This is a genomic window from Yoonia sp. (genome assembly GCF_965660735.1).
Classification (GTDB): domain Bacteria; phylum Pseudomonadota; class Alphaproteobacteria; order Rhodobacterales; family Rhodobacteraceae; genus Yoonia.
Genome location: NZ_CBFIBD010000021.1, coordinates 1 through 50,143, shown reverse-complemented (window position 1 = coordinate 50,143; position 50,143 = coordinate 1). Strand labels below are relative to the sequence as shown.

The window sequence follows — 50,143 nt, the reverse complement described above, 5'->3', positions numbered from 1 at the left end:
AAAAAGGCCGGCAGGGGTTGATCCGACACAAGTTCAGGCTTGTCATAGACAGCAGTGCCAAATGTTTTCAGCGGAATGCCACGCCATAACACCTGTTGACCGGCGGTGGAATTGACGGTGACGGCGCTGCGCGCATCGCCAAGAACCTGCGCCAGCTTGCCGCCGCGCAGATAGTGAACCCGGTCGGAAACGCCATACGCCTTTGCCTTTTTCGCGATGATCTGGCGCAGGGGTGACTGACCGTTATCCAGCGGATGCCCTTTGAACACCAGATGGTGATGACGCGGGGCGCCCTTGGCAAATCCGTCGATCACGATTTCCAGAAACGCGGCCATACTGGTAAAAGGCGAATGCACCTGAAAGCTGGCGTCATGCTCTAGCTGGAGAAGCGCCAGATGATAGGGATAACCACCCCGCCTGATCCGCCAGGTGGCCAGGCGACGGCCAAGCGCCTGAAACGGCATCAGCAGCAGTCGCTTGGTGTAAAGCCCTGCTTCTTGTCGGACGGGCAGGGCCCGGTGTCTTTGAAAATAGGGATATCGCTGGTTTCGGAACATCACGAACCAATGATATAGCGCGCCATAAAAAATATGTTGTCGCATGTCGCCCCAATGCGAGGGCGGCGTCGGTATGTCACTGGCTGACCGTGCCAGCCGATTGGCCATATCCGTGATGGATAAATCCATCAATTGCGAATGTCCGTTGCTGCCGCCATGTTCGTATGTGACCCAATAGGGGCGCATATAGCCTTCCTCGAACACATGCACCCGCAACCCCGCCGCACGTGCCTGGCGCACCGCCTCTGCATGGATCGGGCGGGTGTCGCCATAAAGCACGATATCAGTGATATTCTGGTCCCGCAGCAGGTTCGCTAATGTGCGGGGCCAGTCGGCCAGTGGCCCGGCAAAAGGGATATAGCCAGGATCGCCCCACCAAAAGGCCGCATCGCCGGCGTTGAACCCGACCCGACAGACCGTGGCCCCCGTCTTGCGCAGCATACGTCCCAATTGGCGCAGGAACGGTCCGTGCGGGCCTTGCAGAAACAGGAAGTGTCGTGTCGTGCCGGAGGTCATGGCGCCTGTGTCGCTGATATGTATTCATGATCCATTAACGCTTATCTGTGGCGTGATTGCGGCGGGGCTGCAAGCCTGATGTCTTGCCGGGGCGGGTGCAAGCGACTAGGTCAGGGTGAAAGCGAAAGGAAGCCGCAATGTTCACAGGAATTGTCACGGATATCGGCCATGTGCTGGAACTGGAGCAGCGCGGCGATCTGCGCGCACGGATCGGCACCGGGTATGATGTGGGCGGAATCGACATTGGCGCGTCGATCGCGTGTGACGGGGTCTGCCTGACAGTGGTGGCGCTGGGGCGCGACCCGCAGAACTGGTTTGATGTGGAAATTTCCGCTGAAACGGTTGGGGCCACCAACGTAGGCGGCTGGGCCGTTGGCAAGCGGCTGAACCTTGAACGCGCTTTGAAGGTCGGCGACGAACTGGGCGGGCATATCGTGTCGGGCCATGTGGATGGCGTGGCCCGGGTGATCGCGGTGACAGATCAGGGCGACAGCACCCGTGTGACCTTTCGCGCGCCCCCGGAACTGGCAAAATTCATTGCGCCCAAGGGGTCTGTCGCGCTCAACGGCACATCGCTGACCGTGAACGAGGTGGACGGGCGCGATTTCGGGATCAATTTCATTCCCCACACCAAAACGGCGACCACATGGGGCGACGTGGCGGTCGGCGATCTGATCAACCTCGAGATTGACACGATGGCCCGCTATGTCGCCCGGCTGCGCGACTATGGCTGACGTGCGCGCACCCTTTCCAAATCGCGGGCGCTGGGCTATCTGGCGTGCAACATCTGATCGGGGGCTGCCATGAACCAGACATTCGAAACACCGGGACCGGTCGAGCTGGATTGGTCCGACGCCATCAGCAAGACCGAAGACATCATCGAAGACGCCCGGAACGGGCGGATGTTCATCCTTGTCGATCACGAGGACCGCGAAAACGAAGGCGATCTGGTGATCCCTGCGCAGATGGCCACGCCGGATGCGATCAATTTCATGGCCAAGTATGGGCGCGGGCTGATTTGTCTGTCGCTGACCGGTGTGCGGATCGACGCGCTGGGGTTGCCACTCATGGCCTCGCACAACTCGTCCCGACACGAAACGGCGTTCACCGTCAGCATTGAAGCCCGCGAAGGTGTCAGCACAGGCATTTCCGCCGCCGACCGTGCGCTGACCGTGGCGACCGCGATTGATAGTTCCAAGGGCGCAGTTGATATCGCGACCCCGGGCCATGTGTTCCCGCTGCGCGCACGCGACGGTGGCGTGCTGGTGCGGGCCGGCCATACAGAAGCGGCAGTCGATATTGCCCGGCTGGCAGGTTTGAACCCGTCAGGTGTGATCTGCGAGATCATGAAGGAAGACGGCGAAATGGCCCGCCTGCCGGACCTGATCGCCTTTGCACAGTTGCACGGGCTGAAAATCGGCACGATCAGCGACCTCATCGCCTATCGCCGCCGCCACGACAATCTGGTGCGCGTCCGCGAGACCAGCACGATCCAGTCCGAATTCGGCGGTGAATGGGAACTGCGGATTTATACCGATGAAACACAAGGGGCCGAACATATCGCCCTGATCAAGGGCGACATCACGACGCCGGAACCGGTGCTGGTGCGGATGCACGCGCTGGACCCGATGCTGGATGTGGTTGGCGTTGGCCCGCGCGGGCGGCGCGACGAATTCGGCGACGCGATGAAACTGATCGCCGCCGAAGGACGCGGCGCGCTGGTGCTGCTGCGCGATGTGCATATGGAACTGCACACCAGTGAAGGTGCCTCGCCCCAGACGCTGCGGCAATACGGGCTGGGCGCGCAAATCCTGTCGTCGCTGGGCCTGCATGAAATCGAACTGCTGACCAATTCGCCCCGCCCAAAGGTCGTGGGCCTTGATGCTTACGGTCTGGAAATCGTCGGCACGCGCAAAATCTCGGAGATCGGATAATGGCCGGACCCTCGCACCACATCATGTCGCTGCCGGAATTCGACAAGCCGGTGAAACTGCTGATTGTGGCATCGCCCTATTACAAGGACATCAGCGACCATCAGGTCGCGGGCGCGAAGGCGGAAATCGAAAAGGCAGGGGCGACGCACGACATGGTGCATGTGCCCGGCGCGCTGGAAATCCCCACCGCCATCGGCATCGCCGAACGGATGGGTAATTTTGACGGTTATGTCGCGCTTGGCTGTGTGATCCGGGGCGAGACGACGCATTACGACACGGTCTGCAACGACAGTTCCCGCGCGGTCCAGCTGCTGGGCTTGCAGGGGCTATGCATTGGCAACGGGATTCTGACGGTCGAAAATTACGAACAGGCCGCGGTGCGCGCCGATCCTGACCAGATGAACAAAGGTGGCGGCGCGGCGGCTGCGGCCTTGCACCTGATCGCGCTGGCCCGTAAGTGGGGCAACGCTGACAAAGGGGTCGGTTTCACACGGGAAATCCTGCTGGCCGGAAAACCGGACAGCGCACAAAAAGCATGACAATTTCAAACAACCAACGCCGCAAGATGAAATCCGCTGCCCGGCTTTATGCCGTGCAGGCGCTGTTTCAGATGGAAGCATCAAACCAGACCGTTGATGCGATCATTTCCGAATTCGAGAATCACCGGTTCGGTGAGGTTTTCGAAGACGGCGAAATGGTCGAAGGCGATATCGAGACCTTTCGTCTGTTGATGGAAAAGGCTGTTGATAACCAGGCCGCGATCGACCAGATGACCGACCGTGCACTGGTTGCCAAATGGCCAATCGGGCGCATTGATCCCACATGGCGCGCGTTGTTCCGGGCCGCCGGGGCCGAACTGATCCACAAACAGACCCCGCCCAAGGTGGTCATCAGCGAATTCGTTGCCGTGGCCGAGGCGTTTTCACATGATGGCAAGGAACCCAAGTTCGTGAACGCCGTTCTGGACCATATGGCGCGCGCAGCCCAGCCTGAGGCATTCTAGCACCTTTGCTTGACGGACTGTCGGGTGTATTATCTTCCTATGGCGACATTAACTGAACCAAACCTGATGCGGCTTTACCTACGCCATTGCGTGGTTGGTTTCGGGCTTTCTGCGTTGTTTGTCGGGCTGCTGTTATGGTTCGATATCGGCCATCTGGGGCGGCTGATCGCAGGATCAGATATTGGCCTTCTGGCGGTCTTTTTGTTGTGGTTTTTCCACGGAACGGTATTTGGCAGTGTCCAATTCGCCGTGATGGTCATGCTCAAGACTGACAAAGACAACGATGACACCGATCAGGGAACGCTTGTGCCCGCCGCCGTGCGGGCTGGCTCTGGCCGCATATGATAGCCGCTGTGCTGCAAGGTGCGGCTGCCTGCCAAGGGTATCATGGTAAGGTGGCGGGAACCACGGCGACCGTAAAGGTAACTAACCCCGAGGACCTGTTTATACAGGTGGGCGCCAGGTAATCAGACCAGGGCCTGAACAGAGCCAGCTCCCTCGGATTTGCTTAAGGCCACTGGATTTGTACCTTATAGCTACGAGAAGCGCAGAAACCCGCCACCCCATCAGGTAGGCCGCGACGTGCGGCAGAGCAAGTGGTCAGGAGAGTTTATTCTTCCACGTCGCCCCGAAAAAGCCAGCCGTTCGGCCCGACCATGTCGATCGGCGCAAAAGCAAGAAGCGCCCGTTCGGCCACAGCTATGGTGACAAGTGCCATGCAAACTTCGAAAAAGGTGATGTTGACCAAAAATGACATGTGGCGGCTCCTCGTTAACGTTGGGTATCTTTCTTGACGTTAAACCCGACGAAATCGTGACGTTTAGGTGTTTTTCGATAAAGCTTTGCCTGTGCCCGCGCCTTAATCGGGTCACATTATCCGATAATTTCCGAGGCGTTTCACGGGCTTTGTGAACCTTAAGCATTGATATAAAATGGTAAATTTCAAATTACGAGCGGCCGCGCAAATGTGGCGCAACCGTTGCCGGACCCCGCAGCGAGAATGATTATGTCTGGACAGAATCATTGCAGATCACATCATGCTTGACGATGTTTCCGTTTTGTTCATATTTGGATCATGTCCCACGATCCTGTCTTTCAGCCGTTGATGCCGGGCCAGTTACTGGCCCGTGGCGTCAGCCGGCATCTGCGCGGCCATGATTTTGTTAGTGTCGAGGAGCTGGTGCCTGCCAGCGGACTGCGCGTCGATGTGATGGCACTGGGCCCGAAAGGCGAAATCTGGATCGTGGAATGCAAATCAAGCCGTGCCGATTTTCAAGCCGATCAGAAATGGCAGGGTTATCTGGAATGGTGTGACCGGTTTTTCTGGGCCGTGGGCAATGATTTTCCGTCCGAATTATTGCCTGCCGAAACCGGTCTGATGCTGGCCGACGGCTATGACGCCGAAATCATTCGGATGGGCCGCGAGATGCGCCTGTCACCGGCCCGCCGCAAGGTCATGGTGCAGAAATTCGCGCGTCATGCGGCAATAAGGGCGCAGGCGGCGCGCGATCCGGGGTTTGTCAGCGCTTTTTGACAGCGCGGGCGGCCATGGCGGCAGCCTTTATTTCTTCGGCGATTTCCTCGGCTTCTTCGGGTTCGAAATCCATTGGGATTTCAACATCCCCGGCTTCGACAAATATCCGCACCATGCCAAGATCGGTTGGCCCGATCTGCATATTCGCCTCGATGTCGCGTTCGTTGTTGATCCCCATGACGGTCCCCTTGATATCTGCTGTTTTCCCTAGCCCGAGGTTGTGTGGACTTGCAAGGCTCGTAGCGGGCCCAAATGACGGATGAGGTCTTGCAATCAAACGACGGGCCCGCTAAGTCCCCCACCAGTGCCGCCTTAGCTCAGTTGGTTAGAGCGCTTGATTGTGGATCAAGAGGTCCCTGGTTCGAGACCAGGAGGTGGTACCACTTTCAAATTTTTGCGGAATTTGAAAGCGTATGGGGCACCCTTTGTTCAGCATTGCGTGCCGGTCGCCTGCGTGTTCTGTCAGGAGCCTCCGGCGGGAGTATTTCAGGCAAGATGATGAAGCGGGACCCGATCATGATTTCACATATCGCATTCGAGATTGATACAAGCCCGCCGCCGCGTCTGGACAAGGCGCTAGGACGTGATGTGCCCGAAGATGCCGCACTCAGCCGATCGCGACTGGCGCGGTTGATTGCTGATGGCGCTGTGACGGTCGATGGCACTGTTGTGACCGACCCCCGTTTTCGCATTGCCGCAGGTGCGCGGGTTGTCGTGACCCTGCATGAAGCAGAGGAAAGCCACATCGGCGGTGAAGACATTCCGCTGGAGGTGGTTTTCGAAGATGACGATCTGATCGTTGTGAACAAACCCGCAGGCATGGTGGTGCATCCGGCCCCCGGCACGCCGGGTGGCACATTGGTGAATGCATTGATCCATCATTGCGGTGACACGCTGTCTGGCGTGGGCGGGATGAAACGCCCCGGCATCGTGCACCGGATCGACAAGGAAACGACCGGCTTGCTGGTCGCCGCGAAAACCGACCGTGCGCATCATCATCTGGCAGACCAGTTTGCGGCCCATACCGTCGAACGGCGCTATCTGGCGATTTGCTATGGTGTGCCGGATGCCAATGACCCCCGATTGAGGGGGATCAAGGGCACATCATTCGAATCGGGCAATATTCTGAAGGTGCAGACCCTGTTGGGGCGGCACAAGACGGACCGGCAGCGGCAAGCGGTATCATTCACAAACGGACGCCATGCCGTGACGCGTAGCCGGATTTTGGACCCTTTGGGTCATCCGCCCTGTGCCGCATTGATCGAATGCTGGCTGGAAACCGGGCGGACCCACCAGATCAGGGTGCATATGGCCCATTGCGGTCATGCCCTGATCGGGGATCCGGTCTATGGCGGGCGACGCAAGTTGTCGCCCAAGGTGGTGGGCGAGGCTGGTGTCACAGCAACGGCCGGGTTTGCGCGTCAGGCGCTTCATGCGGCGACGCTGGGGTTTGAACACCCGGTTTCGGGCGCGTTCATGCAGTTCGAGGCCGAAATGCCGATCGATATGTGCGGATTGCTGCGCGCTCTTGGTGGGAAGGGCTGAAATATTAAATCGCATGTGCGTGAGCGCACGGAAATGTGCCTCGCATTACTAAACTGATGAGTTCATATTTGGTTTACGAAATTCGCATAGCCCTCCCTTGAATGGTTGGGAGTGCGTCACCATATCGATGTTAAGCCTTTAAACATAATGGAGGGCAACGACAGTGAGCAACTTGAAGAATCTCCCGGCTCCGACGCCGGAGGGCGGGTTGAACCGCTATATGCAGGAAATCCGCAAGTTCCCGATGCTGGAACCCGAAGAAGAATACATGCTGGCCAAGCGCTGGGTCGATCACGAAGACACAGAAGCCGCGCATAAAATGGTCACATCGCATCTGCGACTGGCCGCAAAAATCGCGATGGGTTATCGCGGTTATGGTCTGCCGCAGGCCGAGGTGATTTCAGAAGCCAACGTTGGCCTGATGCAGGCGGTCAAGCGGTTCGACCCCGAAAAGGGGTTCCGTCTGGCGACCTACGCCATGTGGTGGATCCGTGCGTCGATCCAAGAATATATCCTGCGGTCGTGGTCGCTGGTGAAACTGGGCACGACGAGCGCGCAAAAGAAGCTGTTTTTCAACCTGCGCAAGGCGAAATCCCGCATCGGCGCGCTGGAAGATGGCGACTTGCGCCCCGAAAATGTCCAACGGATCGCGACCGATCTGGGCGTCACCGAAGACGAGGTGATTTCCATGAACCGGCGCCTGTCGGGTGGTGATGCATCCCTGAACGCACAGGTGGGTGCCGATGGCGAAGGGTCCATGCAATGGCAAGACTGGCTGGAGGACGAAAGCGCCAACACCGCCGCGGATTACGAGGAACATGATGAGCTTGACGCCCGCCGCGAATTGCTGGCCGAAGCGATGTCAGTGCTGAATGATCGCGAAAAGGATATTCTGGTGCAACGCCGTCTGGCCGAGGAAACGGTGACGCTGGAAGACCTGAGCGGCCAGTATGACGTCAGCCGCGAACGGATCCGCCAGATTGAAGTGCGCGCCTTTGAAAAGCTGCAAACGCGGATGCAGGAACTGGCCAAGGAAAAGGGCATGCTGGAAACGGCCTGATCCATCGCCAGCGTTTGAAATGATATCCCCGTCGGAGCCTCCGGCGGGGATATTTTTTTCGACAAAGAAGCGGTGGTGCTTTCCCTTCCAGTGATGTTGGCGCTAACATGCTGCTGAAAGGGAGTATGACATGACACCGATCCGTTGGGGCGTTCTGGGCGCCGCAAATTTTGCAAAAGAGCATATGGCCCCGGCCATTCATGCGGCGAAAGGGGCCGAATTGGTGGCCCTTGCCACATCCGACCGGGCCAAGGCGCAGGGGTTTCTGGATTTTGCACCGGCGATGCGGGTGCATGACAGCTATGATGCGCTATTGGCCGACCCGGATATTGATGCGGTTTATGTCCCGCTGCCCAATCACCTGCATGTGGAATGGACGATCAAGGCGTTGGAGGCAGGCAAGCATGTGCTGTGCGAAAAGCCGATCGCGCTGAGGGCGGACCAGTTCGATGCGCTGATCGCGGCGCGCGACAAGGCGGGGTTGCTGGCGGCCGAGGCGTTCATGATCGTGCATCATCCGCAGTTTATCCGTGCCCGCGAACTGGTGCAGGGGGGCGCGATTGGCCGGCTCTGCCATGTGGACGCCACGTTCACCTATAACAACGTCGGCGCGGTTCAAAACATTCGCAACCGGCCCGAAACAGGCGGCGGCGGGTTGCCGGATATCGGGGTCTATACCTTTGGTTCGGCCCGGTTCGTGACGGGGCAGGACCCGGTTGCGGTGCCTTATGCCAGTCTGACCTATGAAAACGGGGTCGATGTGATTGCCCGCATCGCAGCGGATTTCCCTGATTTTACCTATTCCGCGCTGGTGTCCATGCGGATGCAGCCACGCCAGCAGATCACCTTTCACGGCGATACCGGCGTGCTGCGCCTGACCTGTCCTTATAATGCAAACCTGTTTGATGTGGCGGAACTGACGCTGGATACCGGCGCCCACACCGTCGTGTCCGAGCGTTGGCCCGCTGCGAACCATTATATCTTGCAGGTTGAAAAGTTCTGCAAATCCGTGCGTGATGGCGTAGCCTACCCGTGCCCGCTGGAGTTTTCACGCGGCACACAAGAGATGATGGATATGGTCTTTGCGGCCGGTGGTCCCGACAACTAGGAGAGAGCAATGGCAGACGAACATGATACGCCGGCGGACTACGAAAACATCTGGTTGCGGTTGGTCCATATGATCATCATTGCAGTGCTGATGAGCATGGCCAGCACGCTGTTGGGTGTCATGACCGTCGCGCAATTCGTGATCATGCTGGTCAACAAGCGCGAGCCGAACGACAATCTGGCAGAATTCGGAACGACGATGGGGGTCTGGATGGCCAAGGCTGCCCGCTATCAGACCGCAGCAAGCGAGGTAAAGCCCTGGCCATGGACAGAGTTGGATTAATCCTCCATCGCTTCCAATTCGTCGATGAAGCCTTCGATCATCGACAACCCCTTGTCCCAGAATTTCGGGTCGGATGCATCAAGGCCGAAGGGGGCCAGCAGTTCCTTGTGGTGCTTTGATCCGCCCGCGCGCAGCATGTCGAAATACTTGGCGCGGAAATCGGGCTCACCTTCTTCGTAGACCGCGTAGAGTGCGTTCACCAACCCGTCGCCGAATGCATAGGCGTAGACGTAGAAGGGCGAGTGCACGAAATGCGGGATATAGGCCCAGAAGGTTTCATATCCGGGCGCGAAATCGAACACCTCGCCCAGTGATTCCGCCTGCACCGACATCCAGAGCGCGTTGATGTCGTCGGGGGTCAGTTCACCCTCGGCACGGGCTGCGTGCAGTTTGCACTCAAAGTCATAGAACGCGATCTGGCGGACGACCGTGTTGATCATATCCTCGACCTTGCCGGCCAGCAGGACCTTGCGTTCCTCTTGTGTCTTGGCGTTTTCCAGCAGCTTGCGGAAGGTCAGCATTTCCCCGAACACCGATGCCGTTTCTGCCAGTGTCAGCGGCGTCGATGACAGCAATTCGCCCTGTTCGGCGGCCAGCACCTGATGCACCCCGTGGCCCAGTTCATGCGCCAGCGTCATTACATCACGCGGTTTGCCCAGATAGTTCAGCATCACATAAGGATGCACCGGCGTGACCGTGGGATGGGCGAATGCGCCGGGTGCCTTGCCCGGTTTGACGCCTGCGTCAATCCAGCCTTCGGTAAAGAACGGCTTGGCGATTTCGGCCATTTCGGGGTCGAATTCGGCATAAGCTGTCATGACCATGTCTTGCGCCTCGTCCCAGTTGACGGTGCGGGTGATTTCCATCGGCAGGGGCGCGTTGCGATCCCAGACCTGCATCCGGTCAAGGCCCAGCCATTTGGCTTTCAACGCGTAATAGCGGTGCGACAGGCGCGGATAGGCGGCGACCACGGCGTTGCGCAGCGCCTCGACCACCTCGGGTTCGACATGGTTGGCCAGATGGCGCGCGGTCTGGGGCGTGGGCATCTTGCGCCAGCGATCCTCGATTTCCTTTTCCTTGGCCAGCGTGTTGTGGACCCGGGAAAACAGTTTGATCCTGTCCTGAAACACGGCGGCCAGCGCATGTGTCGCGGCCTCGCGCGTGGCGCGGTCCTGTTCGGTCAGCAGGTTCAGCGTGGATTCAAGGCTGAGCGTCTCGCCATTCACGTCGAATTCCAGCCCCGCCATCGTTTCATCGAACAGGCGGTTCCATGCGGCAGCCCCCACAGTGGATTGGTCGTGCAGGAATTTTTCCAGCTCGTCGGACAGCTGATAAGGTTTCATCGCGCGCATCCGGTCGAACACGGGTTTATAGCGCGCAAGCTCTGCATTTTCGGCCAGAAGCCCGGCAAGATGGTCATCGTCCAGCCGGTTGAATTCCAGCCCGTAGAATACCAGCGGTGTGGTGAATACGGTGACCTTGTCCTGACAATCGGCGATGAATTTGCCGCGCTCGCTGTCGGTGGTGATCTGGTAATAGCGCAGACCGGCAAACGACATGATGCGCCCTGCGATCACGTCGATCTGTTCATAGCGCTGCACGGCCTTTAGCAGGCCAGCGGCATCAAGGCTGGCCAGTCTTCCTTCATAGGATTTCGCGAAATCCGCGCATTCTGTTTCCAGCCAGGCCATGTCGCGGGTCAGTTCGGGCGCGTCGGGGCTGGCATAAAGGTCGGTCAGGTCCCATTCGGGTAGATTGCCAAGGTCTTTGCCCCCGCTGGTGTTGGCATCGAATACGGGCTTTGGAAACGGCATATGTGAACCTCTGACTGTGTGTTTGGCTTAACATAGGTGCGCGGTGGCACGGTGGAAAGGTCCGTATCAGCCGTAAGTGGCCAGCATGTCCTGTAAATCCGCCAGCGTATTCGCCTCGGACACCGGTTTGTCGCGTCGCCACCGCAGCATGCGGGGAAACCGCAGGGCAAGGCCGGATTTATGCCGGGGGCTGGACTGGATGCCTTCGAACGCAATTTCGAACACATGGGTGGGCGGCACCTGCCGGACGGGACCGAATTTTTGCAGCGTGTTCTTGCGGACCCATGCGGTGATTTCGCGAAATTCGGCGTCGCTAAGCCCGGAATACGCCTTGGTGAAGGGCACCAGAGCGTCGCCGTCAAGCACCGCGAATGTATAGTCGGTGAACAGGTTTGCCCGCCGCCCGTGCCCGGCCTGCGCATAGATCATCACCGCGTCCACGGTCAGCGGGTCGATTTTCCATTTCCACCAGTCGCCGCGCTTGCGCCCCGCCAGATAGGGGCTGTCGCGTCGTTTCAGCATCAGCCCTTCGGCGTTCAGGTCACGCGACTGGTCGCGCGCGGCGGACAGATCATCCCACGTTGCAAAGGGCACATCGGGCGACAGGCGGATCGGCGCGGCAGCGGGGGCCTGGGTTGTCAGTGTTTCCAGATGTGCGCGCCGTGTGGCAAGCGGTTGATCGCGAATGTCCGTGCCGTCCAATTCCAGCAGATCATAGGCCATCAGAATCACCGGTGTCTCTGCCAGCAGTTTTTTCGGCACGGTTTTGCGCCCGATCCGTTTTTGCAGCGCATTGAATGACAACGGGCTTTCATTGGCAAAGGCAAGAATTTCCCCGTCGATCACCGTGCCGTCGGGCAGATAATCGCGCAGTTGTGCGAGTTCGGGGAAACGGTCCGTCATCAGATCCTCGCCGCGTGACCACAGGTGGTGTTCGCCGCCGCGGATGATCAACTGCCCCCTAATGCCATCCCATTTGCGTTCCGCGTTCCAGTGGGCAGGGTCACCCAGATCGCCGAAATCATCCAGTTGATAGGCCAGATAGAACGGATAAGGGCGCGACAGGTCAGCGGTGGGATCGTCTGCTTCTATCAACTGGGCCCATGTCGTCGTGTCGGGCGTCCAGTTGCCCATCAGCTTGTGGGTCAGGTCCGGTTCCGGCTGGCCGGTGGCCTGCGCAAGCGCGCGGGTGATCAATTTCGCGCTGACCCCGATGCGAAAACCGCCTGTCAGCAGCTTGGTGAACAAAAACCGTTCGGTCGCGGGCAGGCGGTTCCATGCACGCAGGATGCCTGCCTTGCGGGCGTCATCGTCCAGCATGGAAAGGTCGCGGATATAGCTGATCCAATGGGTCAGGCTTTCGTCGCTGGTGTCTTGCGGTTCGGGCAGCACCAGCGCGATGGTTTCAGCCAGATCGCCGACAATTCCGTAGGATTCCTCAAACAGCCAATCGGGCAGGGTGGCGACCTCTGCCGCCCAAGCGCGCAGTTTCGTGGCCGTGATGGTGCGTTTCGGCCTGCGCCCGGTGAACAGCGCGATGGTCCACAGCCGATCCGTTTCGGGTGCGGCGCAGAAATAATCCGCCAATGCGGCGGTCTTGACGGATGTCTTCGTTGTTTCGTCAATCCGGGTAAAAAGGGCGGCGAAGTCTTTCACGCTGCGTCCTCTTCTGAATGGTCAAGGTTTTCGCCCTGATAATCGGTGCTGACCACATGCGCGTCATAGCCCTGACCGGTCAGCCAGCGCTGGAAACTGCCGGTATAGCCGTGGGTGACGAACACCCTGCTGGCACCTGTGGCGCCAATGGCATCGTTCAGCCCGTCCCAATCGGCGTGGTCGGACACGATGAACCCGCGATCCGCCGCCCGCCTGCGGCGCACACCCCGCAGCGCCATCCAGCCGCTGGCAAATGCGGTCGATGCGGGGCCGAACCGCCGCGCCCATGTGGTGCCAAGCGCGCTGGGCGTTGCCAGCACCAGCGCACCGGGGTGATCCTTGTGCACGGTGTCGCGGGTCACGCGGATGGTGCGGGGCAGCGTGATACCCTGCGCACGCAGCACGTCGTTGGTGTTTTCAATCGCCCCGTGGGTCAGGATCGGGCCGATGGCGGGGTCAACAGTCGCCAGCAGGCGCTGTGCCTTGCCCAAGGCATAGGCCCCAAGGATCGATGTGCGCCCGGCGGCGGCATTGGCGGCCCACCAGTCGTTGATCTGGGATGCCAGCACATCCTGCGGGGTCCATTTGAAAATGGGCAGGCCAAAGGTGCATTCGGTGATGAAGGCATGGCATTTGACCGGTTCGAACGGTTCGGACAGGCCATCGGCGATCGTCTTGTAGTCCCCCGATACGACCCAGACCTGCCCGCCAACCGCGACCCTTATTTGCGCCGATCCGGGCACGTGACCTGCGGGGTGGAACGATACGCGCGCGCCCCCGATCTGGCGGACCTCGCCATAGCGGATCGTATCCAGCCGGATCGCGCCCAGCCGGTGCCGCATGACCGGGGCTGTGCCGGTGGTGGATAGATAGGCGCCCATGCCGGGGCGGGCGTGGTCGCTGTGGGCGTGGGTGATCAGAGCGCGATCCACGGGACGCCAGGGATCGATGTAAAAATCACCCGCAGGACAATAGATGCCACGATCGGTGAAGGTCAGGATGTCTTTCATGACAGGCAATATAGTGTGCTGTCATGAAACGTCATGGGGCGTGTCAGCCCCCCGATGTCTGCCCGCAAGGTGAATCCTGATCTGCCCTACCTGTGCGCCTCGAAATGGGCCGCCGTGTCATCAAAGACCGCTGCGCGCAGGGCCGGTCTGTCCATCATCATTTCGTGACGACCCTCGGGGATGAAACGCAACTGCCCCCCGGGCCAATCCGCCATGCGTTTGCGGATGCGAAGGGGATCGACGATGCTTTCCTTGCCCCCCAGATAGGTCAGGCAGGGCATATCGGGCGACGGCTGCCGGGACAGCTGCTGCATTTCACGCAGCGCCATGTTCAGCCAGCGCAACGACGGGCCGCCAAGGCCCAATTCGGGGCGCGCGCGCAGTTGGCCACGCATGGCGTCGAACATCTCTTCATCATTGGTCAGCGGATTGATTTCAAAACGATCCCGCAACAGGAACGATTCGGCACTTTGGCCGGGGGCCAGGGTCTGATCGAACCCCAGTCGTTTCGATATCTCGGACAACCCCCATGCAAAGGGGCGAACGGCCCCCGACATCTGTATCCCCCACATCGGGGCTGAAAACATCGCGGCATTCACTGTTAGCCCCTGCATGAGCGACCGCAGCCCGATGCACCCGCCCATCGAGTGGGCCATCAGGAACCAGGGTTTTGGCAGATCCAGAACCTGGATATGATCCAGCAGGGCGGACACATCATTTTGATAATCCGTAAAATGGCCCACATGCCCGACACCGCGATTGGCGATCATCCGGTCAGCCAGACCTTGTCCGCGCCAGTCGATTGCGACACAGGCATAGCCGCGGTCCCGCAAGGCCGCAGCGGTATCGCCATATTTCTCGATAAATTCGGTGCGACCGGGAAAGATGATGGCAGTGCCCTTGGCGCTGGCCAACGGCCAATGGCCGACGCGGATGCGCAGACCGTCGCAGGTTTTCAGCCAATGCGCCGCGCCCCCTGAGGGGCCGTTCGCGATATCATCGAAAAAAGGCGCATTTTCCATGGCTTAGGACAGAACGCCAGACAGTTTCATGGCTTGCCCCATATCGCCATCCACACTCAACTTGCCGGTCATGAAGGCGGTGGTGGGGTTCAGTTCGCCATCCAGAATCGCCTTGAAGGTTTCTGTGCTGGCGGTCAGGGACACATCGGTATCTTCGTCGCCGGCACGGGCACCATCGGCGTCGATGATGATCGCACCTTCGCCTTCGATCACGAATTTTGCGGTGCCGTCAAAGCCGGCCCCGTTCATCTTTGCGTTCAGGGCGGCAACAGCTTCGGTGATGACTTCGCTCATGTTTTTTGTCCTCTTGTAAATGATGTGGCGGCCGACCTCTGGCGCTGACCGCGCAATACGCTACATTTGTAATATGAATATGCTGACACATCGCTTCAAACATATCGTTACGGCACTTTTGCTTGCAGTGGGGTTATCCCTACCTGCCGCTGCGCAAGAGGCCACGCTTGATGAACTTTATCAAGACCTGCAGGAGGCTGACGCCACGACATATCAGCGCGTGCAGGACCGTATCATCGCGGCGTGGGAAAAGAGCGGATCACCCGCGATGGACCTGCTGCTGCGCCGCGGGCAGGATGCCTTGGAAGAGGGTGCGCCGGATGTTGCGGCGGAACATTTTTCGGCCCTCGTAGATCATGCGCCCAACTTTGCCGCAGGCTATTTTGGCCGGGCATCGGCCTATTACCTGTTGGGGCTGGTCGGTCCGGCGCTGGAAGATTTGCGCACCGTCTTGCGATTGAACCCCCGGCATTTCGAGGCGATGCGCAGTTTGGCCACCATCATGGAAGAACAGGACCGGCCCGACGATGCCGCGGCACTTTACCAGATGATCCTTGAAATCAATCCACAGTCAACCGACATTCAGGCCGAGATTGATCGTTTGGAATTGCAGCTGGAAGGTCAGGCACTTTAGTCCCTGGCCCCGTCGCGGGGAAGAAAATGATACCGTCACGGATCACGGCTGTGCTTGGCCCGACGAATACGGGCAAGACCCATTATGCCATTGAACGGATGCTGTCCTATCGGACTGGCGTGATCGGCCTGCCGCTGCGCCTGCTTGCGCGCGAAGTTTATGACCGGATCGTCGCCAAAAGGGGCCCCGGTGTCGTCGCGCTTGTCACGGGCGAGGAACGGATCGTGCCACCGCGCGCCGCCTATTGGGTATGCACCGTCGAGGCGATGCCAGAGGGCATGGGCTGCGATTTTCTGGCTGTCGATGAAATCCAGCTTTGCGCTGATCCCGAACGGGGGCATGTGTTCACCGACCGGCTGTTGAATGCGCGCGGGCTGCATGAAACCCTGTTTCTGGGGGCCGAAACGATGCGCGGCGCGATCGCGGCGCAGGTGTCCGGCGTGCAGTTCATGCATCGCGCACGGATGTCCGAGCTGAGCTATTCGGGATCAAAAAAGATCAGCCGCATGCCTGCACGTGCTGCAATCGTGGGGTTTTCGGTTGAAAACGTCTATGCTATCGCCGAACTGCTGCGCCGGACCAAGGGGGGGGCTGCCGTGGTCATGGGGGCGCTGTCGCCCCGCACGCGCAATGCGCAGGTCGAAATGTATCAGAACGGCGATGTGGATTATCTGGTGGCGACAGACGCCATCGGGATGGGGCTGAACCTTGATATTTCCCATGTCGCCTTTTCGTCATTGGTCAAATTCGACGGGCGCCGGATGCGGTACCTGCAACCACAGGAACTGGCGCAGATCGCAGGGCGTGCCGGGCGGTATAAGGAAAACGGAACATTTGGCGTAACCGGCGAGGCGCCACCACTGGATGACGCTGTCGCGCAGGCGATTTGTGACCATCAGTTTCAGCCGGTGTCGAAATTGCAGTGGCGCAATGGGCGGCTGCAGTTCGGGTCGGTCAAACGGTTGCTTGCCACGCTGGAGGAACAGACGAACGATCAATGGCTGACGCGGGTCCGCGAAAGCGATGATCTTTCTGCGCTCAAGGCGTTGTCCGCCGATGCAGAGGTTGCGGCGCGCGCCACGGATGGTCCGTCGGTCAAGCTGCTATGGGATGTCTGCCGAATCCCTGATTTCCGTGGAATCAGCCACGGTGAACATGTCAGCCTGCTGACGCAGATTTACAATGATCTGCATCAATTCGGGCATGTCTCTGCCAATTGGTTCGGGTTACAGGTGCGACGGATTGACCGCACCGATGGCGATATTGATACGCTGTCAAAACGTCTGGCATACATCCGTACGTGGACTTATGTTGCGCAGCGCAAGGGATGGTTGATTGACGAAAATCATTGGCGTGACGAAACCCGCGCTGTAGAAGACCGACTATCAGACGCGCTGCATGGCGCGCTAACACAAAGATTTGTGGACCGGCGGACCAGTATCCTGCTTCGCCGGCTCAAACAGAAGGAGAGCCTTTTGGCTGACGTGAACGAAAAAGGTGAAGTGACCGTAGAAGGCGAATTCGTCGGACGGTTGGAAGGGTTCCGGTTCCGCATGGACAAGGCAGGCAGCCCGGATGAGGCCAAGACATTGCGTCAGGCCAGTGTGCAGGCGCTGGTGCCGCAGTTTCATCTGCTGGCGGACCGGTTCTATAACGCTCCCGACCCTGAGATTGATTTCACCGAACAGGGTGGCTTGATGTGGGGCGATCAGGCGGTGGGCAAACTTGTCGCCGGGGCCGATCCTTTCAAACCGCAGGTCGTGGCGTTTGTCGATGACGAGGCGGGGCCGGATGTCACCGCCAAGGTCCAGCGCCGTTTGCAGCATTTCATCGACCGCAAGGTTGCGGCCGGCTTTGAACCGCTACTGGCATTGAAAAACGACGAAACCCTGACGGGTGCCGCCAAAGGCTTTGCCTACCGGATGGCCGAAGGGTTCGGTATTATCCCGCGTGGCGAAGTCGCCGACGAGGTCAAGGCGCTGGATCAGGATGCGCGCGGCGCGCTGCGCAAGCATGGCGTGCGCTTTGGGCAGTTCACCGTGTTCATGCCGCTGTTGCTAAAGCCCGCGCCAACGCGCCTGCGGCTGGTGCTGTGGTCGCTGACCAAAGGATTGGATGAATTCCCCGAAAGCCCGCCGCCCGGTCTGGTGACCGTGCCGGCGGCCAGGGATGCGATATCGGGTTACTATGCCATGGCGGGCTATCGCGCTGCTGGCGAACGTGCCATCCGCATCGACATGCTTGAACGGTTGGCCGACATGCTGCGCGATCGCGACAGCCGCGGCGGTTTCGAGGCAAACGCTGACATGCTGTCGATTACCGGCATGACGCTGGACCAGTTCGCCGATCTGATGACAGGTCTGGGCTATAAGGCCGAAAAAGGCGAACGCGAAAAGATCAAGGCGGGGCGGCCACCGGAACAGGTGCCGGATGCGCCGCAGGAAATGCCCGACGACACACCGGCAGAAACACCAGACGATGCACCCGCCGAAACACCAGCCGATGCACCGCAGGAATTGCCGGTAGATCCGCCATCCGAGGCACCCGCCGATGCGCCACAGGAAATACCTGTCGATCCACCCGGGTCCGACGCACCAGAAATGGAGGCGTTCTATACCTTTACCTGGGGCGGGCGCGCACCACGGCAGGCCCGTCCGCAAGGTGACCGGCCCCGCGCCAAGGGTAAACCGGCTGGCAAGCCCAAGGGGCGCGGCAAGCCACAGGGCGGTGGCGACAAACCGCAGACCTTTGCGGCCAAACCCAAGCGGGAAAAGCAGATTGACCCCGATAACCCCTTTGCCGCTGCGCTGGCCGGGTTCAACAAGGGTTGACCGACACGCGGCCTACAATCCGGCTTGATAAGTGGCTGTGGCAGGCGCGGTTTTTCAAATCGCGCAGCCTTGCCGCCGGAGTTGTCAGCGCAGGCAAGGTGCGTGTGGATGGCACGCCGGTCAGTAAACCGGCACGCGTGGTGGGGCCGGGTAACGTTTTGACCTTTGTGCAGGCGCAAGACACCAAGGTCGTGCGAATCCTGGACTGCGGCGACCGGCGCGGACCTGCCCCCGAGGCGCAGGCGCTTTACGAAGATCTGTCGCCCGTGGTGGAACGCCGTCCCTATAATCCCGGTGGCGACAGAAAAGGTCGCCCGACAAAAAAGGATCGCCGGGATATGTTGACGCATCGGGCCGCTGGCGACCCATTCGACCTTGAATGACGCGGGCGTCTATTCTAGCTAGGCGGGTGACAAAATCCGGATGCTAACATGACCTATATCGTCAACGACAATTGTATTGCCTGCAAATATACCGACTGCGTCGAGGTGTGCCCCGTGGATTGCTTCTACGAGGGGGAAAACATGCTGGTGATCCATCCTGACGAATGTATCGACTGCGGCGTTTGCGAACCCGAATGCCCCGCCGATGCGATCCGCCCGGATACTGAACCGGATATGGAAAAATGGGTTGAATTCAACCGCAAGTATTCCGAAATGTGGCCTGTGATCATCACCAAGAAAGATCCGCTTCCGACGGCCGACGACATGGACGGCAAGGAAGGCAAGCTGGAACTGTTTTCCGAAGCCCCCGGCGAAGGTGGGTGATTCGCGGCGATTCGTGATGCTAACAGGCTGATATAATTAGGTTTCATCCTGCTGTTACATCGCGCTTCCTGAAATACCATTTTTATGGTATAAGTACGCAAATGCTGCGAACAAGTTGATCCATCTCAATGCGCGATGCAATCCGGCGGAGGCTTTACAGGTCACCGGCGGTTTTTTTGTCGCGATTTCAGGTGGTTCATGATGAAAGGAAGATCATGAGCAAGAAGAAAAACGATTTCAGCCCGAACGAGTTTGTCGTCTACCCCGCCCACGGCGTCGGCAAGATCGTATCGATAGAAAAGCAGGAAGTTGCCGGTTTCGAACTGGAACTTTTCGTCATCGCCTTTGAAAAGGACAAGATGACCCTGCGTGTGCCGACCCACAAGGCGACAGACGTGGGCATGCGCGCGCTGGCGACACCTGATGTTGTGTCCCATGCGATGAAGACGCTCAAGGGCAAGGCCAAGGTCAAAAAGGCGATGTGGTCGCGCCGGGCGCAAGAGTATGAGCAAAAGATCAACTCGGGTGACCTGATTGCGATTGCAGAAGTCGTGCGCGACCTGCACCGCCAGGACGACCAACGCGAGCAGAGCTATTCCGAACGCCAGCTTTACGAGGCCGCGCTGGAGCGTCTGACCCGCGAGATCGCTGCTGTTGCCGGCAACGATGAAAACGCGGCTGCCGCCGAGATTGACTCTGTCTTGGTTGGCCGCGCCGCCTGAACCGGCTGCTTGATGAAACGCAAAAGCCGCGCCTGACCGGGCGCGGTTTTTGCGTTTTCTGGTGGCTGTAACGCGACCTGTCATTGACTGGCGTTAATGCGCCGCTTGATGCCCGCGCTATGCTCGGACCCTGTTCAATACAACATGGCGAGGTCACTATGCGTGCGATGTTTCCGGCGATCATCCTGTCGATGGGTTTTGGCGTGTCAGCGACGGCACCACATGCGCAGGATATGACTCTTGGAGAGTTTGAGTATCAAAACAGTTGTGCGGCCTGTCACGGCCCCGCAGGCAAGGGCAACGGCCCTGTTACCGACTTTCTGTCAGGGGCGGTGCCGTCCGACCTGACGCAACTACAAAAGAATAACGGCGGCGTGTTTCCGGTGCAGATGGTCTATGAAGCCATCGCAGGCGGTGCAGATGCCAGCGCCCATGGCACCCGCGATATGCCGATCTGGGGCAATCGGTTTCGCCAAAGGGTGACGGAATCCGCAGATGGTTATTTTTCACCAATGGCGACCGAACGCTATGTGAATTCCCGGATTCTTGCGCTGACCGAATATCTGGCCAGCATTCAGGAAAACTAGCGCGTTTTGACATTGTCTTTTGTCACAATTCGCTGCCTCTCTCTGGTGGGCGAACGCGATTTGTGATGCGCGATGTCCCAAGTTGACGTCGAAACGCTTTAAAGCGCGCGCCAGCCGATGTCGGACCGATAAAACCCGTCCGGCCAGTCGATCATTTGCGCCATGGCATAGGCCCTTTCGTGGGCATCGGCGAGCGTGTCCCCCCGTGCGGTCACGCTCAAGACGCGCCCGCCGTTTGCGGTGATCTGGCCGTCGGTTGCAGCGGTGCCCGCGTGAAATACCATGTGAAAACTGTCCTCTGGCTGGGTGTCCAACCCACCGATGACTGTGCCTTTGGCATAGGGGCCGGGGTATCCTTTGGCCGCCATCACGATGGTCAGTGCATGGTCATTGGCCCAGTTCACCTGCATATCATCCAGTCTTTCTTCGGCGCAGGCCAGCAGCAGGTCAAGGATCTGCCCCCCCAACCGCATCATCAGACACTGGCATTCCGGATCGCCAAAGCGGACGTTATATTCCACCAGTCGCGGCTGGCCGTTCTGGATCATCAGCCCGCAAAACAGCACACCCTGAAACGGCGTGCCGCGTTTGGCCATTTCGTCCATCGTGGGGCGGATGATCTGGTCCAGCGCCTTTTGTGTGATCTCTTCGGTCATCACGGGGGCAGGGGAATAGGCCCCCATGCCGCCGGTGTTCGGCCCGGTATCGCCGTCAAAGGCGCGTTTATGATCCTGTGCGCTGCCCACGGGAAGGATCGTCTTGCCATCGCATAGCACAAAGAATGATGCCTCTTCGCCCTCCATGAATTCTTCGATCACAACCTCGGCGCCTGCATCGCCGAAGCTGCCGTCGAACATATCGTCGATCGCGGCCAGCGCCTCTGCCTCGGTCATGGCGACGATCACACCCTTGCCTGCGGCCAGTCCGTCGGCCTTGACCACAATGGGGGCACCTTGGGCGCGGATATAGGCACGCGCGGCGTCCGCATCGGTGAAATGGGCATAGGCGGCGGTCGGCGCACCTGCGGCATCACAAACCGCCTTGGTAAAGGATTTGGAGGCTTCAAGCTGGGCGGCGTCCTGGCCGGGCCCGAATACCGAAAGACCTGCGGCGCGCAGCCGGTCAGCCACACCCGCAGCCAGCGGCGCCTCTGGCCCGATGATGACAAAGTCGATGGCGTTTTCTTCGGCAAATGTGGCGACGGCCCCGCCATCAAGGATATTGATATCCGCACAATCGGCAAGGGCGGCGATACCCGCATTCCCCGGTGCCACGATCAGCCGGTCGCATTTGGGGTTCTGCTTGACCGCCCATGCAAGGCTGTGTTCGCGCCCGCCGCTGCCCAGAATAAGGATGTTCATGGCGCTCTCCACTTGGCCTTTGTCTGATGGCGTTCTAAGGTTGCATAGCCACGATCACAAGAGTAGCTGATGGACCTTTTTGACGATCCCGCCCCCGTCGATAATACGCCGGAATTTTCCGTGTCCGAGATTTCTGGCGCCGTGAAAAAGGCCATCGAAGGGGGGTTTTCCCATGTCCGCGTCCGTGGTGAAGTCGGACGGGTATCACGCCCCGGTTCCGGCCATATATATCTGGACCTCAAGGATGATCGCGCGGTTCTCGCGGGCGTCATCTGGAAGGGCCGCGCGCAGGGGCTGGCGCACAGGCCCGAAGAAGGGATGGAGGTCATCGCCACCGGCAAGCTGACGACCTTTCCCGGGCAATCGAAATATCAGATGGTAATCGAGGACATCGTTCCTGCCGGGGCCGGTGCCCTGATGGCGATGCTGGAGGCGCGCAAGAAAGCACTGGCGGCTGAAGGTCTGTTCGCGCCCGAACGCAAGAAACCACTGCCCTATCTGCCAGAGATCATCGGGGTGATCACATCGCCATCCGGTGCGGTGATCCGCGACATTCTGCACCGCCTGCGCGACCGTTTCCCGCGCAAGGTGCTGGTCTGGCCAGTGGCGGTGCAAGGCCAGAAATGTGCGCCCGATGTTGCGGCGGCCATTGCCGGGTTCAACCGGCTGACCCCCGGCGGTGCCCTGCCACGGCCCGATCTGCTGATTGTTGCGCGCGGTGGCGGGTCGCTCGAGGACCTGTGGGGTTTTAACGAAGAAATCGTCGCGCGGGCGGCGGCTGCATCGGATATTCCGCTGATTTCAGCGGTCGGGCACGAAACCGACACCACGCTGATTGATTTCGTGGCGGATATGCGCGCGCCGACACCCACGGCGGCGGCGGAACTGGCTGTGCCGGTGCGGATGGAGTTGCTGGGCTGGGTGGACCAGCAAGGTTCGCGTTTGCGGCGTGCCCTGTCCGTCGGTGTGCAACAGCGCCAGCAACGACTGCGCGATCTGGGCCGCGCTTTACCGCAAGTGGAAACACTGGTCGAAGGCCCGCGCCAGCGGCTGGATTTTCTGGCTGACCGGCTGCCCAATGCGCTGCGCAACGCAGCCGCCCAAAAGCGGTTGCAGATGTCCGAGGCCGCCTTGCGCCCCGGTATCCTGACACGCAAACTGGCCGAGGACGGCAGGCGGCTTGACAGTCTGGGCAACCGGCTGGTCCCTGCCTTGCAACGCCGGTCGCGGGACGCCACGCAGCAATTGGAAGGGGCGTGCCGCGGGCTGCGCGCTGCGGTGCTGCAGGATAGGGTGTCGCGAAACCGCGACAGGCTGGATGGCGTGGTGCGGCGGTTGGCCGACAGGGCGTCGCGCCAGCAGGCGGAACGGTTGGCGCGTCTTGTCGCACTCGACCGGCTGCGTGAAACGCTTGGCTACGTCGAAACGCTCAGGCGGGGATATGCGGTGGTGCGGGGCGATGGCGCGGTGGTCACAGGGCTTGCCGCGGCGAATGCGGCCAGCACGCTCGAAATCGAATTTGCGGATGGCAGGTTGCCGGTGGTCAGGGGTGACCGGGCCTGATCAAGACGACAGATCATTGCAGACCAGGGCATCGTCGCGGGCCTGATCCTCGAAAATAACGGTATAGGGCGGATCGGTTGTATAGACGCCGCGCAATCCGCCCGGTTCGTCATACATGCGCCAGCACTTGTGTTCCGGGTCGCCTTCGTAGCGGAAACATATATCGCCCTTGCTTTCGAACCAGACGCCATATTGGCAGATCCCGTCAAAGGTGGACCACATCACGCGCCGCCCCGCAAGATAGCGTTCAATCCCGAAATTCGGATTGTCGGGCGTGCGAAAGGTGATGGTGCGCCCGGTGACATGCGCCTCAAATTCAGCGGCAGTCATCGTGTCCTGTGCCGGGGCCGGTGTGGCCTGCAACAGCATCAGGGTGGCAAGGGTAACGGTCTGTGTCGACATTCTCATGTTTCGCATGGATAGCATGGGTTTCCTGTTGGGTCATGATGAATTGCAAAAGGATGCGCAATGATGATCCGGGGTGTCGTTTTTGCGTGGTTTGGTCTGGGTGCGGGCGGTATTGTGCGGGCAATTGGCAGGGGAAAACCGCAATGGCTTTGGACAATCGTGAAGGCGTTTGGAAATCCGGCAAAGGCAAGGGGCGACGCACGCCCAAGGGCCGACAGCTGGATGATCAGGCTTGGGATGCGGTCAAGGCGCTGTTGGGCGACCGTCCGCGCAGGCGCGATCTGCTGATCGAATTTCTGCACCTGATCCAGGATCGGTTCGGCCACCTTTCCGCCCGCCATCTGCGCGCACTGGCCGAGGAAATGCGCCTGTCTCAGGCCGAGGTATACGAGGTCGCCACCTTCTACGCCCATTTTGATGTGGTGAAAGAGGACGAAACCCCGCCACCCGCGCTGACCATCCGCGTCTGCGACAGTCTGTCGTGTGAATTGGCGGGGGCGCAGGCGCTGAAGGCAGCACTCGAAGATGGGCTGGACCCCGCGCAAGTGCGCGTGCTGCGCGCGCCTTGCATGGGCCGGTGCGATACCGCGCCCGTTCTGGAACTGGGCCATCACCACATCGACAATGCCACCGTCGAAAAGGTGCAGGCGGCGATTGCGGCAGGTCATACCCACGCCCATGTGCCCGATTACGAAGGGCTGCGCGCCTACCGCGCCACAGGCGGTTATACCACGCTGACCGCCCTGCGGCAGGACGGCAACTGGGAAGACGTGCAGGACAAGGTGCTGTCGTCGGGTCTGCGCGGTCTGGGCGGGGCCGGGTTCCCTTCGGGCAAGAAATGGGGTTTCGTGCGCGGCAATCCCGGCCCCCGCTATCTGGCCGTGAACGGTGACGAGGGCGAGCCCGGCACCTTCAAGGACCGCTATTATCTGGAACGCACCCCGCATCTGTTTCTGGAAGGCATGCTGATCGCCGCCTGGGCGGTCGAGGCGCAGACCTGCTTCATCTACATGCGCGACGAATATCCCGCCGTGCTCGAGATTTTGCGCCGCGAGATCATGGCGCTGGAAGAGGCGGGGATCGTCGGACAGGGGTATATAGACCTGCGCCGGGGGGCAGGGGCCTATATCTGCGGCGAAGAAAGCGCCATGATCGAAAGCATCGAAGGCAAGCGCGGCATCCCGCGCCACCGCCCGCCGTTCGTGGCACAGGTTGGCGTTTTTGACCGCCCCACGCTGGTGCATAACGTGGAAACCCTGCTTTGGGTTGCGCGTGTCTGCCGCGAGGGGCCAGAAGTGCTGAGCAGCACCGAAAAGAACGGTCGCAAAGGGCTGCGGTCCTATTCCGTCTCGGGGCGCGTGGCGCAACCGGGGGTGTATCTGCTGCCTGCGGGGTCCACAATTCTGGATATTATCGCGGCGGCGGGCGGCATGGCCGCAGGCCATGTCTTCAAAGCCTATCAACCGGGCGGGCCGTCTTCGGGGCTGTTGCCTGCGACGATTGACGACGTGCCGCTGGATTTCGACACGCTGCAACCACTTGGCACCTTCATCGGATCTGCCGCCGTCGTGGTGCTGTCCGATCAGGATCGTGCGCGCGATGCCGCGCTGAACATGCTGCGGTTTTTCGAGGATGAAAGCTGTGGTCAATGCACGCCCTGCCGGGTGGGCTGTGAAAAGGCGGTCAAGCTGATGCAGGCCGATACATGGGACCAGCCGTTGCTGTCCGATCTCTGCACGGCGATGGCCGATGCATCGATCTGCGGTCTGGGGCAGGCGGCCCCCAATCCCATCAAACTGGTCATGCAGCATTTCAAGGATGAAATCTGACCGGGCTTTTCAATCGCGTCGCCAGCCATTAGGTCATTGCCATGCAGTGATGTAAGGCTGGCGAGACATGGCGTTTTTCAAGAAACTCAAGGACCGGATGTTCAGATCTTCGTCGAAGATCGACGAAGGGCTGGATGCGATTGTCAGTGAAGGCGGCGCACCGGATGTGGTGGACGCGCCCCCGTCCTCAGAGCCGGAAGCGCCCTTGCCCGCAGACGACGCGGGGGTCGATATCCCTGATCAGGTCCGTGAAATCGTGACACCTGACACGTCATCAGAACCCGAAAAAAAGGGGTTGATGGGCCGACTGTTTGGCGGGCGCGATGCGGGGCCTGTGGTGCGCCGCACCCTGGACGACGACATGTTGGAGCAGCTGGAAGAATTGCTGATTTCTGCTGATATGGGTGTGGATACCGCCCTGCGCGTCACCGCCAACATGGCCGAGGGGCGATTGGGCCGCAAACTGTCGGTCGATGAAATCAAGGCGCTGCTGGCGCAGGAAGTCGCCCGGATCATGGAACCTGTTGCGCGCCCCCTGCCGATTTACGCCAAGAAACCGCAGGTGGTGCTGGTTGTTGGCGTGAACGGGTCGGGCAAGACCACGACCATCGGCAAACTGGCCAGCCAGTTCCGCGCGGCAGGCAAAAAGGTGGTGATTGCTGCGGGCGACACATTTCGCGCCGCAGCGGTTGAACAGTTGCAGGTCTGGGGGGATCGGGCCGGCGTGCCGGTGCTGACCGCGCCCGAAGGGTCCGACCCTGCCAGCCTTGCCTTTGATGCGATGACTCAGGCGCAGGCCGACGGGGCCGATCTGTTGATGATCGACACCGCAGGCCGTTTGCAGAACCGCGCCGATCTGATGGAGGAACTTTCCAAGATCGTGCGCGTGATCCGCAAGAAAGACCCCGAGGCACCGCATAACACCCTGCTGGTGCTGGATGCGACAACCGGACAGAATGCGATTCAGCAAGTCAAGGTGTTTCAGGAACTGGCGGATGTGTCGGGGTTGATCATGACCAAATTGGATGGCACCGCCAAGGGTGGCGTGCTGGTGGCGCTGGCCGATAAATTCGGTCTGCCGATCCATGCCATCGGCGTCGGCGAACAGATCGACGATCTGGCCCCTTTCGACCCCGAAGAATTCGCCGCGGCCCTGGTGGGGGTGGACGCGTGACACGGTCCTGATCTGATGGGCGATTGGATCGTATCGCTGGCGGGCACGCCCGAAGGCGCGCGGCTGGCCACGATATTCGCGTTGATGTCGGCGCTGGCCCATGCGGTGTTCGGCGCACTGCAAAAGGGGCGCTATGACCCGTGGCTGACGCGCGGGGCGATTGACGGCTGGCTGGTGGTCTTTTCGGCACCTGTTGCGCTGTTCATGGTGCCCTGGCCGGATGCCGCCACGGCCCTGATCCTTGCAGGCGCGATCGTGGTGCATTTCGCCTACAAGCTGACGATGGCGCTGGCCTATGAAAAGGCGGCTTATACAGTGGTTTACCCGGTCGTGCGCGGCACTGGCCCGCTGGTCACCGTGATCGCCGCATCGCTGTTTTTCAGTGAACATTATACCGCGCTGCAATGGTTGGGGGTTGCCTGTCTTTCGGGGGGTATCCTGTTGCTGGCGCTGCGGAACCTGTCGGAAGAGGTGATTGATCTGCCCGCGCTGAAAATGGGCCTGCTTTGGGCGCTGGCGGGGGGCGTTCTGGTCGCCATCTACACGACCTATGATGCCTTTGGTATCCGGCAGTCGCCTAACCCTTTCACCTTTCTGGCGTGGTTCTTCTTTGTCACCGCGCTTGATTTTCCGGTCCTTGCGATGTTGCGGTATCGCCGCATGGCCAATCAGCCGGTCCTTGGCCCGCTGATGTGGCGGGGGATGGCCGGGGCATTGATCGCCTGGGTCAGTTTCGGCGGCGTGATGCTGGCCACCTTGCTGGGCAAGGTGGGTGAGGCTGCGGTCTTGCGCGAAACCTCGACCGTATTTGCCGCTCTGATCGGCTGGTTCATTCTGGGTGAAAAAGTAGGTCCGCGCCGCTTGTTTCTGATGACACTGGTTGCGCTGGGCGCCGTGATCGTGGAAATGGGAGGCTGAGGGAGACATCGATGACCAAGAAGCAGATCAACCCGATCCTGAAACAGGTGCTGGAACTTGGGCCGACACTGGTTTTCTTCCTGATCTACCTGCGGATCAAGGACGACATGTTCACCGTGGCGGGAACTGAATATTCCGGCTTCATCATCGCCGCGCTCGTCTTTGTGCCGATCCTGCTGGTCGCGATGGGGATCCTTTGGGCACTGACGGGCTCACTTAGCCGGATGCAGGTGTTCACGGCGTTCATGGTGATCTTCTTTGGTGGTCTGACCGCCTATTTCAATGACGAACGGTTTTTCAAGATGAAGACGACAATCGTCTATGGCGTCTTGGGGGGGCTTTTGGGAATCGGGCTGCTGCGCGGCCGGAGTTATTTGCAATACGTCATGGAAGAATTTCTGCCTATGCGCCCCGAAGGCTGGATGATTTTCACCCGTCGTTTGACCGTGATGTTTGTGGCCCTTGCCGTGGCAAATGAACTGATCTGGCGCACGCAATCGACGGAAACATGGGTCAAACTGGAAACATTTGCCTTTCCTGCTGTGTTGTTCGTGTTTTTGTGGGTTCAGATCGCCGGGCTGCAACGATACCTGATCGACCAATCCGACGAAGACTAATGCATTTCACGAAACTGGAATCCGACGGTGCTGTGGCCGGCGGAAGACCGTCCATCCCTTCGATAGCGCAAGATATCGACCTGATGGCTGGATATGCGCGGCATAAAGATGATCCCGACACGCCCGTTGACGACCCATTGAACAATAGCATTCACCTGCTGGCTAAGAACAAGGAATGTGACCTTTTGACCGCAGGACAGGTTTTTCAGTCCTTCCAGGCGGGCGCCGGCGGTGTTGACATCAATGATCGTGCCACGTTGCAGGCCTGCCGGTGTGGCAAAGGTGACGGGATAGTTGGTGTTATAGCGGTGTGCACGATACTGCATGATCTGAACCTGTTCACGAAAAGCGAAGCCAGATTAGCAGTGTAAGACTAATGATTCGTTATGACCCTTTGCGAAAAAGCACGCTTTGCGCGGTTTTGTCCTTGGCGATATCACCGCGTTTTTCCGCAGCCAGCGCGCGGCCCTGCTGCACGCCGGGACGGGCGGCCATCATATCGAGCCAGCGCGCCATATGGGGTTTGTCATCCAGCGTTTGTTGCTGGCCTTCCCAAAGCGAGGCCCACCCCCAGATCGCCATATCGGCAATGGAATAGAAATCACCGGCGACATAGGCGTGCTCGGCCAGTTGTCGGTCAAGCACGCCATAAAGACGTGCGGTTTCATTACGATACCGGTCCTTGGCATATGGCAGATCATTGGGTGGGTTCATCGCGGGGGCGTATTTCAGGAAATGATGTGCCTGGCCGGCCATAGGGCCCAAGCCGCCCATCTGCCACATCAGCCATTGATCTACGGCGATGCGGTCACGCTCGGTCCGGCCATAGAATTGCCCGGTCTTGCGCGCCAGATATTGCAGGATCGCGCCCGATTCAAAAATTGATACAGGCGCGTTGTCTGGTCCGTCGTGGTCGACAATTGCGGGCATCCGGTTGTTGGGTGAAATCTTCAGGAAATCCGGCTTGAACTGGTCCCCTGCACCGATATCCACCAGATGCAGCCGATATGGCAGCGCCATTTCCGCCAGCGCGATCGAGACTTTCCAACCATTTGGCGTTGGCCAGAAATAAAGATCGATAGGTCTGGTCATGGCTTGTCCTTTGGCTGTGTCCCCTGCCAGAATGGCAGCCTTGGCCAAAAGGACAAGCCCCTGATCTGACCTGCATTTGTGCCGGATGCCGCGCCACGCCGCAAAAAACCGCTGATATCGTCGCAGTATGGCCACAGACCCGCGTCGCGCTTCGGACATCGCATACCCAGCCAGCGCAAGGCGCAGGCGTCGGTGCCCGGTTTTACGCGTCACAGGGTGATGTGACTGTCATGACCGCAGGGTGTTCTTGACGCGGGGTCGGGCGCGCTTTATGCGCATGCATCGTGGCGATTTGTTACCGGATTGCGGGCCACGTTAAATATGCCGCTAAAGAGGGTTGCGGGTTTTCAAGCCCCGATGCCTTTTCCCGGTGTCGGGTTTTTTTATGCGCAAAACGCGCGAGGGATGACAGATGGACAATTGGAACAAACGCACCCGCGCGGTGCATGCCGGCACCCGGCGCAGCCAATACGGCGAGGTCAGCGAGGCGATTTTCCTGACGCAGGGGTTCGTCTATGACACCGCCGAGGCCGCCGAGGCCCGGTTCATCCAGTCGGGTGACGATGAATTCATCTATGCCCGCTATGGCAATCCCACCAACGCCATGTTCGAAGACCGCATTGCCGCCATTGAAGGGGCCGAGGATGGCTTTGCCACCGCATCGGGGATGGCGGCGGTCAACGGTGCGCTGATGTCGATGTTGCGGGCGGGCGATCACGTTGTCTCGGCGCGTGCGCTGTTCGGGTCGTGTCTGTATATCCTCGAAGAAATTCTGACGCGTTTCGGGGTCGAGGTGACATTCGTGGACGGCACCGATCTGCCTGCATGGCAGGCCGCAATCCGGCCCGAGACCAAGGCGGTGTTCTTTGAAAGCGTGTCCAACCCGACGCTGGAGGTGATCGACATCGCGGCAGTATCGCGGATGGCACATGCGGTGGGTGCGACGGTGATCGTAGATAACGTCTTTGCCACCCCGGTGTATTCAGACGCGCTGGCGCAGGGGGCCGACGTGGTCATCTACTCTGCGACCAAACATATCGATGGGCAGGGGCGGGCGCTGGGCGGGGTGATCCTGGGAACCCGCGATTTTATCCGGGGCACGGTCGAGCCGTATATGAAACACACCGGCGGATCGATGTCGCCGTTTTCCGCCTGGCTGATGCTGAAGGGGTTGGAAACGATTGATTTGCGCGTGCGGGCACAGACCGCAACAGCGCAGTATCTGGCCGCGGCGTTGCAGGCTGACGGGACCTTGCGACAGGTGATTTATCCGGGGTTGGAAAATCATCCGCAGCACGCGCTGGCAATGGCGCAGATGGGGGCTGGTGGCACGGTTCTGGCGATTGATGCAGGTTCGAAAGATGCGGCGTTCAAGCTGCTGAATGCGCTGGAGATCGTCACGATCTCGAACAACCTTGGCGATGCAAAATCCATTGCCACCCACCCGGCCACCACGACCCATCAGCGGCTGGCCGATGACGTAAAGGCCGCTTTGGGCATTACGCCGGGATTGATCCGGTTGAGTGTCGGCCTGGAAGATGCGGTCGATCTGTTGATGGACCTGCGGCAGGCCATCGGATAACCGGTCGGGCGTTCGGGCGGGTTGCGATCATGGAGCCTCCGGCGGGGATATTTATTCTCTGAAGAAGCGCAGGTGGTGCGAACGATTGGTGTTTTCTGACAAGACGTCTATTCTGAGCACTCACGATAGGCCGAAAGGTGGCTGACATGGCTGATCCGCGCGCAGATTTGTTACGTATCTATGATGATATCATTGGACAGACAGACCAAGCGCCCCATTTAGGGGGTTCTGATGCACCGAAAAGGGGCCAAGACATGAACATCCATTCCGCCGATATGGAACGTGAACCTACCCGCGCCGAGGCCGAAGCGGCGCTTGCCCTGCTGCGCCGGTGGGCCGTTGATGTCACCGCTGAGGAAGTCGCGACGCTTGATCCGCTGGTGTCGCGTTTGATCCCGGGGCAAGAGGTTTCCAATTATCCTGCACGTGCGCGCGCCTATCCGGATGCGTTTCAGGCCGATGAGGCCTACAAGGCGTCCATGCCCGACCTGCAAAACGGCCCTTCCAGCCTGATCCGTGGGGCAAAGCAGCAGATCCAGCATGTTGGTATTTCCAATTTCCGTCTGCCGATCCGGTTTCATACCCGTGATAACGGCGATCTGACGTTGGAAACATCCGTCACCGGCACCGTGTCGCTTGAGGCGGAAAAAAAGGGCATCAACATGTCCCGGATCATGCGGACGTTCTATAAACACGCCGAGGAGACATTCAGCTTTGAAGTGATCGAACGTGCGCTGGACGCCTATAAATCCGATCTGGAAAGTTTCGATGCCCGCATCCAGATGCGGTTCAGCTTTCCCATGAAGGTGGCAAGCCTGCGGTCGGGACTGTCTGGCTATCAGTATTACGATATCGCGCTGGAACTGGTCGAAACTGCGGGCGTGCGCAAGAAGATCGTGCATCTGGATTATGTCTATTCGTCAACCTGCCCCTGTTCGCTGGAATTGTCCGAACATGCCCGCCAGTTCCGCGGGCAATTGGCCACGCCGCATTCGCAGCGGTCGGTCGCGCGGATTTCGGTGCTGGTCGAAGACGGCCCTTGCCTGTGGTTTGAAGACCTGATCGACCGTGCCCGCGCTGCCGTGCCGACCGAAACGCAGGTCATGGTCAAGCGCGAGGATGAACAGGCCTTTGCAGAGTTGAACGCTGCGAACCCGATTTTCGTGGAGGACGCGGCGCGGCTGTTTGCAGAGCAGTTGCAGTTGGATGCGCGGATTTCGGATTTCCGGGTGATCGCCAGCCATCAGGAAAGCCTGCACAGCCATGATGCGGTGTCGGTGATGACCGAAGGGGTCACGTTCGCGGCAGAAAGCCTTGATCCGCGGCTTTTTGCATCACTATTTCACGTCGGGTAGGCCTTGGGTCGGACCGCCCCAGGTTTGCCTTTGAAGGATACGCGGCAGTGAAAGGGTTCACCAGCCCTTGAAGCCCTTGGCGCCCACCACTAAGACTCTGTGAGGAAATTCGCAGTAGGACAAAGCTGTCCAGCAAAGAGGCAATAAATATGCAAGACCCCGTCGAGACCTATATGAACCTTGTCCCAATGGTGGTCGAACAGACCGCACGGGGTGAACGCGCCTATGATATCTTTTCGCGCCTGCTGAAAGAACGGATCATTTTCCTGAACGGCCCGGTGCACGACGGGATGAGCCAGCTTGTGGTGGCACAGCTTCTGCATCTTGAGGCGGAAAACCCCAAGAAAGAGATCAGCATGTATATCAACAGCCCCGGGGGTGTCGTTACCTCTGGTCTGTCGATCTATGACACGATGCAATACATCAAGCCCAAGGTCAGCACGCTGGTTATCGGGCAGGCTGCATCCATGGGGTCGCTTCTGCTCACTGCGGGCCACCCCGAAATGCGCTTTTCGCTGCCCAACAGCCGGATCATGGTGCATCAGCCGTCCGGCGGCTATCAGGGCCAGGCCACCGATATCATGATCCATGCGCAGGAAACGCAAAAGCTCAAGGATCGGCTGAACGAGATTTACGTCAAGCACACAGGCCAGACCCTGAAAAAAGTCGAAGCGGCGCTGGAGCGCGACAATTTCATGTCCCCGCAGGAAGCCAAAGACTGGGGTTTGATCGACGAAATCGTCGAAAATCGCGAGAAATCGGACGAGTAACCACATTATGAACGCCCCGGCCCGCAGGTCATTTTGACATTGTGGACCGGGGCGGGCTGTCCTAGTGTTGGACGCAAGAAAAGCCCGAAACAGACGCGAACGGCCGATGGCCAAGAGGATTGAGATGGCAACGACATCCGGAAACGACAGCAAGAACACACTTTACTGCAGCTTTTGTGGCAAAAGCCAGCACGAGGTGCGCAAGCTGATCGCCGGGCCAACCGTTTTCATCTGTGATGAATGTGTCGAACTTTGTATGGATATCATCCGCGAAGAGACGAAATCGTCCAGTCTGAAATCGGGGGACGGTGTCCCCACACCATCCGAGATTTGCAAGGTTCTGGACGACTATGTGATCGGCCAGATGCACGCAAAGCGGGTGCTTTCTGTTGCGGTGCATAACCATTACAAACGCCTGAATCATGCCGATAAATCCGACATCGAGCTGGCGAAATCCAACATCATGCTGATCGGCCCGACCGGTTGCGGCAAGACGTTGCTGGCGCAGACGCTGGCGCGGATTCTGGATGTGCCATTTACCATGGCCGACGCCACCACCCTGACAGAGGCCGGGTATGTGGGTGAAGACGTGGAAAACATCATCCTCAAGTTGCTGCAGTCTTCGGAATACAATGTCGAACGCGCACAGCGCGGCATCGTCTATATCGATGAGGTCGACAAGATCACGCGCAAGTCCGACAACCCCAGCATCACCCGCGATGTCTCGGGCGAGGGTGTGCAGCAGGCGCTGTTGAAGATCATGGAAGGCACGGTGGCATCCGTTCCGCCGCAGGGCGGGCGCAAGCATCCGCAGCAGGAATTCCTGCAGGTGGACACGACCAACATTCTGTTTATCTGTGGCGGTGCTTTTGCCGGTCTGGACAAGATCATCGCGCAGCGCAGCAAAGGCTCTGGCATGGGCTTTGGCGCGGATGTCAAAGATGTGGACGAACGTGGTATCGGTGAGGTGTTCCAGGATCTGGAGCCAGAGGATCTGTTGAAATTCGGCCTGATCCCGGAATTTGTCGGCCGCTTGCCTGTGATCGCAACGCTGACCGATCTGGACGAAGACGCGTTGATCACGATCCTGACCCAACCCAAGAACGCCCTGGTCAAGCAATACCAACGCCTGTTCGAACTGGAAGACACCAAGCTGACCTTTACAGAGGATGCACTGGCGGCGATCGCCAAGCGGGCGATCGAACGCAAGACAGGCGCACGTGGTCTGCGGTCCATCATGGAAGATATCCTGCTGGACACGATGTTCGACCTGCCCGGCATGGACACCGTAACAGAGGTGGTCGTGAACGAAGAGGCTGTGACCTCTGACGTGGCGCCGCTGATGATCCACAACGAGCCCAAGAAAAAAGAATCTGCCACGGCGAGCTGACGCCGTGGTGGTTCGTCATATCACCACAGGTTCACCATTCGAGGTGCAGATCGGCTATAGTCGGGCTGTAGTGTCTGATGGCTGGGTATTTGTCGCGGGCACCACAGGGTATGATTATGCGACGATGACCATGCCCGACAGCATCGCCGACCAGTGCCGCAATGCGCTGGCCACCATCGACAAGGCGTTGCACGACGCTGGCAGTGGATTGGATCATGTGGTGCGTGTGAATTATATCGTGCCGGACGCTGCCGCGTGGCCCGCATGCTGGCCGGTCGTGTCTGCGGCCTTTGCCACGGCCCGACCCGCGGCCACGATGATCAGCGCGGGCTTGCAGCACCCCGAAATGAAGATCGAGATCGAGGTCACAGCGCGGGTTCCCACCTGACACCACTGGACCTTTGCGCCCCTTTGGTGCAAGACAGACACAGACAATCGGAGACGCGCAATGGGCCTTGGTCACAATATCAAACGCATCTTTACCTGGTGGGACGGTCAGTCCTTTGGCACACAACTCTGGACCAGCCGCAATGGCACCAAGGTGGGCGAGGATGCGCAGGGTAATATCTATTACCGCAACGCTGACGATAGCCGCCGCTGGGTGATCTACAACGGTGAAAACGAAGCATCGCGCGTCAGCCCCGATTGGCATGGCTGGTTGCACCGCACCTGGGATGATCCCCCGTCCGAGGCGAACCTGCCGCACAAGCCCTGGGAAAAGCCGCATCAGGTGAACCTGACAGGCACAGCGGCGGCATATGCACCCGCCGGTTCAATTCGCAAGGCTACCCCGGCAGAGCGGACTGACTATGAGGCGTGGACACCTGAATAAGGGTCGTAATATGCGGATCAAGACGATGATCGCCGTTTGCACCGTGCTGTTCGCCGCGACGGCCACAGCCCAAGAGGTGCAGACCGCCGCTGGTGGGACGCTTCGGGTATTGGATAAATTGACCGGCGAGCTGACAGATATGTCGCTGCAAGTCGGTGAAAGCAGTACGCTTGGTTACTTGCAGGTCACGTTGAACCAGTGCCGGTTTCCCGTGTCGAACCCCGCCGGCGATGCCTATGCCGAGGTCGTGGTGCGTTACCGGGACGCGGCTGACCCTGTCTTTGCGGGATGGATGTTGGCGTCATCACCTGCGTTGAACGCGATGGATCACCCGCGCTATGACGTCTGGGCGCTGCGCTGTATGACGTCCTGAGCAGTCGGCACCGGCCCGCTGAAAACCGCAGGTGCCGCAACAGCCCGCGCCAGTTGTTTGCGATAGGCGTCGCGGGGGATTTCCACTGCGCCGAGGCTGGCAAGATGTGGGGTCATGAACTGCGTATCAAAGAGCTGAAACCCACCCCGGCGCAAGATATCCACCAGATAGGCGAGCGCCAGCTTTGACGCATCCGTGGCGCGGCTGAACATGCTTTCCCCAAAGAACGCGGCCCCGATTGCGACGCCGTAAACCCCGCCAACCAATGTGCCATTCTGCCAGACCTCGATCGAATGGGCGTCACCGCTGCTGAACAGCGCGCGGTAAAGATCAAAGATTGTGGTGTTGATCCAGGTTTCGTCACGGTCGGCGCATCCGCGGACCACCTCTTCGAAGGCAGAGTCGAGCGTGACACTGTAATGCCCCCGCCGCATGGTTCGGGCCAGACTGCGCGAGATGCGAAACCCCTCAAGCGGGATCACGCCGCGCATCCGCGGATCGACCCAGAACACCTCTGGATCGTCGCGCCCTTCTGACATGGGGAACACGCCGACCCTATACGCCTGCAACAGCAGGTCCGGTGTCAGGATCAGTTCCTCATCCCGCATCGCCCCTAGCCGAGGTTCTGTTCCAGCCAGTGTTCCAGCCAGTGGATGTTGTAGTCGCCCGTTTGCACGGCAGGTTCCGCCAGCAGCGCGTGGAACAGTGGAATCGTGGTATCCACACCATCGTCGATCAGCTCGCCCAATGCGCGGGCCAGCCGCGCCAGCGCCTCTGGCCGGTCACGTCCGTGGACGATCAACTTGCCGATCAGACTGTCGTAGTAAGGCGGAATCCGATAGCCGTCATACAGCGCGCTGTCCATGCGCACACCCAATCCGCCGGGGGCGTGATACTGGGTGATCGTGCCGGGGCAGGGGGAAAAATTGGGCAGTTTTTCGGCGTTGATCCGCACCTCAATGGCGTGACCGTTGATTTTCAGATCGTCCTGCGTGAACGACATTGGCAGACCGGACGCCACGCGCAGCTGTTCGCGCACCAGATCGACGCCAAAGATCGCCTCGGTTACCGGGTGTTCCACCTGCAAACGCGTGTTCATCTCGATGAAGTAGAATTCGTCGTTCTCGAACAGAAACTCGATCGTCCCCGCGCCGATATAGTTGATCTTGGCGACGGCATCGGCGCAAACCTTACCGATTCGGTCGCGCAGCTCCTGGGTGATGACGGGGCCGGGGGCCTCTTCGAAGACTTTCTGGTGGCGGCGTTGCAGCGAACAGTCGCGTTCGCCCAAATGCACCGCGTTTCCCTTACCATCGCCGAATACCTGAATTTCGATGTGTCGCGGCGTGGTCAGGTATTTCTCAATGTACACTTCGTCATTGCCAAAGGCCGCCTTGCCTTCCGCGCGGGCGGAATGGAACGCTCTTTCCATGTCAGCGGCGGTTTGCGCCACTTTCATGCCGCGCCCGCCGCCACCGGCAGTGGCCTTGATGATGACCGGATAACCGACTTCTGCGCCAATGCGTTCGGCATCGGCCAGTGTCGGCACACCCCCATCCGATCCCGGTACACAAGGCACGCCAAGCGCCTTCATCGTATCCTTGGCGGTGATCTTGTCACCCATGACGCGGATGTGTTCGGCCGTGGGGCCGATAAAGGTCAGGTCATGGTCCTCGACCGCCTGAACAAAGGCCGCGTTCTCAGACAGAAAACCATAGCCCGGGTGAATCGCTTGTGCCCCGGTGATTTCACATGCCGAAATGATCGCCGGAAATGACAGATAGCTTTGCGCAGATGATGGGGGGCCGATGCAGATCGCCTCGTCTGCCATGCGCACATGCATCGCGTCGCTGTCGGCGGTGGAATGCACCGCTACGGATTTGACGCCCATCTCGCGGCAGGCACGGACGACACGCAGGGCGATTTCGCCACGGTTCGCAATCAGGATTTTATCGAACATGGGTCCGCCTTATTCGATGATCACAAGGGGCGCGCCGAACTCGACCGGCCCGCCGTCTTCGACCAGAATACGCTTGATCGTGCCGGCCTTGGGCGCGGGAATGTGGTTCATCGTCTTCATCGCTTCGATGATCAGCAGTGTATCGCCTTCCTTGACGGTGGACCCTGTGCTGACAAAAGCAGCAGCGCCGGGTTCGGGGGCCATGTAGACGGTGCCGACCATTGGTGACGTTACCGCGCCCGGATGGCTGGCAGGATCGGCAGCGGCCTGGGCCGCCGGGGCCGGCGCCGGTGCAGATGGTGCGGAAGGTGCCAGAGGGGCGGCTTGTTGCATGACCGTCTGGGTTTGACGACTGACGCGCACATTCAGGCTATCGTTTTCGCCATAGTCCCGTTTCACCTGCAATTCAGTCAGATCGTTTTCGCGCAGCAGTTCTGCCAGCGCCTGAATAAAGCTGACATCGCTTTCATGAGAGGTTTTGTTGCTCATCTTTTCCTCGGCCCATTGCCTGTATTATTGGCGGCAGCACGACGTTCCGTCACGCGGCTTCGCATTGCTTATAGGGCAAGCCTGCGAAGGTGGAAAGCAGGAGAGGTTCGAAAAACCGCAGCAGGGTTGCCCCGCGCGGTCGCAGCAGGCGCCTGTCATGCCGGCAGGCGGGGGGCTGATGGCCGCTTTGCCAACCATGCCATGGGGGGCTGCCCCGTTCACGGGCGGTCAAATCACCTGTTCGTCTGTGATGGCGGCGTCACCTGTATCCTTGTCAAAAGGCAGCATAGGCACGTCATATGGCTTCAGTCTACGTTCGGGTGGTGCGATTTCACCGGGGTTTTCCGGAAAGGCCGCGCCTGACAACCGGGCCGTGACCACCTGCGCGACAAAAATCCTGTCTGCGGGCAAGGTCGCCACTGCGGGGACAGGATCGACAGTTGTCACCTCTTTTTCGATCTGCGGGATTTGCCGGGCCGCATGGGAATGGGCAGCGACCGGTTTGGTGGCGATGTTTAGCGTGGTTTCCATTGGTATGCTCCGAAAAGCGGGACATTGAGGTGTCCAGCGTCGGCCCACCAGCTTACCAAATAATTAAGGTCTGCGCGTAAAAACCCGCCATTTCAAGGTAAATGGCGGGTGCTGCCCCTCAGATCGCCAGATACTGCGACCGCAGATTTTCATCCTCCAACACTTCAGCGGCCGAACCGTCAAAGACGACGGTGCCCGTATCGAGGATGACAGCGCGGTCTGCGAGTTTGAGGGCCGCGACAGCATTTTGTTCGACGATCACGGTGGTGATCCCCTGATCGCGGATGATGTTCAGGGTCTTTGCGATTTCCTGCACGATGACCGGCGCCAGGCCTTCGTAAGGTTCATCAAGCAACAACACCTTGATGTCACGGGCCAGCGCACGGGCGATGGCCAGCATCTGTTGTTCGCCCCCTGACAAGGTCACGCCTTCTTGTTTGCGGCGTTCCCCCAAACGGGGAAACAACTCATAAATCCGTTCAAGCGACCATCCAATCGGCGGGGCGATTTGGGCCAGTTGCAGGTTTTCCTCGACCGTCAGACCGGGGATGATGCGCCGGTCCTCTGGCACCAGGGCGATTCCCTCTGCCGCAGCCTGATGGCTTTTCATCTGGTGCAATGGTTTGTGGTCCAGCCAGATTTCGCCGTGGGTCAGGGCCGGATCATCCATGCGGGCGATTGTCCGCAGTGTCGATGTCTTGCCAGCGCCGTTGCGCCCCAACAGGGCCAGAATTTCGCCCTCGTGTATATTAAAGCTGATGTTCTGGACGATATAGCTTTCGCCGTAATAGGCCTCGACCTCCCAGACGCTCAGAAAGGCGGGATGGGTGGCGGCGTTATTGGCGTGCTTGTTGAATGGGGCGTTCATCTTATTGTCTCCTGCCGGGGCGATCACTCTTTGCTGAAATGATCAAAGCGGTTCATTTTTCCCGAAAAATTCGCCTGATCAGACCTGTGCTTCACCAAGGTAGGCTTCGCGGACCTTGGGGTGCCCTTTGATGTTTTCAGGGGTGTCTTCGACCAGGGGTGTGCCTTGTGCCAGCACGGTGATTCGTTCGGCCAGCGAAAAGACCACGTTCATGTCGTGTTCGATGATCGCCATGGTGATTCCGCGTTTGGTGCGGATCTCCTTGAGCAGGGCAATGGTGTTTTCGGTGTCGGCCCGTGCCATGCCGGCGGTCGGTTCATCCAGCAGCAGCAGTTTCGGATCCTGCACCAGACACATCGCCATTTCCAGCCGCCGCTTGTCGCCGCGCGACAGGCTGGATGCAATCATGTGGCTTTTCTCCAGCATGTTCACATCGGCCAGCATTGCCTCGGCCTGGGCCTTGATGTCCTTTTCATGGAACACGCTTTCGAGCGCGTGCATCCGGAAGGCCCCGTCGCGTTTTGCGAAACACGGGATCATCACGTTTTCAAACACCGTCAGGTCGCTGAAAATTTCCGGCGTCTGAAACACCCGGCTGATGCCCATCTGGTTGATCTCGTGCGGTTTGCGCCCCAGCACCGACTGGCCATCGAACATCACCGATCCGCTATCGGGGATCAGTTTGCCCACCAGCACGTTCAACAGGGTCGATTTGCCCGCGCCATTCGGCCCGATGATGGCATGGACGGTGTTTTCCGCCACGCTGAGGTTGACATCACCCAGCGCCTGCAACCCGCCGAACCGCTTGTTCACGCCTTTGACTTCAAGGATACCCATTGTTCTGTCTCCTTATTCCGCAGGCTTTTTGGCGGTTTCGCCGTTTTCTTGGGTTTTCTTGCGGCGCAGCAGTGCGCCAATCTTTTGTCCGCCCTGCACCAGACCGCCGGGCAGGAAGATCACGACCGCCATGAACAGCAGGCCCAGCGTCAGGTGCCAGCCTTTGCCGATGAACGGATGGATAATCGTGACCAACAGGTTGTCCATCCAATCCGGCATGAAGGCGAACCAGTTGTGCAGGATACCGTCGTTGATCTTTGAGACGATGTTCTCCAGGTATTTGATCAGACCCGCACCCAGCACCGGCCCGATCAGTGTGCCGACACCACCGAGGATCGCCATGACGACGATTTCACCCGATGCGGTCCAGAACATCCGCTCGGCTCCGGTCAGTGGGTCCATCGCGGCCAGCAGACCACCGGCGAGACCGGCATACATGCCAGAGATCACGAAAGCGGCCAGCATATAGGGCTTGGTGTTCAGGCCGGTATAGCTCATCCGGGTCTGGTTTGATTTGATCGCCCGCAGCATCATCCCGAACGGTGACCGGAAGATGCGGATCGCGACATAGAACGAGATGATCATGAAAATGGCGCAAAGATAATAACCGTTTTCAAAGACAAAGTTCCAGCCGCCCATGGAAATTTCGGTTGTGCCGTTCATGCGCCAGCCGAACAGATGCGGCACGGTCGGATCGCCCGCACCCATCAGGATTTGCGGATCGTCGTTATAGACTTGCAGGCCGGTTTCCCCGTTGGTGATCGGTGTCAGCACCGAATAGGCCAGCTGGTACGACATCTGCGCGAAGGCCAGTGTCAGGATCGAGAAGTAGATCCCCGACCGCCGCAGCGAGACGTAGCCGATGACGACCGAGAACAGACCCGCAACGATAACAGACAGCAGGATCGCGGGCACGACGTTGTAGCTGAGCAGCTTGAACATCCAGACCGCTGCGTAGGACCCCACACCCAGAAAGGCCGCGTGGCCAAAGGACAGGTATCCGGTCAGGCCAAACAGGATATTGAACCCGATCACAAGGATCCCGAAAATCACGAACCGCTGCATCAGGGCGGGATATCCGGCGTTGAAACTTTCACCCATTGCCGACGCGACAGGAAACGGGTTCAGAAGGATCGGTGCGGCCAACGTCAGCAGGCAGACGATCAGGAAGAGTTTGAAATCGCTCTTGTTGAGACCAAGCATGGCTTATTCCTCCATCACGCCCTTGCGGCCCATAAGGCCACGCGGACGAGTCAGCAAAATGATAATGGCAACCAGATAGATGATGATCTGGTCAATTCCGGGGATCAGCGCCTTGATCTCGTTCATCGAGGCAAAGGATTGCAGGATGCCCAGCATGAAACCCGCCAGAACAGCGCCGGGCAGCGAGCCCATGCCACCGACGACGACGACGACAAAGCTCAGCACCAGAAAATCCATCCCGATGTTATAGTGGGGCGACAGGATCGGCGTGTACATCACGCCCGCCAGCCCCGCGACAGCCGCCGCCATGCCGAACATCAGCGTAAAGCGTTTGTCGATGTCGATGCCCAGCAGCCCGACGGTTTCGCGGTCGGCCATCCCGGCCCGCACCACCATGCCGAAGGTCGTGAATTGCAGGAAGGCAAAAACAGCGGCGATAATAATGAGCGAGAAGAAGAAATAGACCAGTCGCCACATCGGATAGGCCACTGCACCCGGATCGAACCCAAGCCAGGCACCGAAATCAATTGTCCCAATGAACATGTCGGGTGCGGGGGTCTGAATCGGGTTAGCCCCGAAGAAAGATTTGATCAACTCGCCGATCACAATGGCAAGGCCAAACGTCACAAGGATCTGGTCGGCGTGCGGGCGTTTGTAGAAATGCTTGATCAGACCGCGTTCCATTGCCCAGCCGACAAGGAACATGACGGGGATCACCAGCAAAATCGCCAGCGGCACCGACCAATCCTGAATACTTGCCCCTATATCCGGCCCGAACCACGCCTCTACATATGGCGTCTGGACCTTGAGTGGGTTGCCCAGAAAGTCCTTTTGACTTTCATCGATCGTCACAAAGCTGAAGCTGAGAAGGCGCTGGAGGGTCACAGCACAGAAGGCGCCGATCATGAACAGCGCACCATGGGCAAAGTTCACGACGCCCAGGGTGCCGAAAATCAGCGTCAGACCAAGGGCGATCAGCGCGTATGCGGCCCCCTTGTCCAGACCATTCAGAATTTGAAGAAGAAATGCGTCCATCTGTCCGCTCCTGCCTGCCGCTGTGGCGTGTTTTTAGGAAATCTGGCCCGACCCGTCAGGTCGGCGGTTGCGCATCTGCGCAAGATGGGAACAGGCGATGGTCGCCTGTTCCCGATTTTGGCAAACGCTTATGCGCCTGGGTTGCACTCTCCCAGATCGCCACCGGCGAACATGGGGTGGTCGGGTTCATATTCGACCTGTGCACGTGGGGTTACTTCCACGATTTCCAGCGTGTCGTACTGGTTGGTCGGGTTTTCCTTGCCCTTCATGACCAGCACGTCCTTGAAACACTGGTGATCGGCGCCGCGATAGTAAGTCGGCCCGTTGCCCATACCGTCGAATTCGAAGTCTTCGAGTGCTTCGACAACGGCACATGGGTTGAACGAACCTGCACGTGTCACGGCGTCCGCATAAAGCAGCGTCTGCACGTAGCAGGTGTGCGCCGCACCGGATGGCGGGAAGCCGTATTTTTCACCGAACGAACGGGTGAAGGCTGCTGTGCCCGCATCCTGCAACTGCCAGTTCCAGTTCATGGAACCAAACACGCCTTCGATGTTCGAACCCGCACCAGCGGCCATCAGTTCCGAATACAGTGGAACGATGATCTTGAAGTCCTTGCCGTTGACTTGCTTGTCCTTCAGGCCGAACTGCACCGCCTGGGTCAGCGAGTTGACCATGTCCCCACCGTAGTGGTTCAGGATCAGCGTATCGGCACCAGAGTTCAGCACAGGCGCGATGTACGACGAGAAGTCACCGGCACCAACGGGTGTCAGCACGTTCTGGGCTGTTTCCCAGCCAAGTGCCTCGGTCGATGCCTGAATCGATTCCTGCTGCGTCCAGCCCCATGTGTAGTCGGCGGTCAGGTGATAGGCACGACGATCGTTGCCGTATTCCTTTTCCAGCACGGGTGCGAGCGCCGCACCGGACATGTAGGCGTTAAAGAAGTGACGGAAACCGTTCGCCTTCTTGTCCTTGCCGGTCGTGTCGTTGGAGTGGGTCAGACCCGCCATGAAGATCACGCCGGCCTCTTGGCACAGACCTTGCACAGCAACAGCCACGCCCGAGGACGAACCGCCGTTGATCATGATGCAGCCGTCTTTCTGGATCATCGACTGTGCGGATGCACGGGCCACGTCAGATTTGGTCTGTGTGTCGCCGGTGACAAAGTTGACTTTCTTGCCAAGAATACCCGTGCCATCCAGCACTTTGGACGAGAAGGTGTTCAGCATACCGCCGTCGCCCATACCGTTCAGGTGTTCGACCGCAAGTTCCTGCGCGCGCAGTTCGTCAAGGCCTTCTTCGGCATAAGGGCCGGTTTGCGGCACGTTAAAGCCGAATGTGACAGTGTCGCCAGTGGGCGCATTGGTAAAGCCGGAATGACCCGCCGCCGACAGATATGTCGGCAGGGCAAGTCCGGCACCTGCGACGGCACCGGTCTTCAGCACACCACGGCGCGAGAAGTTGGATTTGGACATTATTATCCTCCCTAGAGTTTACTGCCGACCAATGTCTCCTCACCGGGCGGCACGCACTTTTCAGCACTGCCCTACAATCGGGGCAGGACAGCAAATTCAGCAACAAGTCATTGTGGGTGCTGGACTTCTTTGTAAATTGCTATACAGATAACAGTCAAAATGTGTAAATCCGTTTTCTTGCAGTTGCAGAAAGCATTTGAAACCTTTGGGGGAATTGCCGGTGCCGACACGCAGGCTGACGGGGGCCCGGATCCGTGAAAAGCGGCTGGATCAAGGGATGCGTCAGGCCGCCCTTGCCGAGGTGGTGGGGATATCACCGTCCTATCTGAACCTGATCGAACATAACCGGCGCAGAATCGGCGGTAAACTGCTGGGTGATCTGGCCCGGGCGCTTGGTGTTGATGCTGCGGCGCTGACCGACGGGGCCGACAGCGATCTTCTGGACCAGATGCGGGCAGCGGCAGCATTGACCGGCGAGACCGCTGAAATCGCCCGCACCGAAGAATTCGCCGCCCGCTTCCCTGGCTGGAGCGCACTGATCGCCGCGCAGGCCCGCCGGATCACGGCGCTTGAAACCCGCGTGCAATCGTTGCGTGATCGGATGACGCATGACCCGCAACTTGCCGCGTCGCTGCACGAAGTGATTTCAGCGGTCACCGCGATCCGGTCGACGGCGTCTATTCTGGTGGGACAGGAAAAGCTGGATGCAGACTGGCAACGCCGGTTTCATGAAAACATACACGCCGACAGCCTCCGCCTGGCCCAGAACAGCGAGGCACTGATCAGCTATCTTGACACCCCCGGCGACGACAATATCGGCGCAGCGACCCCGGTTGAGGAGACCGAGGCATGGTTGGCAAAGACCGGATTTCACATTGCTGCTCTGGAGGGTGGTGCCGGGGATGCCGACGAGATCGTCAGGGGGGCCGGGCTGTCGGCGTCTGCCTCGCATTTGCTGCACGAATTTTGCCTGCGGTATGCACTGGATGCCCGGGCGCTGCCGCTGTCCGAATTTGTGATCGCCTGCAAGGCGGAACAATACGATCCCGCACGCGTCGCAAAGCGCTTTGGCTCAGCATTTGCGCCGGTGCTGCGCCGCATGTCGCAGCTGCCGCCCGATAAGGGGCACCCGCCGATGGGGTTGGTGGTTTGCGATGCCGCAGGTGCCGTGCGGTTGATGAAGGCAGTGCCGGGGTTCACGATGCCGCGTGCGGCCGGTGCCTGTCCGCTTTGGCCGGTTTTCAGCGCCTTCAGTCGCCCGTCGCAGCCGATCCGTGCAGAGGTCGCAATGCCGGGCCGGGCTGCGACGCGGTTTCTGTGCTACGCGATCGCAGAACCCGGAACAGCCCCCGACTTCGAAACGACCCCCTTTTTGCAAAGCACCATGTTGCTGCTGTCGGACCCGGCCGAGGGACCTGTGCCGCCGGTTCAGGTCGGCATGTCCTGCCGCATCTGTCCACGCGCGAACTGCGGCGCGCGCCGTGAACCCGCGATTGCCGGCCTGGCCGCGACCGACGCAGGATGATGCCGCTTTGACACCGGCCACGATTGGCCCGATAGTCCCAACAAGGGAGGCAGCCCCGGGGGCAGGGGCCGCAGTATGAGAGGGGAGGCGATGAGATGGGCAAACGTGTCCTTCTGATCGAGGATGAGCCGAATATTATCGAGGCGATCAGTTTCATTCTGTCACGTGATGGTTGGACAGTGCACACTCACGAAGACGGGCTTAGCGCGATGAACAAGGTGATCGCTTTTCCACCGGATCTGATTATTCTTGATGTGATGCTGCCCGGGCGCAGTGGCTTTGATATTCTGCGCGATGTGCGCGCCGATCCGGCAACCACAGCCATTCCTGTGATGATGCTGACCGCGCGCGGTCAGGAAAAAGACAGGGAACTGGCCCTGCGTCTGGGTGCCAACCACTTTATGACCAAACCGTTTTCAAACGCCGAGGTGCGCGACCATGTGCGCAGCCTGATGGAGGCATGAGCCCTGCGCCGAACACCTCGGTTTTCCTTGAGCGCGCAAGCTATCGGCAGCGCCGGCTGCGCGATGCCGCCCGGCTGTTGCCGCTGCTGGGTGCCGTGCTTTGGGTCATTCCGCTTTTGTGGGCACGTGCCCCCCGGTCGTCAGGTAGCGCGGACGCGATTATTTATACCTTTGGCGTCTGGGTGTTTCTGATACTTGTCTCGGCCGTTATTTCCCGGCGGTTGCGCCCCGATGATCCGGTCCCCCCCGAGGGCGCGCCGGACTGATGTTGTCTTTCAATCTCCTGATCAGCGTCGCGTTGGGCTATGTGGCTGTGCTGTTCGCGGTGGCTTTTGTCGCTGAAAGGCGCGCCACCATGGGGCATACCCGTTGGCTGGAATCGCCGCTGATCTATACGCTGTCGCTCAGCATCTATTGCACCGCCTGGACGTTTTACGGCGCTGTCGGTTATGCCGCCCGTTCAGGGCTGGAATTCGTGACGATCTATCTGGGCCCGACCCTGGTGATGATCGGCTGGTGGTGGGTCCTGCGCAAGCTGGTGCGCATCGGCCGGTCCCAGCGGATTACGTCGATTGCCGATCTGATTTCGTCGCGCTTTGGCAAATCCACGTTTCTGGGGGTTGTCGTCACCCTGATCGCGGTCGTCGCGGCGACCCCTTATATCGCGTTGCAATTGCAGTCGGTCACGCTTTCCTTTGCCGTATTCGCAGAAACCGGCGGCCAAAGCTGGCAGGCCTCCGACCTGAACGCGACCGCTGTCTGGGTTGCGATCGGGCTGACGGTGTTTACCGTGCTTTTCGGCACCCGCAATCTGGATGCCAACGAACGCCACCACGGCATCGTCATGGCCATCGCTGTCGAGGCCGTGGTCAAACTGGTCGCGCTGCTGGCTGTGGGGATTTTCGTGGTCTGGGGAATTGCCGGTGGTCCCGCCGATATGCTGACCCGAATCGAATCCTCGCCGATCCCGCTATGGGACCAGCCCGGTGGGCGCTGGATCAGTTTGATCTTTTTGTCCGGTGCCGCCTTCTTGTGCCTGCCGCGGATGTTTCAGGTGCTGGTGGTCGAAAACGCGGATGAACAGCATCTGAATACTGCGAGCTGGGCCTTCCCGCTTTATCTGTTCCTCATGAGCCTTTTTGTCGTGCCGATCGCGGTGGTGGGTCTTGATGTGCTGCCGGCCGGCAGTAACCCCGATCTTTTCGTGCTGACCGTGCCGCTAAGCCAAGGGCGCGATGGATTGGCGATGTTTTCCTTTCTGGGTGGCTTTTCGTCGGCCACATCAATGGTGATCGTGGCAACTATCGCGCTTGCCACGATGGTCTCGAACCACATTGTCGTCCCGCTCTGGCTGAGTTTGCGGGCCGGGCAGGGCGCCGTGATGTCGGGTGATGTCCGCCACATGATCCTCCTTGCCCGCCGTTTGTCGATCGCGGGGGTGCTTGCGCTGGGGCTGGTCTATTATCGGCTGTCAGGTGGCGGAACCGCGCTGGCGTCGATCGGTCTGGTGTCATTTACGGGGGCGGTACAGATCTTGCCCGCGATGATGGGCGGCATATTCTGGCGCGGCGCCACCCGCATCGGTGCGGCGCTGGGGCTTGTGACGGGCCTGTGTGTCTGGATCTGGACATTGTTTCTGCCCAGCTTTGGTCTGGATGCCGTGATCAGCCAAAGTGTGATTGATGCGGGGCCGTTTGGAATGGAATGGCTGCGGCCGCAGGCGCTGTTCGGAATCGAGGGGATCGATCCGCTGGTCCATGGGATCATGTGGTCGATGTTGCTGAATACGGGGATGTTCGTGCTGGGATCCCTGTTGAGTTTCCCGACCCCGGTCGAGCGGCTTCAGGGGGCGCAATTCGTGAATGTGTTCGAACATTCGACCGCTGCCCGGGCATGGACCACGACCGCAGCAGGCGCCGAGGATCTGTTGATCATGGCGCAGCGGATCATTGGCAGCGCCGAGGCGCAGGCCATCTTCCACCGCGCAGCGGCACAGCAGGGCAAATCGGGCTATCTGCCCGATGTGACCCCTGACTTTGTCGAACATCTGGAACGCGAACTGGCCGGGTCGGTGGGGGCCGCAACTGCCCATGCGATGGTCGGCCAGTTGACCGGAGGCAGTGGCGTGTCGGTCGAGGATCTGATCGCAGTGGCAGATGAGGCTGCCCAGATCCTTGAGTATTCCAACCGCCTGGAAGCCAAGTCGGCCGAACAGGAACGCACCGCCCGCGCCCTGCGCGACGCCAATGAAAAATTGACAGCCCTGTCGATCCAGAAAGACGCATTTCTCAGCCAGATCAGCCACGAATTGCGTACCCCGATGACATCCATTCGGTCGTTTTCCGATATCTTGCGCGACGCCGATGTGCCGGCTGATGTGCAGGCCCGTTATGCCGGGATCATCCATGACGAAGCAGTGCGTCTGACCCGCCTGCTGGATGATCTGCTGGACCTGGCGGTTCTGGAACATGGTCAGGTGACGTTGCACCGCCAGACCGGCCTGCTGAAGGATCTGCTGGACCGTGCCGTCGGCGCGGCCAGCCAACGCGGCGACGACCTCAGGATCGTGCGCAATCCCAGCAATGAATCGGTTGCGATCACATCCGATCTGGACCGGCTGGCGCAGGTGTTCATCAATCTGATTACCAATGCCCGCAAATATTGCGACGCCGAACACCCGCGCCTCAAGATCGAGGTGCGCGAAAAGGGGGCGACCTACCAGATTGATTTCATCGATAACGGCAGTGGCATCGCACATGAAAACCAACAGCTGATCTTTGAAAAATTTTCGCGCGTCGCCGATCAATCCAAGGCAGGTGGCGCCGGGCTGGGACTGGCGATCTGTCGTGAAATCATGCACAGGCTGGATGGCGAGATCAGCTATCTGCCGGGGCAATACGGTGCGGCCTTTCGCGTTGTCGTCCCGCGATCATGATCATTGCAAGCCGTTAGGCGAACGGTAACGAAATTGCGCCTAAGGTGTTGGAAGATCACCAGTGGCGGGCCGATGGCAGAAACGATGCACAGCAATATCCTTGGGCGCATGGCGGGCCGGGTTGGGCGGGATGTGGCCGACCAGCCGCAAGCAACCTCGCGTGCGGTGCGGCTGGCGCTGACCAAAGCGGCGAGTGATACCGTTGGTCTGATTCTGACGGTCACGGGCATGTCAGACGACACGCAACCGCTGGATGGATTGCTCGGTGCTGCGGGTGATGATTTCATGCTGGTGGGGTTGCACCGGGATGGCAGCCTGGCCGGTATCATTGCGCTGGATGTGCAGTTGCGCGCGGCAGTTCTGGAAATGCAGACCGTGGGCAGCCTGCTTGGCATGCCGGCAGAGGCGCGGCGCGCGACCGGCACCGACAAGACAATGTGCGAACCTTTGCTTGATGCGTTGATGCAGGCGTTGCCGCCTGCCATGGCGGGCACCGCGTTTGACGGCTGGATTGACGGTTGTCAGACGGGCGCACGGATCGCAGACGCGCGCGCCGCCGGGTTAATCTTGCCAGATTGCAACTATCGCATGGTGCAACTGACAGTGGACCTGGGCGTTGCCGGTCGGGACGGGGTGTTGATGATCGCGCTGCCGCCCATCCTGCCACCTGACATTGTCGAA

At 59.6% G+C, this 50,143-nt stretch carries 53 protein-coding genes, 1 tRNA gene, 1 pseudogene and 1 riboswitch; of the genes and pseudogenes, 34 read left to right on the top strand and 21 right to left on the bottom strand.

The genetic code is table 11. The features are described from left to right. The coding region (locus tag ACTG4B_RS09470) for a capsule biosynthesis protein (protein ID WP_439155454.1) at nucleotides 1-1,073 on the bottom strand (1,073 nt) is incomplete at its 3' end. A gap of 137 nt (nucleotides 1,074-1,210) precedes the next feature. Here ACTG4B_RS09470 and ACTG4B_RS09465 point away from each other — a divergent pair. From ACTG4B_RS09465 to ACTG4B_RS09445, 5 genes are all read left to right on the top strand, one after another. Beyond that, on the top strand, nucleotides 1,211-1,807 hold the full coding sequence (locus ACTG4B_RS09465; RefSeq protein WP_439155453.1) for a riboflavin synthase: 597 nt from the start codon (nucleotides 1,211-1,213) through the stop codon (nucleotides 1,805-1,807). A gap of 69 nt (nucleotides 1,808-1,876) precedes the next feature. Beyond that, entirely contained in the window at nucleotides 1,877-3,007 is a 1,131-nt protein-coding gene (gene ribB, locus ACTG4B_RS09460) for a 3,4-dihydroxy-2-butanone-4-phosphate synthase (RefSeq protein ID WP_439155452.1), read from the top strand. Further along, entirely contained in the window at nucleotides 3,007-3,546 is a 540-nt protein-coding gene (locus ACTG4B_RS09455; protein WP_439155451.1) for a 6,7-dimethyl-8-ribityllumazine synthase, read from the top strand. Before ribB ends, ACTG4B_RS09455 begins: the two co-directional genes overlap by 1 nt. Then, nucleotides 3,543-4,010, top strand: coding sequence for a transcription antitermination factor NusB (gene nusB, locus ACTG4B_RS09450; protein WP_439155450.1), 468 nt, complete (start codon nucleotides 3,543-3,545; stop codon nucleotides 4,008-4,010). The genes ACTG4B_RS09455 and nusB overlap by 4 nt, the downstream gene beginning before the upstream one ends. 24 nt (nucleotides 4,011-4,034) lie before the next feature. Beyond that, entirely contained in the window at nucleotides 4,035-4,355 is a 321-nt protein-coding gene (locus ACTG4B_RS09445; protein WP_439155449.1) for a hypothetical protein, read from the top strand. Nucleotides 4,356-4,620: 265 nt separating this feature from the next. Here the strand turns inward: ACTG4B_RS09445 and ACTG4B_RS09440 are convergent, their stop codons facing one another. Continuing rightward, a complete protein-coding gene (locus ACTG4B_RS09440) occupies nucleotides 4,621-4,767 on the bottom strand; it encodes a hypothetical protein (protein WP_439155448.1) in 147 nt (48 codons plus the stop codon). 318 nt (nucleotides 4,768-5,085) lie between these two features. On the opposite strand from ACTG4B_RS09440, the gene ACTG4B_RS09435 reads away from it, so the two are divergent. Continuing rightward, nucleotides 5,086-5,544: an MmcB family DNA repair protein gene (locus tag ACTG4B_RS09435; RefSeq protein ID WP_439155447.1), complete on the top strand. Its 459-nt coding sequence runs from the start codon at nucleotides 5,086-5,088 to the stop codon at nucleotides 5,542-5,544. On the opposite strand, the gene ACTG4B_RS09430 is transcribed toward ACTG4B_RS09435, so the two are convergent. Further along, nucleotides 5,531-5,722: a DUF6324 family protein gene (locus tag ACTG4B_RS09430; protein ID WP_439155446.1), complete on the bottom strand. Its 192-nt coding sequence runs from the start codon at nucleotides 5,720-5,722 to the stop codon at nucleotides 5,531-5,533. The genes ACTG4B_RS09435 and ACTG4B_RS09430 overlap by 14 nt on opposite strands. A 128-nt stretch (nucleotides 5,723-5,850) precedes the next feature. Here ACTG4B_RS09430 and ACTG4B_RS09425 point away from each other — a divergent pair. The 5 genes from ACTG4B_RS09425 (at nucleotide 5,851) to ACTG4B_RS09405 (ending at nucleotide 9,539) form a co-directional block, all read left to right on the top strand. Continuing rightward, nucleotides 5,851-5,927 (top strand) — tRNA-His (locus tag ACTG4B_RS09425). Between the two features lie 133 nt (nucleotides 5,928-6,060). Continuing rightward, a complete protein-coding gene (locus ACTG4B_RS09420) occupies nucleotides 6,061-7,089 on the top strand; it encodes an RluA family pseudouridine synthase (protein ID WP_439155445.1) in 1,029 nt (342 codons plus the stop codon). Between the two features lie 163 nt (nucleotides 7,090-7,252). Continuing rightward, nucleotides 7,253-8,149, top strand: coding sequence for an RNA polymerase sigma factor RpoH (gene rpoH, locus ACTG4B_RS09415; protein WP_439155444.1), 897 nt, complete (start codon nucleotides 7,253-7,255; stop codon nucleotides 8,147-8,149). Nucleotides 8,150-8,279: 130 nt separating this feature from the next. Next, nucleotides 8,280-9,257 (top strand): Gfo/Idh/MocA family protein, encoded by a 978-nt coding sequence (locus ACTG4B_RS09410; protein WP_439155443.1) that lies wholly within the window; start codon nucleotides 8,280-8,282, stop codon nucleotides 9,255-9,257. 9 nt (nucleotides 9,258-9,266) lie between these two features. Then, nucleotides 9,267-9,539 (top strand): DUF4389 domain-containing protein, encoded by a 273-nt coding sequence (locus ACTG4B_RS09405; RefSeq protein ID WP_439155442.1) that lies wholly within the window; start codon nucleotides 9,267-9,269, stop codon nucleotides 9,537-9,539. On the opposite strand, the gene ACTG4B_RS09400 is transcribed toward ACTG4B_RS09405, so the two are convergent. The 5 genes from ACTG4B_RS09400 to ACTG4B_RS09380 all read right to left on the bottom strand — a co-directional run bounded on the left by ACTG4B_RS09400 (nucleotide 9,536) and on the right by ACTG4B_RS09380 (nucleotide 15,335). Next, nucleotides 9,536-11,353: a M3 family oligoendopeptidase gene (locus tag ACTG4B_RS09400; protein WP_439155441.1), complete on the bottom strand. Its 1,818-nt coding sequence runs from the start codon at nucleotides 11,351-11,353 to the stop codon at nucleotides 9,536-9,538. The two genes, ACTG4B_RS09405 and ACTG4B_RS09400, sit on opposite strands and share 4 nt — an antisense overlap. A gap of 66 nt (nucleotides 11,354-11,419) precedes the next feature. Then, a complete protein-coding gene (locus ACTG4B_RS09395) occupies nucleotides 11,420-13,009 on the bottom strand; it encodes an ATP-dependent DNA ligase (RefSeq protein ID WP_439155440.1) in 1,590 nt (529 codons plus the stop codon). Beyond that, on the bottom strand, nucleotides 13,006-14,019 hold the full coding sequence (locus ACTG4B_RS09390) for a ligase-associated DNA damage response exonuclease (protein ID WP_439155455.1): 1,014 nt from the start codon (nucleotides 14,017-14,019) through the stop codon (nucleotides 13,006-13,008). The genes ACTG4B_RS09395 and ACTG4B_RS09390 overlap by 4 nt, the downstream gene beginning before the upstream one ends. Before the next feature lie 86 nt (nucleotides 14,020-14,105). Further along, nucleotides 14,106-15,041: an alpha/beta hydrolase gene (locus ACTG4B_RS09385; RefSeq protein WP_439155439.1), complete on the bottom strand. Its 936-nt coding sequence runs from the start codon at nucleotides 15,039-15,041 to the stop codon at nucleotides 14,106-14,108. A 3-nt stretch (nucleotides 15,042-15,044) separates the two neighbouring features. Next, nucleotides 15,045-15,335: an SCP2 sterol-binding domain-containing protein gene (locus tag ACTG4B_RS09380; RefSeq protein ID WP_439155438.1), complete on the bottom strand. Its 291-nt coding sequence runs from the start codon at nucleotides 15,333-15,335 to the stop codon at nucleotides 15,045-15,047. A 73-nt stretch (nucleotides 15,336-15,408) separates the two neighbouring features. Here ACTG4B_RS09380 and ACTG4B_RS09375 point away from each other — a divergent pair, with 73 nt between their 5' ends. The 6 genes from ACTG4B_RS09375 to ACTG4B_RS09350 all read left to right on the top strand — a co-directional run bounded on the left by ACTG4B_RS09375 (nucleotide 15,409) and on the right by ACTG4B_RS09350 (nucleotide 20,876). After that, the gene (locus ACTG4B_RS09375; RefSeq protein ID WP_439155437.1) at nucleotides 15,409-15,969 is read left to right on the top strand and encodes a tetratricopeptide repeat protein; all 561 of its coding nucleotides are present in this window, start codon (nucleotides 15,409-15,411) and stop codon (nucleotides 15,967-15,969) included. Nucleotides 15,970-15,995: 26 nt separating this feature from the next. Then, nucleotides 15,996-18,800 carry a helicase-related protein gene (locus ACTG4B_RS09370; RefSeq protein WP_439155436.1) on the top strand — a complete coding sequence of 935 codons (2,805 nt, stop codon included), beginning with the start codon at nucleotides 15,996-15,998 and terminating at the stop codon, nucleotides 18,798-18,800. Continuing rightward, nucleotides 18,797-19,183, top strand: coding sequence for an RNA-binding S4 domain-containing protein (locus tag ACTG4B_RS09365; RefSeq protein ID WP_439155435.1), 387 nt, complete (start codon nucleotides 18,797-18,799; stop codon nucleotides 19,181-19,183). Before ACTG4B_RS09370 ends, ACTG4B_RS09365 begins: the two co-directional genes overlap by 4 nt. 48 nt (nucleotides 19,184-19,231) lie before the next feature. Then, on the top strand, nucleotides 19,232-19,567 hold the full coding sequence (gene fdxA, locus ACTG4B_RS09360) for a ferredoxin FdxA (protein WP_439155434.1): 336 nt from the start codon (nucleotides 19,232-19,234) through the stop codon (nucleotides 19,565-19,567). Between the two features lie 215 nt (nucleotides 19,568-19,782). Beyond that, nucleotides 19,783-20,289, top strand: a complete 507-nt coding sequence (locus ACTG4B_RS09355; protein ID WP_439155433.1) for a CarD family transcriptional regulator — start codon at nucleotides 19,783-19,785, stop codon at nucleotides 20,287-20,289. Nucleotides 20,290-20,447: 158 nt separating this feature from the next. Further along, the gene (locus tag ACTG4B_RS09350; protein WP_439155432.1) at nucleotides 20,448-20,876 is read left to right on the top strand and encodes a c-type cytochrome; all 429 of its coding nucleotides are present in this window, start codon (nucleotides 20,448-20,450) and stop codon (nucleotides 20,874-20,876) included. Nucleotides 20,877-20,974: 98 nt separating this feature from the next. Here ACTG4B_RS09350 and purD read toward each other — a convergent pair whose 3' ends face one another. Further along, nucleotides 20,975-22,237 carry a phosphoribosylamine--glycine ligase gene (gene purD, locus ACTG4B_RS09345; RefSeq protein ID WP_439155431.1) on the bottom strand — a complete coding sequence of 421 codons (1,263 nt, stop codon included), beginning with the start codon at nucleotides 22,235-22,237 and terminating at the stop codon, nucleotides 20,975-20,977. A 69-nt stretch (nucleotides 22,238-22,306) separates the two neighbouring features. On the opposite strand from purD, the gene xseA reads away from it, so the two are divergent. Then, complete coding sequence (gene xseA, locus ACTG4B_RS09340; protein ID WP_439155430.1) at nucleotides 22,307-23,800, top strand: exodeoxyribonuclease VII large subunit; 1,494 nt, start codon at nucleotides 22,307-22,309, stop codon at nucleotides 23,798-23,800. Here the strand turns inward: xseA and ACTG4B_RS09335 are convergent, their stop codons facing one another. Beyond that, nucleotides 23,801-24,202: a hypothetical protein gene (locus ACTG4B_RS09335; RefSeq protein ID WP_439155429.1), complete on the bottom strand. Its 402-nt coding sequence runs from the start codon at nucleotides 24,200-24,202 to the stop codon at nucleotides 23,801-23,803. It lies immediately after the preceding gene. 149 nt (nucleotides 24,203-24,351) lie between these two features. On the opposite strand from ACTG4B_RS09335, the gene ACTG4B_RS09330 reads away from it, so the two are divergent. From ACTG4B_RS09330 to ACTG4B_RS09315, 4 genes are all read left to right on the top strand, one after another. Further along, the gene (locus ACTG4B_RS09330; RefSeq protein ID WP_439155428.1) at nucleotides 24,352-26,037 is read left to right on the top strand and encodes an NAD(P)H-dependent oxidoreductase subunit E; all 1,686 of its coding nucleotides are present in this window, start codon (nucleotides 24,352-24,354) and stop codon (nucleotides 26,035-26,037) included. Nucleotides 26,038-26,104: 67 nt separating this feature from the next. Continuing rightward, nucleotides 26,105-27,211, top strand: a complete 1,107-nt coding sequence (gene ftsY, locus ACTG4B_RS09325) for a signal recognition particle-docking protein FtsY (protein WP_439155427.1) — start codon at nucleotides 26,105-26,107, stop codon at nucleotides 27,209-27,211. Between the two features lie 15 nt (nucleotides 27,212-27,226). Then, nucleotides 27,227-28,129 (top strand): EamA family transporter, encoded by a 903-nt coding sequence (locus ACTG4B_RS09320; RefSeq protein WP_439155426.1) that lies wholly within the window; start codon nucleotides 27,227-27,229, stop codon nucleotides 28,127-28,129. An 11-nt stretch (nucleotides 28,130-28,140) separates the two neighbouring features. Further along, nucleotides 28,141-28,746, top strand: coding sequence for an inner membrane-spanning protein YciB (locus tag ACTG4B_RS09315; protein WP_439155425.1), 606 nt, complete (start codon nucleotides 28,141-28,143; stop codon nucleotides 28,744-28,746). Here ACTG4B_RS09315 and ACTG4B_RS09310 read toward each other — a convergent pair. Together ACTG4B_RS09310 and ACTG4B_RS09305 are read right to left on the bottom strand one after the other, a co-directional pair. After that, nucleotides 28,743-29,072, bottom strand: coding sequence for a PilZ domain-containing protein (locus ACTG4B_RS09310; protein ID WP_439155424.1), 330 nt, complete (start codon nucleotides 29,070-29,072; stop codon nucleotides 28,743-28,745). The two genes, ACTG4B_RS09315 and ACTG4B_RS09310, sit on opposite strands and share 4 nt — an antisense overlap. A gap of 58 nt (nucleotides 29,073-29,130) precedes the next feature. Next, nucleotides 29,131-29,838: a glutathione S-transferase N-terminal domain-containing protein gene (locus tag ACTG4B_RS09305; protein ID WP_439155423.1), complete on the bottom strand. Its 708-nt coding sequence runs from the start codon at nucleotides 29,836-29,838 to the stop codon at nucleotides 29,131-29,133. Between the two features lie 274 nt (nucleotides 29,839-30,112). Further along, a riboswitch (SAM riboswitch) is annotated at nucleotides 30,113-30,190 on the top strand. A 60-nt stretch (nucleotides 30,191-30,250) separates the two neighbouring features. On the opposite strand from ACTG4B_RS09305, the gene metZ reads away from it, so the two are divergent. The 7 genes from metZ (at nucleotide 30,251) to ACTG4B_RS09270 (ending at nucleotide 36,140) form a co-directional block, all read left to right on the top strand. Further along, a complete protein-coding gene (gene metZ / locus ACTG4B_RS09300) occupies nucleotides 30,251-31,420 on the top strand; it encodes an O-succinylhomoserine sulfhydrylase (protein ID WP_439155422.1) in 1,170 nt (389 codons plus the stop codon). Between the two features lie 254 nt (nucleotides 31,421-31,674). Continuing rightward, nucleotides 31,675-32,775 carry a GTP cyclohydrolase FolE2 gene (gene folE2 / locus ACTG4B_RS09295; RefSeq protein WP_439155421.1) on the top strand — a complete coding sequence of 367 codons (1,101 nt, stop codon included), beginning with the start codon at nucleotides 31,675-31,677 and terminating at the stop codon, nucleotides 32,773-32,775. Between the two features lie 149 nt (nucleotides 32,776-32,924). Beyond that, complete coding sequence (locus tag ACTG4B_RS09290) at nucleotides 32,925-33,545, top strand: ATP-dependent Clp protease proteolytic subunit (protein WP_439155420.1); 621 nt, start codon at nucleotides 32,925-32,927, stop codon at nucleotides 33,543-33,545. Between the two features lie 124 nt (nucleotides 33,546-33,669). Continuing rightward, nucleotides 33,670-34,935 carry an ATP-dependent Clp protease ATP-binding subunit ClpX gene (gene clpX / locus ACTG4B_RS09285; RefSeq protein WP_439155419.1) on the top strand — a complete coding sequence of 422 codons (1,266 nt, stop codon included), beginning with the start codon at nucleotides 33,670-33,672 and terminating at the stop codon, nucleotides 34,933-34,935. Nucleotides 34,936-34,939: 4 nt separating this feature from the next. Next, complete coding sequence (locus ACTG4B_RS09280) at nucleotides 34,940-35,323, top strand: RidA family protein (protein WP_439155418.1); 384 nt, start codon at nucleotides 34,940-34,942, stop codon at nucleotides 35,321-35,323. 60 nt (nucleotides 35,324-35,383) lie between these two features. Next, nucleotides 35,384-35,767, top strand: coding sequence for an NADH:ubiquinone oxidoreductase subunit NDUFA12 (locus tag ACTG4B_RS09275; protein ID WP_439155417.1), 384 nt, complete (start codon nucleotides 35,384-35,386; stop codon nucleotides 35,765-35,767). A 10-nt stretch (nucleotides 35,768-35,777) separates the two neighbouring features. After that, a complete protein-coding gene (locus ACTG4B_RS09270; protein WP_439155416.1) occupies nucleotides 35,778-36,140 on the top strand; it encodes a DUF2155 domain-containing protein in 363 nt (120 codons plus the stop codon). Here the strand turns inward: ACTG4B_RS09270 and aat are convergent. The 9 genes from aat to ACTG4B_RS09225 form a co-directional block, all read right to left on the bottom strand. Next, on the bottom strand, nucleotides 36,104-36,748 hold the full coding sequence (gene aat / locus ACTG4B_RS09265; RefSeq protein ID WP_439155415.1) for a leucyl/phenylalanyl-tRNA--protein transferase: 645 nt from the start codon (nucleotides 36,746-36,748) through the stop codon (nucleotides 36,104-36,106). The genes ACTG4B_RS09270 and aat overlap by 37 nt on opposite strands. A gap of 5 nt (nucleotides 36,749-36,753) precedes the next feature. After that, on the bottom strand, nucleotides 36,754-38,100 hold the full coding sequence (gene accC, locus ACTG4B_RS09260; protein ID WP_439155414.1) for an acetyl-CoA carboxylase biotin carboxylase subunit: 1,347 nt from the start codon (nucleotides 38,098-38,100) through the stop codon (nucleotides 36,754-36,756). A gap of 9 nt (nucleotides 38,101-38,109) precedes the next feature. Then, entirely contained in the window at nucleotides 38,110-38,589 is a 480-nt protein-coding gene (gene accB, locus ACTG4B_RS09255) for an acetyl-CoA carboxylase biotin carboxyl carrier protein (RefSeq protein ID WP_439155413.1), read from the bottom strand. Between the two features lie 228 nt (nucleotides 38,590-38,817). Next, nucleotides 38,818-39,120, bottom strand: a complete 303-nt coding sequence (locus tag ACTG4B_RS09250) for a hypothetical protein (protein ID WP_439155412.1) — start codon at nucleotides 39,118-39,120, stop codon at nucleotides 38,818-38,820. Between the two features lie 118 nt (nucleotides 39,121-39,238). Further along, nucleotides 39,239-39,988 (bottom strand): ABC transporter ATP-binding protein, encoded by a 750-nt coding sequence (locus ACTG4B_RS09245; RefSeq protein ID WP_439155411.1) that lies wholly within the window; start codon nucleotides 39,986-39,988, stop codon nucleotides 39,239-39,241. A gap of 78 nt (nucleotides 39,989-40,066) precedes the next feature. Continuing rightward, on the bottom strand, nucleotides 40,067-40,825 hold the full coding sequence (locus tag ACTG4B_RS09240) for an ABC transporter ATP-binding protein (protein WP_439155410.1): 759 nt from the start codon (nucleotides 40,823-40,825) through the stop codon (nucleotides 40,067-40,069). A gap of 12 nt (nucleotides 40,826-40,837) precedes the next feature. Next, nucleotides 40,838-42,028, bottom strand: coding sequence for a branched-chain amino acid ABC transporter permease (locus tag ACTG4B_RS09235; RefSeq protein WP_439155409.1), 1,191 nt, complete (start codon nucleotides 42,026-42,028; stop codon nucleotides 40,838-40,840). 3 nt (nucleotides 42,029-42,031) lie between these two features. After that, nucleotides 42,032-43,063 carry a branched-chain amino acid ABC transporter permease gene (locus tag ACTG4B_RS09230; protein WP_439155408.1) on the bottom strand — a complete coding sequence of 344 codons (1,032 nt, stop codon included), beginning with the start codon at nucleotides 43,061-43,063 and terminating at the stop codon, nucleotides 42,032-42,034. Nucleotides 43,064-43,191: 128 nt separating this feature from the next. After that, the gene (locus tag ACTG4B_RS09225; protein WP_439155407.1) at nucleotides 43,192-44,538 is read right to left on the bottom strand and encodes an ABC transporter substrate-binding protein; all 1,347 of its coding nucleotides are present in this window, start codon (nucleotides 44,536-44,538) and stop codon (nucleotides 43,192-43,194) included. 220 nt (nucleotides 44,539-44,758) lie between these two features. Between ACTG4B_RS09225 and ACTG4B_RS09220 the strand changes: the two genes are divergently transcribed. From ACTG4B_RS09220 to ACTG4B_RS09200, 5 genes and pseudogenes are all read left to right on the top strand, one after another. Beyond that, a complete protein-coding gene (locus tag ACTG4B_RS09220; RefSeq protein ID WP_439155406.1) occupies nucleotides 44,759-46,063 on the top strand; it encodes a short-chain fatty acyl-CoA regulator family protein in 1,305 nt (434 codons plus the stop codon). A gap of 95 nt (nucleotides 46,064-46,158) precedes the next feature. Continuing rightward, nucleotides 46,159-46,527 carry a response regulator transcription factor gene (locus tag ACTG4B_RS09215; protein WP_439155405.1) on the top strand — a complete coding sequence of 123 codons (369 nt, stop codon included), beginning with the start codon at nucleotides 46,159-46,161 and terminating at the stop codon, nucleotides 46,525-46,527. Further along, complete coding sequence (locus tag ACTG4B_RS09210) at nucleotides 46,524-46,793, top strand: hypothetical protein (RefSeq protein WP_439155404.1); 270 nt, start codon at nucleotides 46,524-46,526, stop codon at nucleotides 46,791-46,793. Before ACTG4B_RS09215 ends, ACTG4B_RS09210 begins: the two co-directional genes overlap by 4 nt. Then, nucleotides 46,793-49,462 carry an ATP-binding protein gene (locus ACTG4B_RS09205; protein ID WP_439155403.1) on the top strand — a complete coding sequence of 890 codons (2,670 nt, stop codon included), beginning with the start codon at nucleotides 46,793-46,795 and terminating at the stop codon, nucleotides 49,460-49,462. Before ACTG4B_RS09210 ends, ACTG4B_RS09205 begins: the two co-directional genes overlap by 1 nt. Before the next feature lie 72 nt (nucleotides 49,463-49,534). Further along, nucleotides 49,535-50,143 (top strand): annotated as a pseudogene (locus ACTG4B_RS09200) (FliM/FliN family flagellar motor switch protein); the annotation flags it as partial.

Excerpts from the sequence above, each read along its gene's own strand:
- ACTG4B_RS09465 (WP_439155453.1), top strand. The coding sequence starts at position 1,211 with ATGTTCACAGGAATTGTCACGGATATCGGCCATGTGCTGGAACTGGAG.
- ribB (WP_439155452.1), top strand. The coding sequence starts at position 1,877 with ATGAACCAGACATTCGAAACACCGGGACCGGTCGAGCTGGATTGGTCC.
- ACTG4B_RS09455 (WP_439155451.1), top strand. The coding sequence starts at position 3,007 with ATGGCCGGACCCTCGCACCACATCATGTCGCTGCCGGAATTCGACAAG.
- nusB (WP_439155450.1), top strand. The coding sequence starts at position 3,543 with ATGACAATTTCAAACAACCAACGCCGCAAGATGAAATCCGCTGCCCGG.
- ACTG4B_RS09440 (WP_439155448.1), bottom strand. The coding sequence starts at position 4,767 with ATGTCATTTTTGGTCAACATCACCTTTTTCGAAGTTTGCATGGCACTT.
- ACTG4B_RS09435 (WP_439155447.1), top strand. The coding sequence starts at position 5,086 with ATGTCCCACGATCCTGTCTTTCAGCCGTTGATGCCGGGCCAGTTACTG.
- ACTG4B_RS09430 (WP_439155446.1), bottom strand. The coding sequence starts at position 5,722 with ATGGGGATCAACAACGAACGCGACATCGAGGCGAATATGCAGATCGGG.
- ACTG4B_RS09420 (WP_439155445.1), top strand. The coding sequence starts at position 6,061 with ATGATTTCACATATCGCATTCGAGATTGATACAAGCCCGCCGCCGCGT.
- ACTG4B_RS09410 (WP_439155443.1), top strand. The coding sequence starts at position 8,280 with ATGACACCGATCCGTTGGGGCGTTCTGGGCGCCGCAAATTTTGCAAAA.
- ACTG4B_RS09405 (WP_439155442.1), top strand. The coding sequence starts at position 9,267 with ATGGCAGACGAACATGATACGCCGGCGGACTACGAAAACATCTGGTTG.
- ACTG4B_RS09400 (WP_439155441.1), bottom strand. The coding sequence starts at position 11,353 with ATGCCGTTTCCAAAGCCCGTATTCGATGCCAACACCAGCGGGGGCAAA.
- ACTG4B_RS09390 (WP_439155455.1), bottom strand. The coding sequence starts at position 14,019 with ATGAAAGACATCCTGACCTTCACCGATCGTGGCATCTATTGTCCTGCG.
- ACTG4B_RS09385 (WP_439155439.1), bottom strand. The coding sequence starts at position 15,041 with ATGGAAAATGCGCCTTTTTTCGATGATATCGCGAACGGCCCCTCAGGG.
- ACTG4B_RS09380 (WP_439155438.1), bottom strand. The coding sequence starts at position 15,335 with ATGAGCGAAGTCATCACCGAAGCTGTTGCCGCCCTGAACGCAAAGATG.
- ACTG4B_RS09375 (WP_439155437.1), top strand. The coding sequence starts at position 15,409 with ATGAATATGCTGACACATCGCTTCAAACATATCGTTACGGCACTTTTG.
- ACTG4B_RS09370 (WP_439155436.1), top strand. The coding sequence starts at position 15,996 with ATGATACCGTCACGGATCACGGCTGTGCTTGGCCCGACGAATACGGGC.
- fdxA (WP_439155434.1), top strand. The coding sequence starts at position 19,232 with ATGACCTATATCGTCAACGACAATTGTATTGCCTGCAAATATACCGAC.
- ACTG4B_RS09355 (WP_439155433.1), top strand. The coding sequence starts at position 19,783 with ATGAGCAAGAAGAAAAACGATTTCAGCCCGAACGAGTTTGTCGTCTAC.
- ACTG4B_RS09350 (WP_439155432.1), top strand. The coding sequence starts at position 20,448 with ATGCGTGCGATGTTTCCGGCGATCATCCTGTCGATGGGTTTTGGCGTG.
- purD (WP_439155431.1), bottom strand. The coding sequence starts at position 22,237 with ATGAACATCCTTATTCTGGGCAGCGGCGGGCGCGAACACAGCCTTGCA.
- xseA (WP_439155430.1), top strand. The coding sequence starts at position 22,307 with ATGGACCTTTTTGACGATCCCGCCCCCGTCGATAATACGCCGGAATTT.
- ACTG4B_RS09335 (WP_439155429.1), bottom strand. The coding sequence starts at position 24,202 with ATGTCGACACAGACCGTTACCCTTGCCACCCTGATGCTGTTGCAGGCC.
- ACTG4B_RS09330 (WP_439155428.1), top strand. The coding sequence starts at position 24,352 with ATGGCTTTGGACAATCGTGAAGGCGTTTGGAAATCCGGCAAAGGCAAG.
- ftsY (WP_439155427.1), top strand. The coding sequence starts at position 26,105 with ATGGCGTTTTTCAAGAAACTCAAGGACCGGATGTTCAGATCTTCGTCG.
- ACTG4B_RS09320 (WP_439155426.1), top strand. The coding sequence starts at position 27,227 with ATGGGCGATTGGATCGTATCGCTGGCGGGCACGCCCGAAGGCGCGCGG.
- ACTG4B_RS09315 (WP_439155425.1), top strand. The coding sequence starts at position 28,141 with ATGACCAAGAAGCAGATCAACCCGATCCTGAAACAGGTGCTGGAACTT.
- ACTG4B_RS09310 (WP_439155424.1), bottom strand. The coding sequence starts at position 29,072 with ATGCAGTATCGTGCACACCGCTATAACACCAACTATCCCGTCACCTTT.
- ACTG4B_RS09305 (WP_439155423.1), bottom strand. The coding sequence starts at position 29,838 with ATGACCAGACCTATCGATCTTTATTTCTGGCCAACGCCAAATGGTTGG.
- metZ (WP_439155422.1), top strand. The coding sequence starts at position 30,251 with ATGGACAATTGGAACAAACGCACCCGCGCGGTGCATGCCGGCACCCGG.
- folE2 (WP_439155421.1), top strand. The coding sequence starts at position 31,675 with ATGAACATCCATTCCGCCGATATGGAACGTGAACCTACCCGCGCCGAG.
- ACTG4B_RS09290 (WP_439155420.1), top strand. The coding sequence starts at position 32,925 with ATGCAAGACCCCGTCGAGACCTATATGAACCTTGTCCCAATGGTGGTC.
- clpX (WP_439155419.1), top strand. The coding sequence starts at position 33,670 with ATGGCAACGACATCCGGAAACGACAGCAAGAACACACTTTACTGCAGC.
- ACTG4B_RS09275 (WP_439155417.1), top strand. The coding sequence starts at position 35,384 with ATGGGCCTTGGTCACAATATCAAACGCATCTTTACCTGGTGGGACGGT.
- ACTG4B_RS09270 (WP_439155416.1), top strand. The coding sequence starts at position 35,778 with ATGCGGATCAAGACGATGATCGCCGTTTGCACCGTGCTGTTCGCCGCG.
- aat (WP_439155415.1), bottom strand. The coding sequence starts at position 36,748 with ATGCGGGATGAGGAACTGATCCTGACACCGGACCTGCTGTTGCAGGCG.
- accC (WP_439155414.1), bottom strand. The coding sequence starts at position 38,100 with ATGTTCGATAAAATCCTGATTGCGAACCGTGGCGAAATCGCCCTGCGT.
- accB (WP_439155413.1), bottom strand. The coding sequence starts at position 38,589 with ATGAGCAACAAAACCTCTCATGAAAGCGATGTCAGCTTTATTCAGGCG.
- ACTG4B_RS09250 (WP_439155412.1), bottom strand. The coding sequence starts at position 39,120 with ATGGAAACCACGCTAAACATCGCCACCAAACCGGTCGCTGCCCATTCC.
- ACTG4B_RS09245 (WP_439155411.1), bottom strand. The coding sequence starts at position 39,988 with ATGAACGCCCCATTCAACAAGCACGCCAATAACGCCGCCACCCATCCC.
- ACTG4B_RS09240 (WP_439155410.1), bottom strand. The coding sequence starts at position 40,825 with ATGGGTATCCTTGAAGTCAAAGGCGTGAACAAGCGGTTCGGCGGGTTG.
- ACTG4B_RS09235 (WP_439155409.1), bottom strand. The coding sequence starts at position 42,028 with ATGCTTGGTCTCAACAAGAGCGATTTCAAACTCTTCCTGATCGTCTGC.
- ACTG4B_RS09230 (WP_439155408.1), bottom strand. The coding sequence starts at position 43,063 with ATGGACGCATTTCTTCTTCAAATTCTGAATGGTCTGGACAAGGGGGCC.
- ACTG4B_RS09225 (WP_439155407.1), bottom strand. The coding sequence starts at position 44,538 with ATGTCCAAATCCAACTTCTCGCGCCGTGGTGTGCTGAAGACCGGTGCC.
- ACTG4B_RS09215 (WP_439155405.1), top strand. The coding sequence starts at position 46,159 with ATGGGCAAACGTGTCCTTCTGATCGAGGATGAGCCGAATATTATCGAG.
- ACTG4B_RS09210 (WP_439155404.1), top strand. The coding sequence starts at position 46,524 with ATGAGCCCTGCGCCGAACACCTCGGTTTTCCTTGAGCGCGCAAGCTAT.
- ACTG4B_RS09205 (WP_439155403.1), top strand. The coding sequence starts at position 46,793 with ATGTTGTCTTTCAATCTCCTGATCAGCGTCGCGTTGGGCTATGTGGCT.